This window comes from Caproiciproducens galactitolivorans (assembly GCF_029266045.1).
In the GTDB taxonomy this organism is placed as follows: Bacteria; Bacillota; Clostridia; order Oscillospirales; family Acutalibacteraceae; genus Caproiciproducens; species Caproiciproducens galactitolivorans.
The window spans coordinates 1-57,671 of the sequence record NZ_JAJUFJ010000015.1 but is presented as its reverse complement, the minus strand read 5'-3'; the positions used below and the strand labels follow the sequence as shown (position 1 = coordinate 57,671).

54 protein-coding genes and 1 pseudogene (1 of these 55 running past the window's edge) are annotated in these 57,671 nt (G+C 49.7%); 47 read left to right on the top strand and 8 right to left on the bottom strand.

Features of this window, described 5'->3' with window-relative positions:
* The 5 genes from P9B68_RS10695 to P9B68_RS10675 all read left to right on the top strand — a co-directional run.
* Positions 1-957, top strand: the 3' portion of a protein-coding gene (locus P9B68_RS10695; RefSeq protein ID WP_207669576.1) for a murein hydrolase activator EnvC family protein. It extends 258 nt beyond the left edge of the window; 957 of the gene's 1,215 nt are visible here — the last part of the coding sequence; its start codon lies off the left edge, out of view; it ends in the stop codon at positions 955-957.
* A gap of 28 nt (positions 958-985) precedes the next feature.
* Entirely contained in the window at positions 986-2,281 is a 1,296-nt protein-coding gene (locus P9B68_RS10690; RefSeq protein WP_277669018.1) for a S41 family peptidase, read from the top strand.
* 230 nt (positions 2,282-2,511) lie between these two features.
* Complete coding sequence (gene greA / locus P9B68_RS10685) at positions 2,512-2,997, top strand: transcription elongation factor GreA (protein WP_135660718.1); 486 nt, start codon at positions 2,512-2,514, stop codon at positions 2,995-2,997.
* A 131-nt stretch (positions 2,998-3,128) separates the two neighbouring features.
* Positions 3,129-5,078: a lysine--tRNA ligase gene (gene lysS, locus P9B68_RS10680; protein WP_277669017.1), complete on the top strand. Its 1,950-nt coding sequence runs from the start codon at positions 3,129-3,131 to the stop codon at positions 5,076-5,078.
* Between the two features lie 135 nt (positions 5,079-5,213).
* A complete protein-coding gene (locus P9B68_RS10675) occupies positions 5,214-5,705 on the top strand; it encodes a DNA cytosine methyltransferase (protein ID WP_135657458.1) in 492 nt (163 codons plus the stop codon).
* 481 nt (positions 5,706-6,186) lie between these two features.
* Here the strand turns inward: P9B68_RS10675 and P9B68_RS10670 are convergent, their stop codons facing one another.
* Entirely contained in the window at positions 6,187-6,804 is a 618-nt protein-coding gene (locus P9B68_RS10670; RefSeq protein WP_135657460.1) for a Crp/Fnr family transcriptional regulator, read from the bottom strand.
* A 196-nt stretch (positions 6,805-7,000) separates the two neighbouring features.
* Between P9B68_RS10670 and leuC the strand changes: the two genes are divergently transcribed.
* From leuC to P9B68_RS10645, 5 genes are all read left to right on the top strand, one after another.
* On the top strand, positions 7,001-8,278 hold the full coding sequence (gene leuC, locus P9B68_RS10665; RefSeq protein WP_135657462.1) for a 3-isopropylmalate dehydratase large subunit: 1,278 nt from the start codon (positions 7,001-7,003) through the stop codon (positions 8,276-8,278).
* A complete protein-coding gene (leuD, locus tag P9B68_RS10660) occupies positions 8,275-8,757 on the top strand; it encodes a 3-isopropylmalate dehydratase small subunit (RefSeq protein WP_135657464.1) in 483 nt (160 codons plus the stop codon). The genes leuC and leuD overlap by 4 nt, the downstream gene beginning before the upstream one ends.
* Positions 8,758-9,059: 302 nt before the next feature.
* Positions 9,060-9,749 carry a response regulator transcription factor gene (locus tag P9B68_RS10655; protein WP_135657466.1) on the top strand — a complete coding sequence of 230 codons (690 nt, stop codon included), beginning with the start codon at positions 9,060-9,062 and terminating at the stop codon, positions 9,747-9,749.
* Between the two features lie 3 nt (positions 9,750-9,752).
* Complete coding sequence (locus P9B68_RS10650; protein ID WP_135657468.1) at positions 9,753-11,243, top strand: sensor histidine kinase; 1,491 nt, start codon at positions 9,753-9,755, stop codon at positions 11,241-11,243.
* 23 nt (positions 11,244-11,266) lie between these two features.
* Entirely contained in the window at positions 11,267-12,943 is a 1,677-nt protein-coding gene (locus tag P9B68_RS10645) for a S1C family serine protease (protein ID WP_277669016.1), read from the top strand.
* Positions 12,944-13,158: 215 nt separating this feature from the next.
* On the opposite strand, the gene P9B68_RS10640 is transcribed toward P9B68_RS10645, so the two are convergent.
* From P9B68_RS10640 to P9B68_RS10625, 4 genes are all read right to left on the bottom strand, one after another.
* Positions 13,159-14,031 carry a DegV family protein gene (locus tag P9B68_RS10640; protein ID WP_135657473.1) on the bottom strand — a complete coding sequence of 291 codons (873 nt, stop codon included), beginning with the start codon at positions 14,029-14,031 and terminating at the stop codon, positions 13,159-13,161.
* Positions 14,032-14,307: 276 nt separating this feature from the next.
* Positions 14,308-14,931: an ABC-2 transporter permease gene (locus P9B68_RS10635; protein WP_135657475.1), complete on the bottom strand. Its 624-nt coding sequence runs from the start codon at positions 14,929-14,931 to the stop codon at positions 14,308-14,310.
* Entirely contained in the window at positions 14,928-15,788 is an 861-nt protein-coding gene (locus P9B68_RS10630) for an ABC transporter ATP-binding protein (protein ID WP_277669015.1), read from the bottom strand. Before P9B68_RS10630 ends, P9B68_RS10635 begins: the two co-directional genes overlap by 4 nt.
* Positions 15,789-15,811: 23 nt before the next feature.
* Positions 15,812-16,186, bottom strand: a complete 375-nt coding sequence (locus P9B68_RS10625; protein ID WP_277669014.1) for a GntR family transcriptional regulator — start codon at positions 16,184-16,186, stop codon at positions 15,812-15,814.
* A 158-nt stretch (positions 16,187-16,344) separates the two neighbouring features.
* Between P9B68_RS10625 and P9B68_RS10620 the strand changes: the two genes are divergently transcribed.
* From P9B68_RS10620 to P9B68_RS10525, 20 genes are all read left to right on the top strand, one after another.
* Complete coding sequence (locus P9B68_RS10620) at positions 16,345-16,671, top strand: hypothetical protein (RefSeq protein ID WP_135657481.1); 327 nt, start codon at positions 16,345-16,347, stop codon at positions 16,669-16,671.
* Positions 16,661-17,917: a PBSX family phage terminase large subunit gene (locus tag P9B68_RS10615; RefSeq protein ID WP_277669013.1), complete on the top strand. Its 1,257-nt coding sequence runs from the start codon at positions 16,661-16,663 to the stop codon at positions 17,915-17,917. The genes P9B68_RS10620 and P9B68_RS10615 overlap by 11 nt, the downstream gene beginning before the upstream one ends.
* Entirely contained in the window at positions 17,914-19,053 is a 1,140-nt protein-coding gene (locus tag P9B68_RS10610) for a phage portal protein (RefSeq protein WP_277669012.1), read from the top strand. The genes P9B68_RS10615 and P9B68_RS10610 overlap by 4 nt, the downstream gene beginning before the upstream one ends.
* A 1-nt stretch (position 19,054) precedes the next feature.
* Positions 19,055-20,017 carry a hypothetical protein gene (locus P9B68_RS10605; RefSeq protein WP_135658203.1) on the top strand — a complete coding sequence of 321 codons (963 nt, stop codon included), beginning with the start codon at positions 19,055-19,057 and terminating at the stop codon, positions 20,015-20,017.
* Positions 20,018-20,037: 20 nt separating this feature from the next.
* The gene (locus P9B68_RS10600; RefSeq protein WP_135657487.1) at positions 20,038-20,379 is read left to right on the top strand and encodes a hypothetical protein; all 342 of its coding nucleotides are present in this window, start codon (positions 20,038-20,040) and stop codon (positions 20,377-20,379) included.
* A 19-nt stretch (positions 20,380-20,398) separates the two neighbouring features.
* On the top strand, positions 20,399-21,412 hold the full coding sequence (locus P9B68_RS10595) for a phage major capsid protein (RefSeq protein WP_277669011.1): 1,014 nt from the start codon (positions 20,399-20,401) through the stop codon (positions 21,410-21,412).
* A gap of 11 nt (positions 21,413-21,423) precedes the next feature.
* Positions 21,424-21,780 carry a hypothetical protein gene (locus P9B68_RS10590; protein ID WP_135657491.1) on the top strand — a complete coding sequence of 119 codons (357 nt, stop codon included), beginning with the start codon at positions 21,424-21,426 and terminating at the stop codon, positions 21,778-21,780.
* Positions 21,777-22,451 carry a hypothetical protein gene (locus P9B68_RS10585; protein ID WP_135657493.1) on the top strand — a complete coding sequence of 225 codons (675 nt, stop codon included), beginning with the start codon at positions 21,777-21,779 and terminating at the stop codon, positions 22,449-22,451. Before P9B68_RS10590 ends, P9B68_RS10585 begins: the two co-directional genes overlap by 4 nt.
* Before the next feature lie 78 nt (positions 22,452-22,529).
* Positions 22,530-23,054, top strand: coding sequence for a LysM peptidoglycan-binding domain-containing protein (locus P9B68_RS10580; protein WP_135657495.1), 525 nt, complete (start codon positions 22,530-22,532; stop codon positions 23,052-23,054).
* Positions 23,051-23,953 (top strand): hypothetical protein, encoded by a 903-nt coding sequence (locus P9B68_RS10575; RefSeq protein ID WP_135657497.1) that lies wholly within the window; start codon positions 23,051-23,053, stop codon positions 23,951-23,953. The genes P9B68_RS10580 and P9B68_RS10575 overlap by 4 nt, the downstream gene beginning before the upstream one ends.
* Positions 23,954-23,957: 4 nt before the next feature.
* The gene (locus tag P9B68_RS10570) at positions 23,958-24,296 is read left to right on the top strand and encodes a hypothetical protein (RefSeq protein WP_135657499.1); all 339 of its coding nucleotides are present in this window, start codon (positions 23,958-23,960) and stop codon (positions 24,294-24,296) included.
* Between the two features lies 1 nt (position 24,297).
* Positions 24,298-24,636 carry a histidine kinase gene (locus P9B68_RS10565; RefSeq protein ID WP_277669010.1) on the top strand — a complete coding sequence of 113 codons (339 nt, stop codon included), beginning with the start codon at positions 24,298-24,300 and terminating at the stop codon, positions 24,634-24,636.
* Positions 24,636-25,709 carry a baseplate J/gp47 family protein gene (locus P9B68_RS10560; protein WP_277669009.1) on the top strand — a complete coding sequence of 358 codons (1,074 nt, stop codon included), beginning with the start codon at positions 24,636-24,638 and terminating at the stop codon, positions 25,707-25,709. Before P9B68_RS10565 ends, P9B68_RS10560 begins: the two co-directional genes overlap by 1 nt.
* Positions 25,709-26,290 carry a DUF2313 domain-containing protein gene (locus P9B68_RS10555; protein ID WP_135657505.1) on the top strand — a complete coding sequence of 194 codons (582 nt, stop codon included), beginning with the start codon at positions 25,709-25,711 and terminating at the stop codon, positions 26,288-26,290. Before P9B68_RS10560 ends, P9B68_RS10555 begins: the two co-directional genes overlap by 1 nt.
* A gap of 10 nt (positions 26,291-26,300) precedes the next feature.
* Positions 26,301-26,771 (top strand): hypothetical protein, encoded by a 471-nt coding sequence (locus P9B68_RS10550; protein WP_135657507.1) that lies wholly within the window; start codon positions 26,301-26,303, stop codon positions 26,769-26,771.
* An 82-nt stretch (positions 26,772-26,853) separates the two neighbouring features.
* Positions 26,854-28,113, top strand: coding sequence for a GTPase HflX (gene hflX / locus P9B68_RS10545; RefSeq protein ID WP_407932301.1), 1,260 nt, complete (start codon positions 26,854-26,856; stop codon positions 28,111-28,113).
* Positions 28,114-28,500: 387 nt separating this feature from the next.
* Positions 28,501-30,897 carry a GH36-type glycosyl hydrolase domain-containing protein gene (locus P9B68_RS10540; protein WP_277669008.1) on the top strand — a complete coding sequence of 799 codons (2,397 nt, stop codon included), beginning with the start codon at positions 28,501-28,503 and terminating at the stop codon, positions 30,895-30,897.
* 59 nt (positions 30,898-30,956) lie between these two features.
* On the top strand, positions 30,957-32,372 hold the full coding sequence (locus P9B68_RS10535) for a phosphoglucomutase/phosphomannomutase family protein (protein ID WP_135657513.1): 1,416 nt from the start codon (positions 30,957-30,959) through the stop codon (positions 32,370-32,372).
* 220 nt (positions 32,373-32,592) lie between these two features.
* Entirely contained in the window at positions 32,593-33,360 is a 768-nt protein-coding gene (locus tag P9B68_RS10530) for a response regulator transcription factor (protein WP_135657515.1), read from the top strand.
* A 131-nt stretch (positions 33,361-33,491) separates the two neighbouring features.
* On the top strand, positions 33,492-34,289 hold the full coding sequence (locus tag P9B68_RS10525; protein WP_277669007.1) for a MerR family transcriptional regulator: 798 nt from the start codon (positions 33,492-33,494) through the stop codon (positions 34,287-34,289).
* A 148-nt stretch (positions 34,290-34,437) separates the two neighbouring features.
* Here the strand turns inward: P9B68_RS10525 and P9B68_RS10520 are convergent, their stop codons facing one another.
* Positions 34,438-35,148, bottom strand: coding sequence for a TetR/AcrR family transcriptional regulator (locus P9B68_RS10520; RefSeq protein WP_135657519.1), 711 nt, complete (start codon positions 35,146-35,148; stop codon positions 34,438-34,440).
* 201 nt (positions 35,149-35,349) lie between these two features.
* Between P9B68_RS10520 and P9B68_RS10515 the strand changes: the two genes are divergently transcribed.
* The 5 genes from P9B68_RS10515 to P9B68_RS10495 are packed head-to-tail and all read left to right on the top strand — an operon-like array spanning position 35,350 to position 42,072.
* A complete protein-coding gene (locus P9B68_RS10515; protein ID WP_135657521.1) occupies positions 35,350-37,080 on the top strand; it encodes an ABC transporter ATP-binding protein in 1,731 nt (576 codons plus the stop codon).
* A complete protein-coding gene (locus P9B68_RS10510) occupies positions 37,077-38,936 on the top strand; it encodes an ABC transporter ATP-binding protein (protein WP_135657523.1) in 1,860 nt (619 codons plus the stop codon). The genes P9B68_RS10515 and P9B68_RS10510 overlap by 4 nt, the downstream gene beginning before the upstream one ends.
* Before the next feature lie 48 nt (positions 38,937-38,984).
* Positions 38,985-39,617 (top strand): HlyD family secretion protein, encoded by a 633-nt coding sequence (locus P9B68_RS10505; protein WP_135657525.1) that lies wholly within the window; start codon positions 38,985-38,987, stop codon positions 39,615-39,617.
* Positions 39,618-39,635: 18 nt separating this feature from the next.
* Positions 39,636-41,006, top strand: coding sequence for an efflux RND transporter periplasmic adaptor subunit (locus P9B68_RS10500; protein ID WP_135657527.1), 1,371 nt, complete (start codon positions 39,636-39,638; stop codon positions 41,004-41,006).
* 43 nt (positions 41,007-41,049) lie between these two features.
* The gene (locus P9B68_RS10495) at positions 41,050-42,072 is read left to right on the top strand and encodes a TolC family protein (protein ID WP_135657529.1); all 1,023 of its coding nucleotides are present in this window, start codon (positions 41,050-41,052) and stop codon (positions 42,070-42,072) included.
* A 109-nt stretch (positions 42,073-42,181) separates the two neighbouring features.
* On the opposite strand, the gene P9B68_RS10490 is transcribed toward P9B68_RS10495, so the two are convergent.
* Positions 42,182-43,426, bottom strand: a complete 1,245-nt coding sequence (locus P9B68_RS10490) for a metal-dependent hydrolase family protein (protein ID WP_277669006.1) — start codon at positions 43,424-43,426, stop codon at positions 42,182-42,184.
* Positions 43,427-43,475: 49 nt separating this feature from the next.
* Positions 43,476-44,918: an APC family permease gene (locus tag P9B68_RS10485; protein WP_407932299.1), complete on the bottom strand. Its 1,443-nt coding sequence runs from the start codon at positions 44,916-44,918 to the stop codon at positions 43,476-43,478.
* Positions 44,919-45,209: 291 nt separating this feature from the next.
* On the opposite strand from P9B68_RS10485, the gene P9B68_RS10480 reads away from it, so the two are divergent.
* From P9B68_RS10480 to P9B68_RS10425, 12 genes and pseudogenes are all read left to right on the top strand, one after another.
* A complete protein-coding gene (locus tag P9B68_RS10480) occupies positions 45,210-45,923 on the top strand; it encodes a LytR/AlgR family response regulator transcription factor (RefSeq protein ID WP_135657535.1) in 714 nt (237 codons plus the stop codon).
* Positions 45,923-47,242 (top strand): sensor histidine kinase, encoded by a 1,320-nt coding sequence (locus P9B68_RS10475; RefSeq protein ID WP_243112933.1) that lies wholly within the window; start codon positions 45,923-45,925, stop codon positions 47,240-47,242. The genes P9B68_RS10480 and P9B68_RS10475 overlap by 1 nt, the downstream gene beginning before the upstream one ends.
* Positions 47,243-47,304: 62 nt before the next feature.
* On the top strand, positions 47,305-48,471 hold the full coding sequence (gene rlmD / locus P9B68_RS10470) for a 23S rRNA (uracil(1939)-C(5))-methyltransferase RlmD (protein WP_277669005.1): 1,167 nt from the start codon (positions 47,305-47,307) through the stop codon (positions 48,469-48,471).
* 505 nt (positions 48,472-48,976) lie between these two features.
* Positions 48,977-49,747 (top strand): class I SAM-dependent methyltransferase, encoded by a 771-nt coding sequence (locus P9B68_RS10465; protein WP_277669004.1) that lies wholly within the window; start codon positions 48,977-48,979, stop codon positions 49,745-49,747.
* Between the two features lie 34 nt (positions 49,748-49,781).
* Positions 49,782-50,063 (top strand): annotated as a pseudogene (locus P9B68_RS11745) (transposase); the annotation flags it as partial.
* A 133-nt stretch (positions 50,064-50,196) separates the two neighbouring features.
* Entirely contained in the window at positions 50,197-50,649 is a 453-nt protein-coding gene (locus P9B68_RS10455; RefSeq protein WP_277669002.1) for a GNAT family N-acetyltransferase, read from the top strand.
* 174 nt (positions 50,650-50,823) lie between these two features.
* Positions 50,824-50,994: a helix-turn-helix domain-containing protein gene (locus P9B68_RS10450; protein ID WP_277669001.1), complete on the top strand. Its 171-nt coding sequence runs from the start codon at positions 50,824-50,826 to the stop codon at positions 50,992-50,994.
* 6 nt (positions 50,995-51,000) lie between these two features.
* Positions 51,001-51,687 (top strand): response regulator transcription factor, encoded by a 687-nt coding sequence (locus tag P9B68_RS10445; RefSeq protein WP_277669000.1) that lies wholly within the window; start codon positions 51,001-51,003, stop codon positions 51,685-51,687.
* Positions 51,688-51,693: 6 nt separating this feature from the next.
* Positions 51,694-52,938: a sensor histidine kinase gene (locus P9B68_RS10440; RefSeq protein WP_277668999.1), complete on the top strand. Its 1,245-nt coding sequence runs from the start codon at positions 51,694-51,696 to the stop codon at positions 52,936-52,938.
* A gap of 66 nt (positions 52,939-53,004) precedes the next feature.
* The gene (locus tag P9B68_RS10435) at positions 53,005-53,688 is read left to right on the top strand and encodes an ABC transporter ATP-binding protein (protein ID WP_277668998.1); all 684 of its coding nucleotides are present in this window, start codon (positions 53,005-53,007) and stop codon (positions 53,686-53,688) included.
* Positions 53,685-56,090 carry an ABC transporter permease gene (locus P9B68_RS10430; protein ID WP_277668997.1) on the top strand — a complete coding sequence of 802 codons (2,406 nt, stop codon included), beginning with the start codon at positions 53,685-53,687 and terminating at the stop codon, positions 56,088-56,090. The genes P9B68_RS10435 and P9B68_RS10430 overlap by 4 nt, the downstream gene beginning before the upstream one ends.
* A 93-nt stretch (positions 56,091-56,183) precedes the next feature.
* Entirely contained in the window at positions 56,184-57,044 is an 861-nt protein-coding gene (locus P9B68_RS10425; RefSeq protein ID WP_277668996.1) for an undecaprenyl-diphosphate phosphatase, read from the top strand.
* Positions 57,045-57,671 lie beyond the last annotated feature (627 nt).

The window sequence follows — 57,671 nt, the reverse complement described above, 5'->3', positions numbered from 1 at the left end:
TTAAACCAGCAGATTTCCGCGCTCGACTCGGATATCACCTCGAAGCAGAACCAGATTTCCGGAAAGCAGCAGGAGATCAATAAAAACTATGAGCTGTTAAAGCAAAGGCTCCGTGCTCTGTATTTGACCGGCGAAGCTTCGAATCTGGAGATCATCCTCAGCGCGAAGAATGTTGTCGATTTAGCGGATAAGACCGAAGCGATCAAGGCGATTACCATGCATGACACAAATCTTATCGATACGCTGAAATCGGACATGCAGAGCATTCAGGCGCAGAAGGCACAGATTGAGGAAAACCGCAAAAAGGTTGCAAGCGCAAAGGTTACGCTTGACCAGAAGCAGAGCGAACTCACTTCGCTTCAGCAGGAGACCAAGCAGGTGATTGCCGAAATTTCTGCAGATGAATCTTCCGCGCAGCAGCAAAGCGCGGAGCTTGCCGAAAAGCGCAGGAAAGCGGATGCTGCGATTGACCAGTGGTATAAGGAGTACTACGAACGCCAGAAGCAGAACAACGGCGGAGGCGGCGGAACGAGCGGAAGCGGCGGCTACACTAGCACGGGGAACTTTTGCTGGCCGGTTCCGGGCGTAAACACCGTAACCAGCGGATACGGTCCGCGTTGGGGTTCATTCCATAAGGGAATCGATATATCCGGTCCGGGGGTTTACGGACGGCCGATAGTTGCGGCGGATTCCGGCAGGGTAATGATGGCCGGATGGGGCAACTACGGTACAGGCTACGGCGGATACGGCAACGTTGTCGCAATTGACCACGGCGGCGGCTATTCAACGCTGTACGGCCATTGCAGCAGCGTGGCGGTTAGCACCGGACAGATTGTTACAAAGGGGCAGGTTATTGCGTACGTTGGAAATACAGGCGATTCGCAGGGCGCGCACTGCCACTTTGAAATCCGTGTAAACGGCGTGGCGAAAAATCCGCTGAACTGGTTCACAAAATGACGTTGAAAATAAGGAAGATTGAAACGATATGAGCAGAAAGCTGTCCTGGGGCGCGGCAGTCGCCCTTGTTGCCGTAACGGCTTCCATCACGGTGTCCCTTACCTATGTTTACGCTATGAAAAGCTTTAACTCCAAGGTAGCGGATATTAACGAGCGCCAGGCGATGTATACAAAGCTGAGCGAAATCGACCAGAAAACAAGGCAGGTTTACATCGGTTCGGTGAATGAAAAGGAACTGAACGACGGAATCTGCGCCGGGTATGTCGCTGGGCTGGGAAACGCGCAGGCGAAGTACCTTTCGGCGGAAAAGTATAAGGCATACCTGAACAGCAGTAGTGAAAAAAGCGTTGGTGTCGGTATTAAAACCGTACAGGACAAGGACGGCAATATGGAGGTTATTGAAGTAACCCCCGGTTCCCCTGCGGAAAAAAGTGGGATTAAGAAGGGCGATACCGTCGTCAGCGTGGACGACAAAGAGGTCATCCGCCTGACCTACGGCGATGCGCTCAATAAGCTCGACGGGGTTGTCGGTTCTAAGGTGAAGCTTGGGATCCTGCGGCCGCAGGAAAGCGAGGGGCAGAAAGCGGAGACAAAGACCGAGTTGCTCAGCATTACCGTCACCCGCGCCGAATACGCCGAGCAGACGCTTATTTCTTCCATGATTAACGGCAACGTGGCTTACCTGAAAATTTCCGCGTTTACGGATTCCAACGCGGAACAGTTTAACAATATGCTGGCGGCGCGCATTAAAGAGGGCGCTTCCGGGATTGTAATTGATCTGCGGAGCAATTCCGGTGGAAGCATCCGCGGGATGGCGGAAATGCTCGATACCCTGTTGCCCGCCGGCAACACGGTAAGTTACAAAGACAAAGCCGGGAAAGTAACGGTGCAGTATACTTCAGGCCCCAATACGGTGAATCTGCCGATCAGCGTGATTGTGAACCGCAACACCTTCGGCGCGGCTGAAATTTTCGCGGCCGATATCAAGGATTATAAAAAAGGCCTTTTAGTCGGCGAAAAGACAGCCGGGCTCGGCACGAAGGATGAAGTCAAACCCCTTTCCGACGGCTCTGCCGTTATTCTTCCCGTTGCAAATTATTTGACGCTGAACGGGGAAGTATTCAACGGAAAAGGAATCGCCGTGGATATTCAAAAGGAGCTTACTTCCGATCAGGAGGCGCTCCTGGTCCGCAACCAGCTTAGGGCTGAACAGGATCCGCAGCTGCAGGCGGCGGTTTCCGCGCTGATCCGCCAGGGGGTAAGCGTGGAAAAAGCGCCGGGAACGGAAAGCAGCCCGGCAAGCAGCAAAGCCAAGGCGGGTTAAAATCGGCAAAGGATAGGTTCCGGGGATATGCATTTCGCATATCCCTCTTCTTTTTGAATACAATACCAGAGGCGGAGAAAAGGTGCCGGAAAGGAAAAAGTTTGCAGGCGAAAAACACGGTTCCCGTTCGGGATTTTATTGACAGAACGGTACGGTGTCACTATAATGTAAGTATTATTATCGAAAGGGTAAAATGCAGTCTACTGTATTGAAAAAGGTGGTATTCTACTATGGTAAAACAGGTGGTTTTAACGAGGGAAGGCTTGGAAAAGCTGGAAAAAGAGCTAGAGGACCTGAAAAGCGTTAAGCGTAAAGAAGTGGCGGAAAAAATTAAAGTGGCCCTCTCCTTCGGCGATTTGTCTGAAAATAGTGAGTATGACGAAGCCAAAAACGAGCAGGCGATTGTCGAGGCCCGCATTGCGGACATTGAAGTCATGCTTAAAAATGTAAAAGTTATCGACGAGGACGAGCTCAGCAACGAGAATATCCACATCGGCTCCAAAGTGGAGGTTCGGGTTACAAATCCCACAACCGGCAAGAGCAATGTTGCCAACTATAAAATTGTCGGTTCCAATGAAGCGGACCCGCTCAACGGGAGCATTTCGGACGAATCCCTTGTTGGAAAATCCCTTCTGAACCACAAAATCGGCGACAAGATTCAGATTGAAGTACCTGCCGGCTTGATGGAATACGAGGTTCTTGCCATATCCAAATAAGCTTTTGGGGGCGGGAGTGATGTTTTCACCCTGCCCCTTTTTTCCAATAAAGTGTGAAGCGCATATGGCTTCCTTTCTGGAACAGGATGCTTAAAGACAGCGAAAATGAGATTGATATAGGAGAGTTACAAATGAGCGAAAATATCATCGAGGAAAACGGTACACAGTCCGCACAGGACCTTAGTGAGCTGCTGCAAATCCGCAGGGACAAGCTGAGTACGCTGCAAAAGGCGGGCAAGGATCCGTTTGCGATCACAACCTGCCCCCGTGACATTACCGCGAAGGAAATCCACCAGCTTTTCGATGAGCTGGAAAACAGCGATGTCTGCATCGCCGGGCGTATGATGAGCTGGCGCGACATGGGCAAGGCCAGCTTCATGGATATTCACGATCGCAGCGGCCGGATTCAGGTTTATTTGAAAATCGACCAGGTGGGCGAAGAAAGCTATAACGAAATGAAAAACTGCTGGGATGTCGGCGATATCATCAGCGTAAAGGGCTATGTGTTCAAGACCCGCAGGGGTGAAATTTCCGTCCATGCAAAGGAAATCAAGCTGCTGGCGAAATCGCTTCTCCCCATGCCGGAAAAGTTCCACGGCCTGAAGGATACCGATTTGCGCTACCGCCAGCGCTACATTGACCTGATTGTCAACCCGGAGGTTAAGGATACCTTTATCAAGCGCAGCGAGATTATCCGCACCATCCGTGCTTTCCTCGACGCGCAATCCTATATTGAAGTGGAAACCCCTGTGCTGAACACCCTGGCGGGCGGTGCCGCCGCAAGACCGTTCATTACGCACCACAATACGCTGAATATTGACATGTACCTGCGTATCGCGACGGAGCTTCACTTAAAGAGGCTGATTGTTGGTGGGATGGAACGCGTTTACGAAATCGGGCGTATTTTCCGCAACGAGGGAATGGATGTCAAGCATAATCCGGAATTCACTACGATCGAGCTATACGAAGCGTATACGGATTACCGCGGGATGATGGAGCGTACGGAAAACATGATTCACGAGTGCGCGATGAAGGTCTGTGGAACCGATCAGATTACGTATCAGGGCGAGGAAATTGATCTTTCCCTGCCGTTTAAGCGCCTGAGCATGAACGACGCGATTAAGGAGTACACAGGAATCGACTTTCTCTCCTTCAAGGGCGACACCGAAAAGGCAATGGAAATTGCGAAGAGCCTCCACCTTGAAACAAAGAGCACCGATACGTGGGGCAATATCATGGCGCTGGTCTTTGAGGAAAAGGTAGAGGAGCATCTTGTACAGCCGACCTTTATTTTCGATTACCCGGTGGAGGTTTCCCCGCTTACCAAGCGCAAGCGGGACTGCCCCGAGCTGGTTGAGCGGTTCGAGCTGTTTTGCACGCGCTGCGAGCTTGCAAATGCGTATTCCGAGCTGAACGACCCGATCGATCAGCGCGAGCGCTTTATGCACCAGATGAAGCTTCGTGCTGCGGGCGACGAAGAGGCCAACGTGATCGACGAGGACTTCCTGACCGCGCTGGAATACGGTATGCCGCCGACCGGCGGTATGGGCATGGGCATTGACCGCCTTGTCATGCTGCTGACCGATAGTGCGTCTATCCGCGACGTTCTGCTGTTCCCAACAATGAAGCCCTTGAATAATGTTAACGGCAAAAATGATGTGAAAAATAAGGCTGAGGAAGCACCAAAAGCTGAGCATGAAAAGATTGATTTCTCTAAGGTAAAGATTGAGCCATTGTTTGAGGATACCGTCGATTTCGATACCTTCTCGAAGTCCGATTTCCGTGCAGTAAAGGTTTTGGCTTGTGAAGCAGTACCAAAGTCAAAGAAGCTTCTCAAATTCACATTAGATGACGGTGAACGCAAAGACCGTGTGATTTTAAGCGGTATTCACGAGTATTATGAGCCTGAAGAACTGGTAGGCAAGACTTGTATCGCTATCGTAAACCTGCCGCCGAAAAAGATGATGGGCATTGACTCTTGCGGTATGCTTATTAGTGCCGTTCACGAAGAAGAAGGCGAAGAAAAGCTCCACTTGTTGATGGTTGATGACCATATTCCGGCAGGCGCAAAATTGTACTAGACTAGTATGAAATTTGCAAATAGAGAATTTGCGACTTGCGACCGGTTTATGACCATTTATTAATGGCAGAAAGCTGATGATGAAACCGGTAGGCCGAAACGCTTACCGGTTTTATATTCAAGGCAAGGAGTTCTTATGGTTAACAAAACCCCAAAAAATAATGAAGCGCTATGTGAGAATAGTATCGTTGAAAATGTATGGGATAATTCTGTCCCTGTAGAAAAAAGCTCATATCTTCATGAGGATGTTGAGTATATAAACCTCGATAGATTCAAACATGATAAGAGAAAACTTACGATGTTGGACCTGTTTTGCGGAGCGGGTGGTTTTGCAGTAGGTTGCTCTTGGGCTGGTTTCCAGTCTGTGTTTGGAGTAGACCATCTAAAACCTGCAATGAATACGTGGATGTTAAATCATCCCAATTCAATAGGGTGTCTGGGGAACATAAAAAAAGTAGACCCTCTATATGTAAAAAGATTGCTTGAAGAAAGAGGCGTAGAAAAAATTCACCTTATAACTGGTGGAGTACCTTGTCAGGGATTTTCTCTTGCTAATAGAAAGCATAACGATTTTGATGAACGTAATTTCTTATTTTTAGAATACATGCGTTTTGTTCCAAGTTGTTGAAGGGAAACGTAGTTAAAACATTCTTTTATGGCATAGGTATTCCGACAGCTGCACATGGGCAGAAGTCTGTAGATTCTCAAAAATTGGTGGATTTTATTTTTGGAGTGGAAGAAGATAAATCTGTTATACCACTCTATAATCCAAATCATATTGAACTATAATTTTAAGACCACATCAGAGAAATCTCCTAAGGCCTTTTTCTTATATCTGCGCCATTTCCATCTTTTATATTTTTCCAAACTTAGTATTTTGCCTATGAATCAGCTACGTGAAATGTTGCTCTGCGCTCTAGTTACATATCCTGGAGCCTGCAATATATCGTTTTCAATCTTCTTTAAACGGATGCCAAAATTCCATGGGAAATATGAAAATACGATTTTTTCGAGAAATAAAAAAGCTGCAAAAGCAACAAATGAAAAACTACGGTAAAACTTGTAAAGTGGAAAGAAAAATTTCCCGACAATGAAGCCAAAGAACTGATTTAGCCGCCAATAAAAGCGAGAAGCCCCACTTCGTCCCGGATTTCCACCGCGCCGTAGCGGGCGCGGATCCATCCCCTTTTGGAAAATCCCGCCAGCGTGCGGTTTACGGTGACGCGCGAAATACCCGCAAGGCCCGCAAGGTCGTCCTGCGTGGCGCGTACAGTACCGTTGCGCGCCAGGCTGAGCAGAAGCCGCGCGAGGCGCTGGTCAGCCTGCAGAAATGTCATTGAATTCACCTGTGCGGAAAGCATGCGGATCGTCTGCGACAGATAGGTAAGCAGGTTCATGGCGAGCTGCGGTTCGCGGCGGATACATTCCATCAGGCTCTTCCGGGTGACGGTGATGATTTCGGATTTTACGAGCGCTTTTGCGGAGGAAACGCGGGGCATGCCGTCAAAAAAGGCCGCTTCGCCGAAAATATTCCCCGGTTCCAGTACGGTAAGGGTCTTTTCTGCGCCGTCCTCCGAGCTGAGAAAAATTTTCACTTTCCCGCTTTTCAAATAATAAAATTCATCGGCAAGCGCTTCCTGCCAGTAAATCATTCGATCCTTTTCAACAACATGGGATGTGTGGGTTCTTTCCAGCACATCCCATTTCTTTTTATTCGACGGTTCCATGTCAATCCTCCGTGAAATGCGATTGGGGGCGGATCTGCCTGTGGACTTTTTTCCTCAAGGAATGGGAACCATGTTCCTTTTCATAGCCCCGGTTGTGATGGATTCTGTTGTTTTTTGTAATTGTAACATATGATACATTCTTTGCGCAAGATTTATGCAATAATAAGACAAATCGAAATTAAGGGAGGTACCCACTATGGGAATGACGATGACGCAGAAAATCCTCGCCGCGCACGCCGGGCTGGAAAGCGTAAGCGCGGGGCAGCTGATCGAGGCGGAACTTGATTTGGTTCTGGGAAATGACATTACCTCGCCGGTGGCGATCAATGAATTTGAAAAATGCGGGGCTTCCTCCGTTTTTCATAAGGATAAAATTGCGCTGGTTCTGGATCATTTTACACCGAACAAAGATATTAAGGCCGCGGAACAGTGCCGCCAGGTACGGAACTTCGCAAATCAGTATCAGATTACGAATTTCTTTGATGTGGGGCAGATGGGCATTGAGCATGCGCTTCTGCCGGAAAAAGGGCTGGTTGTTCCGGGGGACTGCGTAATCGGCGCGGATTCGCACACCTGCACCTACGGCGCACTCGGCGCGTTTTCTACAGGCGTGGGTTCCACCGACATGGCCGCCGGGATGATTACCGGCAAAGCGTGGTTTAAGGTGCCTTCCGCGATTCGGATTGTGCTGAAAAACAAACCCACGAAATGGGTGAGCGGCAAAGACGTGATTCTGCACCTCATCGGGAGAATCGGCGTGGACGGCGCGCTGTACCGTTCGCTGGAATTCACCGGCAGCGGCGTGAAATACCTTTCCATGGACGACCGCCTTTGCATTGCAAACATGGCGATTGAGGCCGGCGCGAAAAACGGGATCTTCCCCGTGGACGAGGTTACGCTGGATTACGGGAAGGGCCGCTTCCAGCATGAGCCGGTTGTTTACGCGGCAGATGAGGACGCGGTTTACGACGAAACCGTGGAGATTGACCTTGGAAAAATCCGTCCGACCGTTGCGTTCCCGCATCTTCCCGAAAATACAAAAACCATTGATGAAGTCGGAAAAATCAAAATCGACCAGAGCGTGATCGGTTCCTGCACGAACGGACGGATGGAGGATCTGCGAGCGGCGGCGGCGATTCTCAAGGACAGGAAGGTTGCGAAGGATGTGCGCTGCATCATTCTGCCGGGCACACAGGCGATTTATCTGCAGGCGCTGCGCGAAGGGCTGGCGGAAATCTTCGTCGAAGCCGGGGCGGTGTTCAGCACGCCGACCTGCGGACCTTGTCTTGGCGGGCATATGGGCATCCTCGGCAAGGGGGAGCGCGCAATTTCCACAACAAACCGCAATTTTGTCGGACGCATGGGGCATATTGAATCGGAAGTCTATCTGGCAAGCCCGGCTGTGGCGGCGGCAAGCGCCGTAACCGGCTATATTACCGATCCGGAACAACTGACAGAGGGGGTGCAGAAATGAAAGCGCATGGATTTGTACACAAATACGGGGACAACGTCGATACGGATGTGATTATCCCCGCAAGATATTTGAATACGGCTTCCCACGCGGAGCTGGCCGCACACTGCATGGAGGACATCGACGCAGATTTTGTCAAGAAGGTGAAGAAGGGCGATATCATCGTGGCCGCGAAGAATTTCGGTTGCGGCTCCTCGCGCGAGCACGCCCCGATTGCGATTCAGGCGAGCGGTATTTCCTGCGTGATTGCCGAAACATTCGCCCGCATTTTTTACCGTAACGCAATCAATATCGGCCTGCCGATTCTGGAATGCCCCGAGGCAGCGCGGGATATTCAGAACGGCGACGAGGTGGAAATTGATTTTGACAACGGCGTGATTCAAAACCGGACGAACGGAAAAAGCTATAAGGCACAGCCTTTCCCGCCGTTTATTCAGAATATTATCGAAAAGGGAGGGCTTTTGAACAGTATTTCGAAATAAGCCAATGCCGTTTTGCACAGCGGTTAAAGGGCGCTTCGGCGCCCTGAAAAATCCGGACGCGGGGTCATGCACCAGCGCCCGGATTTTTGTTAGCATGGACGTTTCGGAAGGCAGAAGAAAAACGGTAGTGCATTTTTGGAACAGTCCTGCAAACCCTAGGAAGTATTGGGCTGTATTTTCCGGCATTCACACAATCTTCAAAAACTTTTATAAAAAATTCATGACTTTTTCGGCGAATTCCCGTATAATCAGAATAGGAGAATTGTCAGAAATTTACCACGGGGGTATGAAGGAGGATAAAAATGCCGGTTGGAAAAATATTAGTGGTTGACGACGACCAGAATATATGCGAGCTTTTACGTCTCTACATTGAAAAAGAAGGTTACCAGGTTGTCATTGCCAACGATGGTCGCAAGGCGTTGGAGGCTTTCGAAACGGAAGAACCGGATCTGATTATGCTTGACATCATGCTGCCCGAACTGGACGGCTGGCAGGTTTGCCGCGAGATCCGCAAGAAATCACAGTGCCCGATTATCATGTTGACAGCAAAGGGCGAAGTTTTCGATAAAGTGCTGGGCCTTGAGCTGGGCGCGGACGACTATGTGGTGAAACCGTTTGAAGCGAAGGAAGTAGTGGCGCGGATTAAGGCGGTTCTTCGCAGGTTGGGCAAAAACGGCGATGAAACCGTTAAAGAAGTGAAGTACGATAAGCTTTCCATCAATTTGACGAACTATGAGCTGCGCGTCAACGGCGTGCAGATTGACACCCCGCCGAAGGAAATGGAACTGATATACCATCTGGCAAGCAATCCGAACCGCGTTTTCACACGCGACCAGCTTCTGGACGAGGTTTGGGGCTTTGATTATTATGGCGATAGCCGTACGGTCGACGTCCACGTGAAACGGCTGAGGGAAAAGCTTGAGGGAGTTTCCGACAAATGGGCTTTGAAAACCGTTTGGGGCGTTGGCTATAAGTTTGAAGTTAAGGAATAAAAAATGCGAAAAACGCTTTTTAAAAAATATTTACGGATTACTTCCCTGATTGTTGTGATCAGCTTTTTGTTTTTAAGCTTTGTTATGCTGATCTTCGTTTCCAATTACTGGCGCTCGGAAAAATGCGCATTGCTCCGCAAAAACGCGGAAAGCGTGGCAACGATCGCCGCAAACAGCGTTACTTCCGTACAGGATAATTTCTATTCCATTGACGGGAAGCGCATGAAGATATTTATCGCGGCGTTTTCCGAAAACATTGACGCGGACATTTTTGTAACGCGGCTGTCCGGACAGATTGAAATTGCTTCCTATGACAGCGGGAGCGCGGTAAACGAAACCAAGCAGGTCAGCCAGGACATTATTCAAAAGGTCGTTGCAGGGGGGTACACCGCGCAGGGAACCATGGGCGGGATTTACAGCCAGCCCTATTATGTTGTAGGCGTTCCGATTACCGTTATGAATGTGGACGGGAGCAAAACCGTAATCGGCGCGGTGTTCACCGCTTACAATGTGCGCTCTTTTAACATTTTTCTCGGCGAGATTATGCGCGTTTTCCTGTTGGCCGCGATTGCGGCGTTCATCATTTCGTTCTGTGCGGTTTGGCTCTTTTCCTACAAATTGGTGCGCCCGTTGCGGAACATGGCGGCAGCGGCCCACTCGTTCGGGAAAGGGGATTTTTCCGTACGCGTGCCGGTTACGAGTGAGGATGAGATCGGACAGCTTGCGATGGCGTTCAACAACATGGCAAGGTCGCTGGCCTCCGGCGAAAACGCAAGCCGCAATTTTGTGGCGAATGTTTCGCACGAGTTGAAAACGCCGATGACGACGATTGCCGGATTTATCGACGGCATTTTGGACGGAACCATTCCGCCGGAAAAACAGAAGTATTACCTGACGGTTGTTTCGCAAGAAGTGAAACGCCTTTCCCGCCTGGTCCGCACCATGCTGGCCCTTTCGAGGATTGACAGCGGGGAGCTGAAGTTGCACCCAGCGCGGTTCGATTTAACAAATACGATTTTGATTGCCTTTTTGTCGTTTGAAAAAGCGATTGAGGATAAAAAGCTGGAAATCCGGGGGCTTGAGGACGCGGAAAGCCTTTTTGTTGACGGAGATCCGGATATGATCCACCAAGTTGTATATAATTTAATTGAGAACGCCGTAAAGTTTACGAATGAAGGCGGCTATATTGAAATCCGCATCCAGGATCTTTCCGATCGGACCAGCGTGATTATTAAAAACAGCGGGGCGGGAATTGCCCCCGACGAGCTTTCGCTGATTTTTGACCGCTTTTACAAAACCGACAAATCCCGCAGCCAAGATAAGAACGGAATGGGTCTCGGCCTTTATATCGTAAGAACCATCGTAAAGCTGCACGGCGGTGAGATTACCGTAAGTAGTGTGCAGAACGAATACTGCCAGTTTGAATTTTGGATTCCGAAAATCAAGGAGCCGCCTAAGCTGAAAGACGGTTCTGCGGAACAGGCGAAAGAGTAATTCACTTAGAAAGGAATAGCTTTATGAGCGATCATTTCGATAACAACGACAATGGCGAAAAGAATATCTGGCCGTCGGATTCTCCGGAAGCAAACGAGGATACGCAGCTGGTAGAGCCGAAGGAAACGGACGGTGTTCCTCCGGAAAACAAGGAGGCGGTGAACGGGCCGAAACCGGATTTCGAAAACCGGTGCGGGGATGCTTCTGTCCCCCGGCAGGAGTGGCCGGGCAGCGGTCAGCCGCCGTACCAAAACCCGCAGAATCCTTATTCCCCTTACGGGCAGTATTACAATCCTTATGGACAGTATACGAATCCGGGCGGGGGTTACGGGAATTGCGGCTACGGGCAGAATCCGCAAAATCCGTACAATCCGCAAAACCGGTACTGGACATATCCGCAAAACAACGGGCAGCAGCCCCGGCAAAACCCACAGGATCCGCAGCAGCCGAGTCAGCCCGGCGGCCCCAAACAGCCGAAACGGAAAAACACCGGGATGCGTGTGTTCCTGATCTTTCTCGGGATCCTCATCGGTGGATTCGTTCTGGGCTTCTGCATTTACAGCGTGCATATTGCCGTTGAGCAGCAGGGCGGCTGGCAGGGCAGCACCGTTTCCCAGCCGGCAGAAAACAACAGCGCAAGCGCGGCTTCCGGTTCCAGCCAGGCGCAGAGCCCCGTAAAGATTCCCAGCGGCGCCGCCAACGCGGCGGGTATTACGATTCAGCCTAAGCCAAGCGGCAACCCGTATGACGCAAAGACGGTCTACAAAAATACGGTGCAGAGCGTGGTAGGGGTGGAAACCACAGTCCCCGCGGCGGCGGGGAGCCAGGGTGGCGTCATTCAGGGTACCGGCATTATCGCAACAAAGGACGGCTATATCCTGACAAACGCCCATGTGGTAAACAATTCCCGTTCCTATAAAGTAAAAGTCGTGCTTTACAACAAGAAGGAGTATGACGCCAAGGTTGTGGGCTACGACAAGACTTCCGATATCGCGGTACTTCGCATCCAGGCGAATAATCTGAGCGCGGCGGTGTTTGGCAACGCGGATCAGCTTGAAATCGGCGATCCGGTAATCGCGATCGGCAATCCGGGCGGAATTGAATTCGCAAGCTCGCTGACGGGCGGGTATGTTTCCGCGCTGAACCGCACGATTGAAAGCCACAGCGACAACGGCATGACATATATCCAGACCGACGCGGCCATCAACCCCGGCAACTCGGGCGGTCCGCTGATGAATATGTACGGGCAGGTTGTTGGCATTAACTCGAACAAGATTGTTGCGACCGGCTACGAAGGAATGGGCTTTGCCATTCCGGTGAGCAGGGCGAAAAATATTATCGACGATCTGATTGCGCGCGGATATGTCAGCGGGCGGAGCCGCCTTGGCATAACCGCCTCCACCATTACTGCGATTCAGTCGGAGCTTTCCGGTTATCCGACCGGCGTTATGATCCGCCAGATCAGCCCGGAGAGCGATTTGACAAAATCAGGCGTCGTGCCCGGCGATGTGATTACGAAAGTGGACGGTCAGACGGTTTCCAGCGTGGACGATTTATACGCCGTGCTGAACAAGCACAAGGCGGGCGATACCGTCACGCTGACGATTTTCCGCATGGGAAGCGGCCAAAATACAAATGGAGCGACCCGTGAAGTGAAAACGAAGCTTTTGGAAGATAAAGGGGAAACCCAGCAGAAATAAAGAGCCGCCGCAAAAGAGCAGAAAAGCTTATAAACGCAAAGCACCCCTTGCCGATGAGAAAATCATCCGCAAGGGGTGCTTTCTTATGTTGTAAGCCCGAAAGGCATTGGGAATAAGGGAACGTTTCCTCTTTCCTGTTGAAAGAGGAGGCGTTCCGTGTTTTTTTAAATAAAAAAAGAATGCAGATTTTGTTCCGCATTTCTTTTCACTGCATTTTATCGTTTTGAACCAAGGAAGAACAGGGCGATCGTCCCCGGGCCGGAGTGCGCCCCGATAACGGGCCCGACATAGCTGATCACGAATTTCTTTACGCCGAGCCGGGCTTTGATTTCCTCGGCGACAAATTCGGCATCCTCCTTTGCGTCGCCGTGGCTGATAAATACCGTCTGCGACGCTGGATTGACTGCGGTTTGCTCCATATGGTCCACTAGTGCCAGAAGCGATGCGCGGCGGCCCCGGGCTTTGCCCATGTTGATCAGATGCCCTTCGTCGTCCACATGGAGCACAGGCTTAATGTTCAGCATTGTTCCAATTAAGGCGGTCGGACCGGAAATCCGGCCTCCGCGTTTTAAGTGGTGCAAATTTTCAACGGTAAACCAGTGGCAGACACGAAGCTTCGTTTCCTCCAGCCAAATGCGCAGTTCGTCGATGCTCTTGCCTTTCCGTTTTTCCTCAACGGCAAGAGAAAGAAGCAGGCCCTCGCCCATTGACGCACAGAGCGAATCCACGGCGTAGGCCTTTCTTTCGGGGTACTTCGGGGTCAGTTCTTCGCACGCCAGCTTTGCGGCATTGTAGGTGTTGCTCAGCCCGCTGGAAAAAGCGATGCAGAGCACATCCCGGCCGGATTGAAGTATGGGTTCCATAGCGCTTTTGAAAGCTTCCATATTCACAGCGGAGGTGGTGCAGAGCATCCCTTCGCGGATACTACGGTAAAATTCTTTGAAAGGAAGTTCTCTTTCGTCCAGATAGTTATGGTATTCCCTGCCCATTAAGTTAAAGGAAAGGGGAAGTACAGTCAGCTCCAATTCCTCAGCTAATTCGGCAGGAAGGTCGCAGGAGGAATCCGTAACAATGGCATATTCACTCATAACCTTCACCTTTTACATTGTAAAATATTTACAATTGTATTGTATCATGAAATTCCTTCTTCGTAAATCATCTACAGAAATAAAACAACTCTGCAGAAAGGCCAGGTTTATGTAGGAACAATAAAAAGCTCCCCTGCTCCCTTCCGCCTATTTCCGAAAGGGAGCATTTACAGGAGAGTTTTAAAGGGGAGGAGTAAAAGATGAAAACAATAAAAAAGAAGAAGGAACGGAAAGCCGTTCCTTTTTATTATGTCCTGTTATTTTCCGGTTTATACATCAGATTTCTTTATTTTGAAAAATCCGGCAGGATAGAAAATAAGACCCGGCATACAGGAGCAGGGAAACCGGCAGAACGAGCGCCAACAGAAGCTCCGACGTCGAATCGTCAATGGGGCCGAAGGAGGGCAGGCTGAGATGGAGTTCCGACAGAATGGTCGCTGCTGCGGTGGGAAGAAAGCAAAACAAAATGATCCATAGGCGGGCTTTCTGTGTGCCGAATTTATAGAGAAGAGGCATCATAAAAGCCAAAACACAAAGGGAAAGCGCAAAAAAACAGTAGAGAATCACCGGTAATTCCGAATCCATCTTGCTGGAAAGCAGGGCAAGCAGGGCGGATACGGCGCATCCGACGGCAATGAATAAAAACCCGAGAAGATACCTGCTTAGTACAATCTGTTTTTTCGTTACCGGCAGGGAAAGAAGGTAAATATCCCATTTTGCAAGTTCGTCATAGGCAAAGGTGTTCATAAGCACCATAGCGGAAAACATGATGATTATGGCGGACAGAAAAGCACTATTGCCCATGGATGAGAAGATGAGGACGTAAAGAACGATGGTAAATCCGATTTTTATTCCGATTTTTCTCATGGTAAGCAGGTCTTTTGTAATCAATGCGCTCATGCTTTTTCCCCCTTTACATACAGAAGCATAATTTCGTCAATGGCAGCCGCGTCCACGACCAGCCTGGGATGCTTTCGCTTGAATTCATCGCGGTTTTCGACCAGTACTTCATAGCCGCATTCATTTTTGTGCCAGCGGACAAGTTCCGTTTTATCGAGCTTCTGAAAATCTGCCGCACCGCATTTCACAATTCCGCAAAGATAGATCAGGTCGTCCTTTGAGCGGTCGAACACGACGTTCCCTTCGTGGATAAACGTGATGTAATCCGCGACTTTTTCAAGGTCGCCGGTAATATGGGAGGAAAACAGAATCGCATGGGATTCATCCTGAATGAAATCGAGGAAGATATCGAGAATTTCGCTACGGACAATCGGGTCGAGTCCGCTGGTAGCTTCGTCCAGGATCAGCAGGCGCGGGTGGTGTGCGAGCGCGCTGGCAATGCTCAGCTTCATTTTCATCCCTTTGGAGTATTCTTTTATTATTTTATCCTTGGAAATCCGGAAACGGCGAAGGTAGTCGTCGTACAGGGCATCATCCCAGCTTTTGTAAATCCGTTTTAAAATTTTTGCAATATCGCTAGCCTTAAATTCGCTGTGAAAATAGCTTTCGTCAAAGACGACGCCGATTTGCTCCTTAATTTTGCATTCGTCCTGAATATTGTCCATTCCGAAGATTTTAACGGAACCGGCGTCCCGGCGGATTTCATTTAAAATCAGCTTAATAGTGGTTGTTTTTCCCGCACCGTTCTCACCGATAAAGCCGACAATACTGCCGCTTGGAACGGTAAAGCTGACGTTTTTGAGCTGAAACGACGGGTAGTTTTTGCAAAGATTCCTTACCTCTATAACATTTTCCATAAATATTCCTCCGGCACGCTAATTTATTCGCCATTATAAAGAAGGGAAAGCATTTCGGTAAGCTCGGAAAGCGAAATTCCGCACGATTTTGCCGCGTCCACCGCGCTTTGCAGAAAGCTTTCCGCTTTTTTTAACTGTTCCTCGCGGATAAGCGCCATATTTTTCCGCGCGACAAAGCTTCCCTTGCCCGCGACGGTTTCGATAAATCCGTCGCGCTCCAGATCTTCATAGGCGCGTTTCGTGGTGATCACGCTGATATGAAGCTCCTTTGCCAGAAGCCGCATGGAGGGCAGCGCGTCCCCTTCATTCAGATAACCGGTGATTATATGGCTTTTAATCTGTTCGGTTATCTGTTCATAAATCGGTCTTCCGCTGGAATTGCTGATAATGATATCCAATTCATCACCTCGCAGGCATCAACACGAACTGTATATATCGTATATATACAGTATCATCATTATACCCACTTGTCAATCCTTGATAAAAATTTTTCTTTTTTCCCTCTACAGGGAAATTTCGGGCGGTAAATGCGGGTGTGTTGAAAGGAGGCGAAAGATTGGACAGGAATTCGGAAACAGGGGAAAGAATCCGTAGGCGCGTGAAAAAAGGCTACGAAAGGCTGGCTTATGGGGGAATCGCTGACGCGGTGCGGCTGCTTTTTACCGACGAGCCGGATTTGGCGGCGCTCGACAAAATGGATTTGTTCAATATTGCAGAAATTAAACGCCCGCGGGGCGGCGGAATGGAAATTAAGTTTTTCGACCGCATTAAGGCGCTGGAAAGTCTGGAGGGGATGAGCGAAACAAACAGCGATTCCATGCCGCTGTACCGTGCGCTGCAGGAGTGCGCGCGTTCGCTTAAAGAAAAAGGAAATGGGAATTAAGAAATTTTCTGAAAAGCAGTTGCAGGCGCTTTCGTGGTGGTGCCCGGGCAGCCCGTACGCAAACCGGGACGCGGTCATCTGCGACGGCGCGGTGCGAAGCGGCAAAACGCTCTGCCTTGGAATCTCGTTTGTGGCGTGGGCGCTGTGCTGTTTTCAGAACCGATCGTTTGCCTTTTGCGGAAAGACCATACGCTCGCTGAAACGGAACCTGATTACCACTTTGCTGCCGGCCTTGCAGGACGCCGGGTTCCGCTGCCGGATGGCGGCGGCGGAAAACCGCATGGATATTTCCCTTGGAAAGAATGAAAACCGGTTTTACTTGTTCGGTGGAAAGGACGAAGGTTCCCCGGCGCTTATTCAGGGAATGACCCTTTCGGGGGTGCTATTCGACGAGGTGGCGCTGATGCCGCGCTCGTTTGTGGAGCAGGCGCTGGCCCGCTGTTCGGTGGAGGGCTCCAAATTCTGGTTCAACTGCAACCCGGAAAATCCGCAGCATTGGTTTTACCGCGAATGGATTTTGAAAACGGAGCAGAAAAACGCTTTGTACCTGCACTTCACCATGGAGGACAATCCATCGCTCAGCCCCGAAATCCGGGCGCGCTACCGTGGGCTGTACGCCGGAACGTTTTACGAACGGTTTGTGCTGGGACGGTGGGTGGCCGCACAAGGCTTAGTGTACCCGTTTATGACGGATTCCATGTTCTGCGATGCGCCGCATGGCTGCGGGCGCTTTCGCGTTTCCTGCGACTACGGGACGGTAAACCCATGCTCCATTGGGCTTTGGGGGGAGAAGGACGGCGTATGGTACCGGGTGGACGAATACTATTTTGATTCGCGCAGCGCAGGTATTCAGCGCACCGATGAGGAGCATTACGCGGGGTTGGAGCAGCTTTGCGGCGGGCGGGAAATTGAAAGCGTGACGGTCGACCCTTCCGCGGCGAGCTTTATGGAGGTCATCCGTCGGCATGGGAAATACCATGTGGTGCCCGCGCACAACGATGTGCTGTACGGAATTCGGAGGGTCAGCGTTGCGCTCAAGCAGGGTGACATCAAAATCTGCCGAAACTGTACGGACGCGGTGCGGGAATTTGGCCTGTACCGCTGGAACGACGACAAAAACCGGGACGCCCCGGTAAAAGAAAACGATCACGCGATGGACGACATCCGGTATTTTGTAACGACGCTCCTGTTACAGGAGGACGCTTTCTTTGCCGTTGCCGCCCCGCGCGGGAAAGGAGAACCATGATACGAAAGAAACACAGGCCCCTGCCGGTGGCGCAGGCGGTGCAGACGGCAGCCAACGCTTATCCGTTTGCCGCACTGAGCCGCTATGTTCCGCTTCAATCGGGGGAAAACCGGCTTTACGCCGCGCTGCGCGAGGCTGTTCCGATTATTGACGCTGCGATTGGGAAAATCATCCGGCTGATCGGCACCTTTGCAGTAGAGTGTGAAAATCGCGACGTACAGGACGCCTTAAATGAATTTTTAAGGAATGTCCCGGTGAATTCGACACACGCAGGCGTGCAGAGCTTTTTGAACGGATATTTATCGCAGCTTTTAACCTATGGCAATGCGGTGGGCGAAATCGTTGTTGGAAACGGCGGGATCGTCGCGCTGTACAACGCCTCGCTGGACGATGTGGAGCTGAGGGCTGTGTCGCCTTTAAAGCTGGAGGTTTACCGCCGGGAAAACGGTGGGAGCAAGCCGGTAAGCTATCCGGAGCTGGTGTTTTGTTCCGCGCTGAATCCGGAACCGGGCAGCGCGAAGGGTGTTTCGCTTTTGCGCGGGCTGCCGTTTGTCAGCGGGATTCTGCTCCAGATTTACAATACCATTGGCATAAACTGGGAGAGACTGGGCAACGTCCGTTTTGCCGTTACCTATAAGCCCGCCGGCGACACCGCCGACCGCGCTTTTGCCAGGGAACGCGCGCAGCAGATTGCCGGTGAGTGGAGCCGGGCGATGCGCAAGGACAGCGTGAGCGATTTTATCGCCGTGGGCGACGTGAGCATTAAAGCGATCGGCGCGGACAACCAGATTCTGGATAGTGAAGTCCCCGTCCGCGAAATGCTGGAGCAGATTGTAGCAAAGCTTGGGCTTCCGCCGTTTTTACTGGGATTCTCGTGGTCGTCAACGGAGCGGATGTCCAGCCAGCAGGCGGATATCCTGACCAGCGAGCTGCAGGCGTACCGGCGCGAGCTGAACCCGATCATCCATAAAATCTGCCGGCTGTGGCTTCGCCTGAACGGATATGACCCGGAGTTTGAAATCAAGTGGGACAATATCACTTTGCAGGATCAGGTGGAAACGGCAAACGCAAGGTATATGAACGCAAAGGCGGCGCAGATTGAAGCCGCCCTCAAAACCGAAGGAAAGGAAGAATGACTTGAAAGAGGGATTTGTACTGAAAAGCAGGAAAGCGGATGCGGACGCCCTTTCGAAAATCAACCGCTATACGCGCCGGGAGTTCGGCCCGGACGAGGTTTACACCTTTTCGGTCGTACTGTGCGACAACGAGATAGACCGCGACAACGAGCGGTTTTCCATTGGCGCGCTGAAGCAGCTCGCTCCGCTGTTTTTAGGCAGAACTGGCATTTTTAACCACAGCATGAAGACGCAGAACCAGACGGCGCGCATTTACGACTGCGCGGTGGAGCAGGATGAAACGCGCCGGACAAAGGCGGGCGAACCTTACTGCCGCCTGGTGGCGCAGGCGTACCTGCCGCGGTGCGGCAAGAACGCCGACCTGATTCTGGAATTGGAAAGCGGGATTAAAAAAGAGGTCAGCGTGGGCTGCGCGGTGGGAAAGGTAACCTGCAGCATTTGCGGTGCGGATTTAAAGAGGGGCGGCTGCGCGCACAAGAAGGGAAAGATGTACGGCGGACAGATCTGCTGCGCGGTGCTGGACGAGCCGACGGACGCTTACGAATGGTCCTTTGTTGCGGTTCCGGCACAGCGGGAAGCGGGCGTGATCAAAAGCTTTGCCGCCGGGGAAGAGAATGCGGAGGCCGTCCTGAAAGCGATCGCTTCGTCGGACGGCGGAATCACGCTGACCGGCGGGCAGGCCCGGGCGCTTTTGAAGCAGGTGGAAAGGCTGAAAGGCGAAGCGGAGTGCGGAAGGCAGTACCGCATGGAGCTGGAAAAGAGCTTTGTAAAATTCGCGGGCCTTTCCCAGCCGGAACTGTCGGCGGAAATGCTGAGGCGCGTCGCGGCAGGGATGAGCGCCGAGGATTTGAAATGCTTTGAAAGCGCGTACCGGAAAAGGGCGGAACAGCTTTTGCCCCTGACGCCCCAGCTTGCCGGTACGCAGAAAAAGGAATCCGGCGGCAACGCTGAATTTAAAATATAAACGATTGAGGAGGAGTACATATGAAAATTTCACTCAACGGCTTCGGTGAAGCAGCGGCAACCTTTGAAGCGGGTTCCGGCGTAACGGTCGGGATGCCCGTAAAAATGACCGGAAACGGCGTGGTGGGCGGCTGTGCGGCAAAGGAGGGCTTTTGCGGTGTGGCGGTTTCCGTGCGTGGCGGGTACGCGGCGGTCCAGCTGCGTGGGTACGTCGTTCTGCCCTATGCGGGAACGGCTCCGGCGGTGGGTTACCAGACCCTGAGCGCAGCGGGTGGCGGAAAGGTACAAGTTGACAGCACAGGGAGAAGCCTTCTTGTCACGGATGTGGACACCACAGCGCAGACCTGCGGAATCATTCTTTAAAAACGGGAGGAAATGAATAATGGCGTTTTATGAATCCATCAAATTGGAAAAGGGAATGTACGGCGTTCCGGGCAAGAGTTTTACGGATGTTCTGGAAAGCCTTGACCCGTCTGAAAACTACGTGGGTAGCAATCTGGAAGGGCTTGACGCGTACCAAAGGCAGCTGAAGCGTTTTTCGATCCGCGTGGGCGGCGTGGAAAGCGATCGCATTGAAAAATTCTTCCAGACGGCGGACTCCGCCGCGCTGTTCCCGGAATATGTGAACCGCGCGGTGCGCCAAGGCATGGAAATGGCGAACCTTTTGCCGAATCTTGTTGCAACCACAACGAATATCAACTCCATGGATTACCGCACGATTACTTCCAATCCCGGAACGGAGGAGAAGACCCTAAAACCCGTCGCCGAGGGTGCGGCGATTCCGCAGACTGTTATAAAGACGCAGGATCATCTGGTGAAACTCCACAAGCGCGGGAGAATGCTCGTCGCAAGCTACGAGGCGCTCCGCTTTCAGAAGCTCGACCTGTTTACGGTTACCCTGCGCCAGATCGGCGCGTATATCGCAAGGGCGCAGCTCGGCGACGCGGTGGATGTGCTTCTGTACGGCGACGACGGAAAATCCCCCGCCGGAGCAATCGAAACGGCTTCGGGCAAGCCTGCCTACGGCGACATGGTAAACCTTTGGGGCGAACTTGCGCCGTATCAGTTGAACACGGTGCTTGCTTCCACCGCGACGACGAAGGATATCCTTTCCATCACGGAATTCAAGGACGCGAACGCGGGGCTGAATTTCCAGGGAACCGGAAAGCTGGCGACGCCGCTCGGCGCGAACCTTCTGCATATGCCGAATTTAGAGGATAAGCAGATTATCGGCCTGGACAAAACCTGTGCCCTGGAAATGGTGCAGGCGGGCGGCGTGCAGACGGATTACGACAAGCTGATCGACCGCCAGCTTGAGCGCGCATGCATCAGCACGATTGCAGGCTTCACAAAAATCTTCAACGGCGCGGTGAAGGTGCTGAATTACAAGGCGTAAGGGTGACACAGTTGGATATTGAAAATGTGATGAAACGCTTCGCCCTGATGGCGGATTTAGACGAAAAGGAGGCTGCGAAATACAGGCCGTTCTGTGAAGATGCGATGGCGCAGATCAGCCGGCGCGTCAAGGACGGCAGCGCCGCGGCACAGGGGATTCTCTGTGCTGCGGCAGCCTCCCTTGCCCTGTACCGCTGGGCGCTTGCAAACGCCTGCGCCGGGGAGGAAAGTTTTTCCGCAGGCGATGTGAAGGTGACGAAAAGGATGTGCAACGTGGAAACAGCGCGGCGGGCATGGCTGGAATCTGCGGCGGCGGCCGCACCGTACTTGAAGGACGAAGGGTTCCTGTTTGAGAGGATAGGGAAATGACAAGGCGAGAGATTCTGGAAGGTATGTTTCGGAAATACGGGGAAGCGGTCAGTATCCGGGGAAATCCCGTCAATGCGGTTCTCAGGCCATTGCAGTATAAAAGCAATGCCAGCCTGAACCTTCCCACGGATTATTACGACGACCTGCATTATCTTTACACCGGGCCGGCGGGGCACAAGCTCTGCATCGGCGATGAGATTCAGGGCGCCGTGCGCAATTACGTGGTCAAGCGCGCAGACGTTGCCATGATGGGCGGGGAAGAACTGTACGTTTGGGCGGTCTTAAAAATGCTCGCGCCGGACGCGGACAGGGAGGTTTGCCTGGAAGCCGACGGCAAGCGGGCGGCGGTCGCTGACCGCTACACCGTAAAATGCATACAGCAGAGCCGGACCGTTTCCGCTTGGGGAGAGCAGGAACCGGTGGATACCGTACAGGGAAGGATTACCTACGAGCTGACGGTGGAAAATGTGCGGTCCATCGGCGGGATGGACCTGTGCGGCCTTAGCAATTTCAATTTGATCGCGGTTGGGAACGGTGTGCGGACGGTTTACTCCGGATGCCGGTGGAAGGACATCGCCGCCTCAGGCGGGGCTGGAAATACGCTGTGCAGCTCCATGACGCTGGTTGCGGCGGCGCGCACGCTGGTGAAGGAGGTGCAGGAAAACGGATAGGGATATGGAGGAGCTTTCGGAAAATATGGAACGTGACTACAGGCGGTATCCGCATCCTTTGCGGGAGGGGGAAGAACCGTGAAAAACCAGCCTATGAGCTATAAAAATTATATCTGGCCGTTTAACCCTCAAAAAATCCAGGTGGAGTACAGCCGGAATGTCAGCAACCTGAAGCTGCCGCTCTTCGGTAGCGTTTTGCAGGATTTGGGCTGCGACAAGCGGGTTGTTACCGGTACGGGGGAATTTATCGGCGCAGGATGCGCGGAGGAATTCAGCCGGCTGGCTTCCGTTTTTACCGAGGGCGGCAGCGGTACGCTTCGTCTTCCGGGAGTGGTTCCTTTTCAGGCGGCGTTTACTTCGCTGAAAATGATTGGCGAAGCCCAGCCGGACTGCGTTACATACAGCTTTGTATTTGTGGAGGACGGCTCCGCCGAAATGCCGGCGGGTACGGTTCCGGGGGGGATTTATGTCTGCGCAGGCGGGGAAAACCTTTGGAGCGTTGCAAACCGTTTCCGCACCGATGTGGATACGCTGAAAAGGCTGAATCCCATGATTCAGTGGCCGAACGGGCTTGAGAAAGGGCAAAGGGTGGTGCTTCCGTGAAGTATATCGGGGTTACGCCGGAGGGGGAGTTCCCGCTTCCTCCCCCGGTTTCGGCAAAGCTGGTAATGGGGGAGGACGCGCCGGCGGACGGGTTTACGGGCGTGTTTCCCCTTGTGGAGAGCGGCCGACGTATCTGTGCTATCCGGATTTACGGCCAAAACGGTACGCTTCGATTTGACGGAATTACGGACGAGCAAAAGGAAAGCTGCGGCGCGGGCCGGACGCTTACGCTGGCGGCACGCAGCCGCGCCGCGCTCCTTCTGGACAACGAGGCGATTCCGCAGACGTATTGTATGCCGTCGCTGGAAACGATTTTTACAAGGCATATAAAGCCGTACGGATTTTCGGGCTTCCGCGGGGAGCGCAGAAGCTTTTCCGGGGAACTGACGGTTACCAAAGGCATGAGCGAGTGGCAGGCGGCGGAAGGCTTTTGCACCCGTTTTTTAGGCAGGAAGCCGCGGATTCTTGAGGGGATTTTCGATGCATCGGGCGAAATCCTGACCGGAGAAATGGTATTTGACAATTCCGGCGGAATCCCCTATTCCGCTGCCTTTTTGGAATACCGCTACTGCGACCGGATTTCGGAAATCCTTATAAAACCGGGGAAAAGCGGCGCCTATGGCACAGCGGTAAAGGATGAGGAAGCGCTTTCGCTCGGAATCCGCCGAAAAAGGTGCCTTGCGGAGGGCAATACCAATGCCGACGCGAAAATCCGGGCGGCGCGGCATAAATCGTTCCGGGCGGTGGTCGATTGCCCGGGGGAAATCTGCGCGCACCTTTTGCAGAGCGCAAGAGTGCGGGATCCGGTGCTTGGGAATTTGGATGGTTTGTATATTGCGGAAATAGAGTACCGCCTGGATTCGAGCGGCGAGCGCAGCCGTTATATTTTGAGGAGGTGAGAGGATGTGGCTTTCACAGCAGATGATATCCGCCCAACAGCAGCCGCCGGCGGGGCAGGTAGCGGAAGTGACGGGCGGTTCGGTGATGCAGGGGATGAACGAATACCGTGGGCTGCCGCTGCTTTCGCCGTGGGGAATTGCATACCTTCCGCCGAGTTCAGCGCGGACGGTTGTCATCGGTACGGATGCCGGAAGCGCATGCATCGGCGCAGTTTGCGGCGACCGGGGTCTTGCGCCGGGGGAACTGATGCTGTTTTCCTCGGGCGGGGCGTGTATCTACCTGAAAAACAGCGGCGAGGTTGTTATCAACGGCCAGGTTATTGCCGCGAAAAAGGAGGGATAGATTGGATACGGCATTGAAGAACGGGGATTTCCTTCTCGGCCCGAACGGAAGGCCGAAACAGATCAGCGGAGAACAGGAGCTTTTGCAGCGCGCTGCAATCCGGCTGAAAATTCCGCTTGGAAGTTTTGTGTATGACCCGCAGCTCGGCAGCCGGCTGCATGAGCTGAAGGCCGACGGCAGCGGGCTGAATGAAAAAGCGTTTACCATGGCGCAGGAGGCGCTCCGCTCCCTGCCACAGATAACGGTGGAAAGCGCCGCGTGTACCGGAAACCCTCCGTGCGCGGTTGTGATCCGGCTTTGCTGCGGGGCGGAAAAAAGCGAAATCGAGGTGAAGCTGTAATGTACGGTTATAATCAAATCCTTACCGCCATGAAGGAAAAATTCACAGCCCTCTCCGGCTATTCGCCCGACGACGCGTCCGATATCGGTATCCGCATGAAAGTGCTTGCCGGGGAGGTGTATTCCCTTTACAGCGCGGTAGAGTGGTTGAAGATGCAGACCTTCGCGCAGAGCGCACAGGGGGAGCAGTTGGAGATGCGCGCGCAGGAGCGCGGGCTGACGCGGAAACAGTCGGTGGTCGCTTCGGGAAGCCTTACCTTTCAGCGCAGTACGACGCTGTGGTACAACGCGGTGATTCCCGCCGGAACCGTGTGTTCCACCGCGGGGGAAAATCCGGTGCGTTACGTGACAACACAGGAAGGAATTCTGCAAAGCGGGCAATTGAGCGTCACCGTACCGGCGAAAGCCGAGCAGGGCGGGCGAAGCGGCAATACGGAGGCAGGCACGGTTACGCGGATGGTCACGCCGCCCCCGGCGTTGGAAACCGTAACAAATCCGATCCCCTTCCGTGGCGGCATGGACAGCGAAAGCGATAGTGAGCTGCGTAGCCGCCTGATGCAAAGCTACGCAAGCATTTCCAACGGGACGAACGCAGCGTTTTACCGCGAATGCGCCATGAAGCACGACGGCGTGTATTCAGTAGGCGTTGTGCCGCGCGAAAGGGGCGCGGGAACCGTCGGCGTGTATCTCGGCGGTCGGGGAGGGGCGCCTTCGCCGGAGATTGTAAGCCAGGTGCAGAAAGAACTGGACGAACTGCGGGAGGTAAACGTAAATGTGGCTGTTTCCTCCGCGCAGACGGTGGAAGTAAAAATCAGCGTATACGTAGCCCCCGCGGACAACGTGCCGTTCGATGAGGCGAAAACCGCCTGCGAACAGGCAATCCGAAGGTATTTTGAAGATTTGTCGGTGGGAGAGCCGGTGATTTTAGCCGCGCTGGGCGTTCAAATCTTTTCTACCGGAAAAATCAAGAATTATGCGTTTGACAACGCCGTTATTACCGATAAAAAGATTGCTCCCAGTCAGCTTGCCGTCTGCGGCACGGTACAAATCGGCACTTACGCGGGGGTGAACTGATGCGCGTGCTTGAATCAATGGTTTCCAGCATGAGGGCGACAGGGCTGTATGCCTTGGACGGAACAACGCAGGTGGATTATGAATTGCAGGCGTATGCGGCCGGCTTGGATATGGTTTTTGAAGCGCTGACGGAGCTGCAAAGGGAAAGCTATATTGCGACCGCTTCGGGCTACGGCCTTTTGAATTGGGAAAGCCTGCTGCGGATTCAACCGGCCGGAAGCACACAGGAACGGCGCGGCCGGATTCTAAAACGCAGCGCGGTCACGCCGAATTCGTTTACCCGAAAGGATATGGAATACGCGCTGTCCGCCCCGGGGATCGACGTGGAAGTGTGTGAATATATTCCGGAAAAGAAGATTTATGTAAACTGCAAGGATGCCGGCGCCAAAAGTGAGCAGGGGCTTTCCATCCAACAGGCCGCCAAATTATTCCTTCCGGCCCATTTAGACGCGGAGCTGGATTTTCGAAGCATTTCATGGAACAATATCGACGGAGAAAACCAAATGTTTGACGCGCTGGAGGAAATGGGCCTTACATGGGATGCGGTGGATAATTACGGCGGCGGCCGGATGCAATTGTAAGGAGGAAATTATGCCGACAAACAACAAAACGAGCCTGGGGCTCAACTGCTGGGCGGGAACGGACAAGCCGATGCGAAAAGACTTTGTGGATGACAACATGCTGCTGGACAGCCTTCTGACATCGCATTTCCACAATACGGAGATGCACCTGTCTGCCGCCGACCGGACATTGTTGAAGGATGGTATTGCCATTGGAAGCTACTGCGGAAACGGGGCGCCGAAACAGGATATTGCCCTGCCTTTTGACGCAAGGCTGGTCATCGTGTTCGCCCCGCTTACCGCCAGCAGCCTTTACATGCCGAATGGCGGATACAATAAAAGTAGTCTGGCTTTTGCCACAAAGGAGGGAAACAGTCTGGGAGTAAATCTGGGTGTTTCCAAATTAACTGTATGCCAGTCCCAGACAAACCCATCCAACGGAGGCATATACAATAATTTTAATAGTGATGGAGAAGACTATACCTACATTGCATTTCGATAAATGAAATGCATATTTTATTTGCAATCGGCAAGCGAATAAGCTAAAATAAAGATACTTTTTGGGGAAATATGTCGCAATGGAGATGAGCAGGTTGGATCTGCATGAAATGAAAGAGGAAACCGAGCGTGCGCTGCTAGTGGAAGTGGATACCGGCGATTATGATGCGGACGCTTCCTTAGCGGAACTGTACGAGCTTACGAGAAGTGCGGGAGCGGAGCCTTTCGGTGCGATTACGCAGAAACGGCCTTCGCCGGATAAAGCGACCTGTGTGGGGTCGGGCATGATGCAGGAAATAGCGGATTTCTGCAAAAAGCATGAAGTGAACCTGCTTATTTTCGATTGCGAATTATCTCCCACCCAGATCCGCAATATTGAGGAAATCAGTAAGGTGCGCGTCGTGGACCGGACGATGCTGATTCTGGATATTTTTGCAAAAAGGGCGAGGAGCAAGGAGGGCAAGCTTCAGGTGGAGCTTGCTCAATTGAAATATATGCTGCCGAGGCTGGCCGGAAAAGGAACCGCGCTTTCCCGCCTAGGCGGCGGAATCGGAACGCGCGGTCCGGGTGAAAGCAAGCTGGAAACCGACCGCCGCCATATCCGCAGGCGCATCAACACGCTGAACGAACAGCTTGCGGAAGTGGAAAAGCACCGCGGACTGATGAACCGCCGCCGGAAAAAGGACGGGATTATTACGGTTGCGCTGGTTGGATATACGAACGCTGGAAAATCCACTTTGATGAATTGTCTGACGAAGGCGGGCGTTCTGGCGGAAAATATGCTGTTTGCCACGCTTGACCCCACGGCGAGGGCGCTGAAGCTGCCCTGCGGCACGACGGTGATGTTGATTGACACGGTCGGCCTGATCCGCCGCCTGCCGCACCATTTGGTGCAGGCGTTCCGCTCCACGCTGGAACAAGCCGCCGAAGCGGATATCCTTTTGAATGTCTGCGACGCGTCCAGCCCCGAAGCCCAGGTGCATTTAAAGGTAACGGCGGAGCTTTTAGCTGAGCTTGGCTGCGAAGGGCGCCCGATCATTCCCGTATTCAATAAATGTGATCTTCTTACGGGTGCCAGCGTGATTCCTTTTATGGGCAATTCCGTGCGGATTAGTGCGGCAAACGGCACCGGAGTGGACAAGCTGCTGGCCGCGATTGAAGCGAATCTTCCGGTAAAAACAAAGAGGGTAAAGCTTCTGCTGCCCTTTCAGCAAAGTGGGCTGGCGGCACAGATTCGACGCGACGGTACGGTGGAAAACGAGGAGTACACCGAAACCGGCCTGATTCTTACTGCTCAGGTTCCAAGCACAATGGATAATTTAATTAAAAATTACGAGATTGAATGAGATTTTAACAGCAAAAAACCTTTGCCAAATATCCTTTAATTTACGTAGGCCGGCGCCGTTTTCGCGGTGCCGGCTTTTTTTGTCAATTGAAAACCACGCGCTATGCGTGGGGTACAGACTGTCACACGAAAACTCCCGATTGTGCCGGGAAGTCCAAAATGCTTTAGCATTGAGTATAATAAAAACTCCCTTTTATGCTGGATTTGCTTAGCGGGAAAGGGCATAACCAACTCGTCCTATTCAGCAATGGAAGCGCGGAGTTAAGCGGGTTCGGCTTTTTCGGAAGCTACACAAGAATATACAATTAAGAACAACATCTGTTATTCATTGCATTTCGGATATGTTCTATAATTTATACAGAATATAAGTAAAAGGAGAATTGGGAGAATGCGATACGGCTATTTTGACGATGAAAATAGAGAATATGTCATTGATCACGTAAACACACCGGTTCCGTGGACAAATTATATCGGTGTAAACGATATGTGCGCGGTTCTCAGCCAATCCGCAGACGGTTATGTCTTTTATAAATCTCCCCAGTACCACCGCATTACGCGCTTTCGCCCCAATGCGCCGATCAGCCGCCCCGGCCATTATGTGTACCTGCGCGATGACGATACCGGCGAGTATTGGAGCATTTCGTGGCAGCCTGTTGGAAAGGATTTGACCAAGGCGAAATACGAATGCAGGCATGGGCTGTCTTATTCGAAATACTCCTGTGAATATAATGGGATCTCCGCTTGTCAGACAATTTTTATTCCCCTGAACGAGCCGGTCGAATTGTGGGATGTGGTACTGAAAAACAATAGTTCCCGGCCACGCTGTCTCAGCATATACTCTTACATTGAATTCTCGTTCCACCAAATCGATATGGATAATCAGAATTTTCAGATGAGCCTGTACGCATCCGGTTCGAGTTATGCCGACGGCATCATTGAATATGACCTTTATTATGAAGAATCGGGGTATCAGTGGTTTACCTCCAGCTTTGAGCCCGATGGATTCGACTGCCTGCGGGACCGCTTTTTGGGAGCATACCGCGATGAAAGGAATCCGATTGCAGTAGAAAGAGGAGAATGTACCGGCAGTTTTGAAAAAACCGGTAACCACTGTGCCGCCCTGCAAAAGAAACTCGTTTTGCAGCCCGGACAGGATATTCGGATCGCCTTCCTTTTGGGGGAAGGAAAACGGGAAACGGCCGCCCCAATGAGGGAAAAATATTCCGATCCAGCCAATGTGGACAGGGCGTTTTCCGACCTTGCAGCCTTCTGGGACGAAAAGCTCAGCAAGCTGCAGGTAAACACCCCGAATCAGGGAATGAACACTTCGTTAAATATTTGGAATTTGTATCAGGCCGAAGTAAACATTATGTTTTCGCGGTTCGCTTCGTTTATTGAAGTGGGCGGCAGAACCGGGCTGGGTTTCCGCGACACCTCACAGGATGCTATGACCATCGCATCCTCTAATCCCGAAAAGTGCAGGCAACGCATTATTGAGCTTTGCCGCGGCCTGACGCAACAGGGCTACGGACTGCATCTGTTTCAGCCGGAGTGGTTTGATCCGGAATTCCAAGGGAAACAGCAAAGCTTCAAATCCCCGACGGTGATCCCCACCCCCAGCATGGAGGAAAAGGTTCACGGGATTAAGGATGCCTGCTCGGACGACGCGCTGTGGCTGATTGCCGCAATCAGCGAATATATTAAAGAAACAGGGGAGGTTTCCCTTCTGGATGAAATGGTTACCTACGCCGACGGCGGAGAAGGTACGGTCTATCAGCACATGATGCGGATTCTGGATTTTTCCGCCGAACAGGTTGGCGCAACGGGGATCTGTAAGGGGCTTCGCGCCGATTGGAATGACTGCCTGAATTTAGGTGGCGGAGAAAGCGCAATGGTTTCCTTCCTGCACTACTGGGCGCTCCAGCATTTTCTCGCTTTATCCCGCTTCATTGGGAAAACGGAGGAAGTAGAAAAATATGAAAAGATGGCTGCAAAGGTAAAAAAGGCATGCAACGACAACCTGTGGGATGGGGAGTGGTATATTCGGGGAATTACCGGCAGCGGCAGAAAAATCGGTACGCATGACGACAAGGAAGGCAAGGTACATATCGAATCCAACGCCTGGGCGGTTTTCTCAGGTGTGGCTGACCTCGATCGTGCGGTTAAGGCAATGGATTCTGTTGACAAATACCTCTATACACCATACGGCTTGATGCTCAATGCGCCGTCTTATACGAAAAGTGATGACGAAATCGGCTTTGTCACGCGGGTGTATCCGGGCGTTAAGGAGAACGGCTCAATTTTCAGCCATCCGAATCCGTGGGCCTGGTGTGCCGAGGCAGCGCTTGGGCGGGGAGACAGGGCAATGAAATTTTATAATGCCCTGCTGCCCTATAACCAGAATGATAAAATAGAGGTTCGGCAGTCGGAACCTTATTCGTACTGCCAATTTGTAATGGGTAAAGACCATACCGCCTTCGGGCGGGCAAGGCATCCGTTTATGACAGGCTCCGGCGGTTGGGCGTATTTTGCCGCAACCCGGTACCTTCTTGGCGTAAGGCCGGATTTCGACCACCTGATTGTTGACCCGTGCATTCCAAAGGATTGGGGCAGCTTTGACGTTACCCGCGTTTGGCGCGGCGCTGTGTATCGGATTCATGTTGAGAATCCGTGCGGCGTCAGCAAGGGGGTCAAAACAATGGAGATGGACGGAAAAACCCTTTCCGGTTGGATTCCGGTGCAGAAAGCGGGGACGCAGCACAGCGTTCATGTTGTTATGGGGTAAACAGAGAGAACGCTCGCCGTGCAGAGCGGTTTGTGCACGGAGAAAAGTGGGATGGAAATATGATTAAATTTGGAACAGGCGGATGGCGCGCAGTAATCGGCGATGAATTTACCAAGGCAAATGTCCAGTTGTTAACGGCGGCAATTGCCAGAAAGCTGAAGAATCAGGACAACGCTGCAAATGGATTCGTAATCGGATATGATAGGCGGTTCCTTTCCAAAGAGGCGGCCAAATGGGCTGCGGAGGTTATGGCGGGGGAGGGAATCCTCTGCCGCCTGATCGATAGGGAATCGCCTACTCCGTTGATTATGTTTACGGTGAAATATTATGGGCTGCCTTACGGTATGGCGGTGACCGCCAGCCATAATCCCGCCATTTACAACGGAATTAAGGTCTTTATGGAAGGCGGACGGGATGCCGACGAAGCTTTGACGAGCGAATTGGAACAATACATAAAAGACATTGACCCGGTGCAAATAAAGCGGATCTCCTTTGAAGACGGCGTAAGAAACGGCCTGATTGAACTGATTGATCCGATGAATCAATACATTGACAGCATTATCCGTTCTATCAACATGGATGCAATTCGAAGCCGCAACCTCAAAATCGTGCTTGACCCGATGTACGGGGTCAGTAAAACGGCGCTGCAAACCATTTTGATGACGGCGCGGTGCAATGTGGATGTCATCCATGAACGGCACGATGCCTTGTTTGGGGGCAGGCTGCCCGCACCGAACAGCAAAACCCTTACCGGGCTGACAAATTATGTTGAGGAGAATCACTGCGATATTGGAATCGCGACCGACGGTGATGCAGACAGGCTCGGTGTAATTAATGACAGGGCTGAATTTTTGCATCCGAACAAAATACTGGTCATGCTCTATTATTACCTTATGAAGTTTAAAGGATGGCGCGGAGCAGCGGTGCGGAACATAGCTACCACCCATCTGCTTGACCGTATTGCCGAGGATTTTGGCGAAACCTGCTATGAAGTCCCGGTTGGATTTAAGTATATTTCTGCAAAGATGGCGGAAACAAATGCGATTATCGGGGGGGAATCTTCCGGCGGACTTACCGTGCGCGGACATATTCAGGGAAAAGATGGTATTTACGCGGCTTCGTTGCTTGTGGAAATGATTGCAGCCACAGGACGCAGCCTGTCGGAGATATACAGCGAAATTACCGGCCGGTACGGGAACTGCGAAATGGAGGAATCCGACTTTCGGTTTTCACAGGAAGAAAAGGATAAAATCACGGAAATCCTGCTGAGCGATAAGCGGCTGCCCGATTTCCCATACGAAATCGAAAAGGTGTCCTATATGGATGGCTGTAAGGTATACTTTAAAAATAAAGGCTGGATTATTGCGCGTTTTTCCGGTACGGAACCGCTGTTGCGGATTTTTTGCGAAATGCCCACTCTGGAGGCTGCGCGGGAAACCAGCGATATCTTAAAACAATTTCTTTCTCTTGCGTAATCACAAAGGCGGCCGCAAACTGCGGCTGCCTTTGTGCGCTGTTTTCCTTTTCCTCCGATATGTTTTGTTAATACAGATACACTTCCTCCGCGGCACAAGGATGTTTTGCGGATACATGGCTTTTCTGAATCATTTTGCTTTCCGCAAAAATACATCCCGTTTTTTTATTTTTCTATAATCTGTGTTATAATTTCAGTAGGATAATTCGGAGGAGTTCAACATGTTTAAAGTAATTCTTGTTGATGATGAAGATATGATTTTAGAAGGCCTTAAAAAGGTGGTCGATTGGGCCAAATATGACTGCCGGGTAGTTGCCGTTGCCTCGGATGCGGAATCCGGTGCAAAAGTGATTCGGGAGAACAAGCCGGATATTCTTTTTACAGATATCAAAATGCCAAATATGGACGGGCTTACCATGTTGGCCGGGTTGAAGGGAGAGTTCCCCGATATGCAGATTACCGTACTCACGGGATACCGGGACTTTGAATATGCGACGCGGGCAATTCAAATCGGCGTGACAAGATTTTTGCTGAAGCCTTCCAAAATGGATGAGTTGGAGGAAGCGCTGCAGGTCATGACGGAGAATTTGCAAAGGCAGCATAAAGGGGCGGCGGGATCAAAGGAGAAAGCAGCGGAAGAATTACAGGAGACCAGCCCGGCAAACAACTTTATTGTGCGGGAAGCTTTAAAATACATAGAGCTTCATTACGCAGAGAAGCTGACGCTTACCGAGCTTGCGGAAAAAGCGTATGTGAGCCAGTGGTACCTCAGCAAGCTTTTGAACAAATATACACATATGAGTTTCTGTGACCTGCTGAACCAAACGCGAATTAAGAAAGCGGAAGAACTGCTCAAAAATCCTTCTTTAAAGATTTACGAAATTTCAGATCTGCTGGGATTCAACGACGTTAACCATTTTTCGCGGGTCTTTAAAAAGATTAAGCAAATGTCACCCAACGAATACCGCAACGCGGTTTATAAATCGTGATTCGCTTGTAAAATCATCTGCTCCGTTTTCGGGGCAGTACTTTTTTTATGAAAAAACCCTTGACTTTCCCCTTGCTGGAACGCTTATACTCATAGCAGAACATGTTCTAAAGAAAAGCTGGAGTTGATAAAATGCTTACCATTGGAGAATTCTCCAAAATCAGCAGGGTGTCTGCAAAAACGCTAAGATATTATGATGAGATCGGCCTTTTTAAACCGGGCTATGTCAGCGATTTTTCCGGTTACCGCTATTACCGGGTTTCCCAGCTGCGGGACATCCTGCTGATCTCCAAGTTAAAGCAGTATCAGTTTACCCTGCCCGAAATTGCGCGAATCCTTTCAAAAGACGACGCGGCATACCTGAAAGAAGCAATCAATCAGAAAAGGATCGAGCTGCAAAGGCAGATTCGGGAGCAAGAGTCCGTCCTTCTCCAGATGGAGGAGGATCTCAAACGAATTGAAAGGTGTGACAGTATTATGGAAATCAATTATCTGATAAAGACGGTTTCGTTCCAGCCAAAAACGATTTTCAGCCTGCGCAGGCGGATGGGCGTGAAGGACTTTCCGAGGGCTTACGGCGATCTGTTTGCGGAAATGGAGCGCAATAAAGTCAAGCCGTGCGGCCCGCTTCTGACGGTCTATCACGACAGCGAGTTTAACCATGACGCCACCGATATCGAAGTCGGCGCGGAGGTTCCACAAGACAGCGCCTGCACAGTCCGCAAGCTTGACCCGGGCCTTTGCTGTTTTGCCACCCATGTCGGCCCGTATGAGAATTTTAACCAATGCTACACCGCATTGATGGAATGGATTGACAGGGAAGGCTATACGATTTCGGGTCCCCCGTTCGAGCTGTATATCAAAGGGTACGATGACAACGTTGCTCCGGAGGAATTCGTAACCGAAGTCTATTTTCCGATTAAAAAGTAAAAACCGCGTTCCCCCCAGAATCAAAAACACGCCTTGCAGCAGCTTTAAAAGCGTACGCAAGGCGTGTTTTCCTATTATCATTTGAACCTCCGGCCCTGCCGGGGGGTTGCAAGCTTGATTTTCCAGACGGTTTGTTCTTTCCAATCCGTTACTGGCTTTTTTTCTCCGCACTTCCTTTTTTATCGTCTGGGGAAAAGTTTTGTCCCGTATGCTTATGAATGATTCCGTTAAACAGGTTCGTAAACTTATCCAAATCCTGCTCGTCCGTAATCCGGTAGGAAGCGTCTACATCCAGCAGGCCTTCCAGCAGATAACGGGCGCTCCTGCTTATATCAAATTCGCCGTGGAAAACGGCCCACATCAAGCTGACCGAATGCAGCACCTGATGCAGAAGGACCACAAGCACCTTTGGGTCGGAGGTGTTGTGGAACTGGCCGTGCTGCTGCCCTTTTTTAATGATGCTCATTTCCAGTTTGGCAATTTCCAGGATATCGTTGCTGACCCGGAAGGTGCCTACGTCCTGCGTCAGATTTTTAATTAAAATCTGACGGATGATGTGCACCCCGGTTGTTTTTACAAAATCCGTGTACTTTTCGATAATCAGAAACATTTGCTCGACATAGTTGTTGGAAGTCAGGATTGCGGTCACTTCCGCGGGGGTAAGCTGCCATGGGAAACAATAAAATTCTTTCAGCAGTTCGTCTTTCGATTTGTAATAGTAGTAAAACGTATGCTTATTGATCCCGCTGGCTTTGCAAATGTCGTTGAGGGTAACGGCTTCAAAGGATTTTTCGCGGAAAAGGCGCGTCGCGGTTTCGCGAATGAGTCTTTTCGTATCGTTTTCGTTCCCTTCCGGCATTTTGCATTCTCCTTTCTGTATTGGGCCCGTTTTATTATCTTTTCAACGATTATAGTACCAGAGATGTCCAAAATAAATCAAGGGTAATTATAACTAAATTAATTATATTGCAACCAAATTTAATCATTATTATACCAGTTGAAATTATTATGGTACTGTAGTACCATATAGAAAATTTGGTTTTTAGGAGGTGGTGACCGTATGACAAGACTCATGAAATACTGCACGCCGTACATAACACATTTTTTAACGGCGATTGCACTTCTGTTTGGTCAGGCATACTGCGACCTTGCCTTGCCGGATTATATGTCGGATATTATTAACGACGGCATTGCCTCCGGAAACACCGAGGAAATCCTGCGCGTCGGCGCGAAGATGCTTGTGGTTGCCCTGCTCAGCACGGTGTGCAGCGTTCTTGTCAGCCTTATTGCCGCGCGTGTGGCGGCAGGGGTGTGTCGGACGCTCCGTTTGGATCTGTTTGAGAAGATTGAATCGTTTTCCAATGCGGAATTTGACAAGTTTTCGACTTCTTCTTTAATTACCCGGACAACCAATGATATTACGCAGGTGCAAACGCTGATTGTCATGGTCATCCGTATGGTTTTTTACGCGCCCATCCTCGGTACCGGCGGCGTTATCCGCGCGCTTTCGAAAAGCAGGTCCATGTCCTGGGTTATTGCGCTGGCGGTATGCTGCCTTTTGCTTCTGGTTTTGTTTATGTTTGTGTTCGCGCTGCCCCGGTTCCGCATTGTGCAGGGGTTGATTGACCGGCTGAACCGGATTGTCCGCGAGAATCTGGAGGGTATGCTGGTTATCCGGGCGTTCAGCACCCAGCGGTTCGAGGAACAGCGCTTCGATAAGGCAAATCTCGATCTTACGGATACCAATTTGTTTATTAACCGGATTATGTCATTTATGATGCCGACCATGATGCTGATTATGAACCTGATAACGGTTTTGATTATCTGGGTCGGTTCATGGCAGGTGTCTGCGCTGCGGCTTCAGGTGGGCGATATGCTGGCCTATATGCAGTATGTTATGCAGATTGTTGTGGCGTTCCTGATGATGGCAATGATGTTTATTATGATTCCCCGCGCGTCCGTCTCCGCCGACCGGATTGCCGACGTACTGGAAACAAATCCGTCCATTGTAAATCCGGAAAACCCCAAGACGCCCGAATCTTGCCGCGGCGTTGTCCGCTTTGAACATGTTTCGTTCCGGTATCCGGGCGCGGAGGAGGAAGTCCTGCACGATATCGATTTCACAGCCAGCCCGGGCCAGACGACGGCGTTCATCGGTTCGACCGGTTCCGGAAAATCCACGGTGGTGAACCTGCTGCCGCGTTTTTATGACCCGACGGACGGGCGGATTACCCTCGACGGCGTGGATATCCGCGAATATGACCTTCACGCGCTGCGAAAGCAAATCGGGTATATCCCGCAGAAGGGCATCCTGTTTTCCGGAACAATTCGGAGCAATCTTGCCTATGCCGACCCGGACACCGTTACTTTGGAGGAGATTTCCGACGCGGCGCGGATCGCGCAGGCAATGGAATTTATCGAAACCAAGCCCGACGGCTTTGAAACGGAGATTGCACAGGGCGGCTCCAATGTGTCCGGCGGGCAGAAACAGCGGCTTTCCATTGCGCGTGCGCTGGTGAAAAAGCCGCAGATTTATATATTTGACGATAGCTTTTCCGCGCTCGACTTTAAGACGGACGCGAAGCTCCGCGCGGCACTACGCGAGAAAACCGGCTGGGCGACAATATTGATCGTCGCGCAGCGCATTTCCAGCATTATGTATGCCGATCAGATTATCGTTCTGGACAACGGCAGGATTGCGGGAAAGGGAACCCACAGGGAGCTGATGGAGAATTGCGAAGTATACAGGGAAATCGCGCTCTCCCAGCTTAGTAAGGAGGAGCTTGCATGAGTGAACCAAAACAGGCTCCCCGCATGGGCGGTTTCGGCCCCGGTGCGTTGGGCGCTCCGGGTGAAAAGGCAAAGAACTTCAGCGGCACCATGGCAAGGCTTTTCCATTATGCCGACGAGTACCGCACGCCGATGATTGTTGTTTTCATTTTGGCCGCGGCTTCCTCGGCGTTTTCCATCCTTGGGCCGAAGCTCCTTGGAAAAGTAACCACCAAGCTGTTCGAGGGCCTGATGGCCTACGCTTTGGGAACCGGGCTGCTGACGGATTTTAAATATATCGGAAGCCATATCCTGCTTTTGGTCGGGCTCTACCTCTTGTCCGCCATGTTTTCCTATTTGCAGGGATACATTATGTCCGGCGTTTCCATGAAGATTACCTACCGCCTCCGGAAGGACATAACGGAGAAAATCAACCGTATGCCGCTTCGCTACTTTGACTCGCGCACCCACGGCGAAGTGCTTTCCCTTGTCACCAACGACGTGGATACGATCTCGCAAACGCTGAACCAGTCGCTGACCCAGTTCATCACTTCCGCCGCGACGATTCTCGGCGTGCTAATCATGATGCTTTCCATCTCCTGGCTGATGACGCTGGTCAGCTTCCTGATCCTGCCGCTTACGGGGGTTCTGCTTGGCGGGATTATGAAGCCGGCACAGAAGCAATTCCGGCAGCAGCAGGAATACCTTGGTCATATCAACGGGCAGGTGGAGGAAAACTTCTCCGGCCATAACGTTGTCCAGGTTTTCAACGGGGAAGCGAAAGCGGTTGAAACCTTTAAAGAATATAATGAAAAGTTGTTTGAATCTGCGTGGATTTCCCAGTTTTTAACCGGTATGATGATGCCGGTCATGACGTTTGTAGGAAATCTGGGGTACGTGGTCGTTTGTATTCTTGGCGGTTACCTTGCGGTAAAAAAGGCGATTACGGTTGGCGACGTGCAGGCGTTTGTCCAGTATGTGCGCCAGTTCACCCAGCCGATTGCGCAGATTGCCAATATCATGAATACGCTCCAGTCCACCGCCGCCGCCGCGGAGCGCGTCTTCGCGTTTTTAGCGGAGGATGAGGAAATTCCGGAAACCGAAACGCCGGTTATCCCCGAGGCAGTACAGGGAGTTGTGGAGTTTAAAAATGTCCGGTTCGGTTATACCGAGGATAAAATCATTATCAAGGACTTTTCCTGCAAGATCCGCGCGGGCCAATCCATTGCTATCGTCGGCCCGACAGGAGCCGGAAAAACTACAATTATAAAATTGTTGATGCGCTTTTACGAGCTGAACAGCGGCGATATACTGATCGACGGACATTCCATCCGGGACTACACCCGGGAAGGGCTGCGGAGCATATTCGGAATGGTGCTTCAGGACACATGGCTCTATAACGCAACCATCATGGAAAATATCCGTTACGGCTCTTTCGATAAAACGGATGAAGAGGTGATTGCGGCGGCAAAGGCGGCGCACTGTGACGAATTTATCCGCGCCCTGCCGGACGGCTACCAGATGGTTCTGAATGAGGAAGCAACCAATATTTCGCAGGGGCAGAAACAGCTTCTGACGATTGCGCGGACGGTGCTCTCCGACCCGAAGATCTTGATTCTCGACGAGGCGACCAGCTCGGTCGATACCCGCACCGAGGTAATGATTCAAAAGGCGATGGACGCGCTGATGCAAAACCGCACCAGCTTTGTCATTGCCCACCGGCTGTCCACAATCCGCGGCGCGGATTTGATCCTTGTCATGAAGGACGGGGATATCGTGGAACAGGGCAACCATGAAGAACTGCTGGCAAAGGGCGGATTTTACGCCAGCCTGTATCAGTCCCAGTTCGAAAACGGGGAGGAAGATGAAACAGGATAAAACTTTTCCCGTCGGATGATTACAGATTGAAGGAAAAGAGGTACATATATGAAAAAGTTTAAGAAAATAGGAATCATCCTGCTTTTCGTCCTGGTTATCGGCGGCTGTGCAGGAGCATTCTACTATTTTTCGGTCAATGCCAATCTTTTGAAAACAGACAACGCGAAGGTAACGGCGAAAATGTACACCGTAACCGGCACATCCTCCTCCAAGCTTTTGGAATGGGATGTTTCAAAGGGAGACTTTGTTGTGAAAAATCAGGTCCTTGGCCGCCAGGAAATACTGCCGAACATTACTTCTCCGATTAACGGCACGGTGGTCAAAAGCGACGCCATTGTCGGCCAGCTTGCGGGCCCGACGACCCAGCTTGCCGTTATCGCGGACACCGACGATATGTATATCGGCGTGAATATTGAAGAAACCGAGATCGCGAAGGTGGCGGTGGGACAGAAGGTGGATGTGACCATCGACGCGTACGGAAAGCGCGTGTTTTCGGGAAGGGTAACGGAAATCGACACCGTCACCCAGACCTATTTCAGCAACGGGATGACCAGCTTTTCCACCAGCGGGGACTATACCAAGGTAAAGCAGTTGATTCCGGTTAAGGTTGTCATCGACAACCCGGACGAACTGCCCCTTATGTATGGCATGAACTGTGAAGTTGCCATCCATCTGCATTGAGCAAGGAGGGATAGAACCATGAAAAGAGGAATTTCCATCATCCTGTGCGCGGCGGTGCTTCTCACCGTCCTGACGGCGTGCAGCGGGGCGGACGACAGGCTCAGCGTGACAACCGCAAAGGTGAAAAGCATGGACGCGCTGGCAAGCGCCGATTACAGCGGGGTAATCCATTCACAAAGGACCATGGCGGTTATTCCCGCAGTTTCCGCCAAAGTAGTTTCCGTAAATGTAAAAATAGGGCAAACGGTGAAGGCGGGCGACGTGCTGATGCAGCTCGACACCTCCGATGCGCAGCTTGCGCTGAAGCAGGCGCAGGCAGGGCTTGACACCGCGAAGGCAAACGAGCAGAAAATCGGTTCCGCGGCAAGCAAGCAGGCGGAGCAGCAGGCGCGCCAGGCACTTTCCGCAGCGCAGAACGAGCTGCGCGATTCCACCGCAAATTACAACATGGTGAAAAAGCAATATGACCAGAATCAACTGACCGCTTCAGCCCAGGCGGCTTACGATAAGGCAAAAAGCGACTATGAAAAGACGAAGCTCATGGTGTCGACCGGGGCGGCAAGCCAAAACGATTTAAAAAATGCGCAGAACGCGCTGAACAGCGCGAGCGCGCAGCTGGAAAGTGCGAAAGCCGCTGCACAGAACACACTGAACGCGGCGGATACCCGCAGGAGGAACGCGCAGAGCGCGCTGAATACCGCGCAGCTAAACTATACCCTTACCATGCAGGCGATCAATCCCAATAACGAAGCCGCGGCAAAGGGCAGCGTAGATTCTGCAGAGGTAGCCGTTGAAATCGCGCAGAAGCGCATTGACGATTCCACGGTCAAAGCTCCAATGGACGGGACCGTGGGCGCGGTGAACGTAAAAGAGGGCGACCTTGCTACCCCGCAGAGCGCGGCTTTCCAGATTACCAATAATGCGGTCATGGAAGTCTCTGTCAACGTGACCGAGTCCATGGTTCGGAAGCTTTCCGTCGGCGGGAAGGCCACCGTATTCCTTGCGGCAACCGGGGTCAAAACGGAGGGGACGGTTACGGAAATCGCTTCCATCGCTTCTTCGGAAAGCGGGATGTTCCCGGTGAAGATTTCCATTGTGAACGCCCAGAACCTGAAAGACGGCATGCAGGCAAGCGTGCATTTTTCCAACACCGGCAGTACCGGAACCGTTCTGGTTCCTACCCGTTCCGTTGTGAGGCGCGAAGGGAAAACCTATGTCTTTGCGGTGCGCAGCGGAAAAGCGGTCCGGGTGGAGGTAACGCTTGGGGAAACGCATGGCGCGTATGTAGAGGCGAAGGGCCTTGGCAGCGGCGACGAGGTCATTGTTCAGGGCGTTAATAAGGCCAAAGACGGTGTGAATCTGCATATCGTTTCCCATACAAACGGATAAAGGAGGAGTTTTTACGAAAAGGCGTATATTATCCTGTCTGCTGATGATTAGCCTGCTCATCGGCGCCTGTGCTCCCGCGGCTTTTGCGGCGGACGCATGGGATGTAAAAAATGTAAGCTACGATGACATTGAGGATCTGGTAGAGGACTGTGTGAATTTCACCGACGCGGTTAGCGAATTGGAGTCCGCGTCCAGTTCGCTCAGTAGCTATGCCGCGACGCTCACAAGCCGGTTGAGCACATTGGAGCCGGGGAGCACGGAATACCAGTCGGTTTCCAACCAGCTTGCCCTTGTAAAGGCCAGCCTTATTCAGATCGGCGCCACCACTTCCATCCTTCAGCAGTCCATGGGCGGCAAGAACACTTCGCACGATGTGACCGTAATTGCCGCGAAAAGCCTGTTTATATCCTTCAACAGCCTTCGCGACCAGCTTAACGAGATGCTCCGGAAGCAAACCGTCTTCAATGCGAACCTGAGCAATATCCGGCAGCTGCACGATGGGGGTTATGTCAGCGACCTAGAGCTTGAACAGACCAAGGCGCAGGGGGATTCTCTGCAGGCCAACATTCAGGCCATGCAGTCCCAGCTTGAAGCGCTGAAGCGCAGTTTCAACTCCATGCTGGGCAGGAACTACAACCATTCCCTCGATATTCATCCCCTTCCGTTTGCTAGGCTGAGCGACGTCAGCAAAATCAAATTTAAAGACGATCTGGCGGATGCCCTTGCGATTTACCCGGGGGACACCTCCGGTTCTGCCTATAAAAATCCGGATTACGACGAGGAAAAGGGCAGTTTTGCCGCGTCGTTCCGCAAGCTGTATGACGCGGTGAACGACAAAAACAATCTTCTTGCGGTGGAACAGAAGGCGCTGGAAGTGGAGCAGAAAAACTTCGACGCTTCCAAAAAGCTGTATGACGCCGGGTTGCTTTCCCAGCTTTCCCTTATCAATGCGCAGGATCCGCTCGATACCCAAAGGGCAAAGGTAAAAGCGGCGCAGACAGCCCTTTTTTCGGCTTACGAGAAATATCAGTGGGCCGTTCAGTATGGCATTATCAGCGAAAGCTAAGTCCCTTACAGATTAAAAAAGGAAAACAGGGCGGAAACCGGAGAAAGCTGCCGGTTCCACCCTGTTTTCTTAAAGGCGTTTGTATGGGTCGAAATGGAATTCAGAAAGCTTATCCCTTTATCACCGCGCCTTCCTTCATAATCACCTCCATGTTGTCCACATGGATCGCACGGATATTCTCCAGCGGGTTCCCGTTAATTACCAGAAGATCGGCAAATTTGCCTGCCTCCAGCGTACCGGTAACATCGCCGACCTTGAGCATTTCCGCGCCGATTTTCGTGGCGGCCATGATGGTGTCCATCTCGGAAATTTGCGCTTTTTCCACGAAGGAGTACATTTCGCCGATTGCGGTGGTGCCGTAAGGCGTCAGGCTGGAGCAGAAGGAGTCGGAACCGATGGTCAGGCCGATGCCCTTTTCCTTTGCTTTACGCAGGTTTGCGTAAACACGGTTCAATTCCTTTTCGGCAACGGTGTCTCCGGGATATTGGTCATGAACTTCCGGAATATACGGCGGGGCGTAGGATTTGAACCATTCGTTCAGGAACTGGATGGTCGGGCAGAAGTAGATGCCCTTTTCCGCCATAATGTCCAGACATTCGTCGTTGAGGGTCTGTCCGTGAATGATCAGATGTACGCCCGCTTTTGCGGAATCCAGAGCGCCGCCGTAGCCTTCTGCGTGGGACCATACCGGAATGCCGACCATGTTGCATTCGTCAACGACTGCCTGGATTTCCTCAAGGGTGTAGTGCTGGTGCAGCTTCTGATCCCAGCGCCAGATGCCGCCGCCCGTCGACCAGATTTTAATCGCGTCCGGGTTTTCGCGAAGGCGTCTGCGAACCGCCTTGCGCAGTTCCCACGGGCCGTCTACGCGCTCTGCCCAAGGATGGGACTGCTCGTTATACCAAAGGGGCAGTTTGTGGCTGTCGCCATGGCCGCAGGTGCGTGCAAAGCCAAGACCGGTGGCGACCACGCGGGGGCCGGTCATAACGCCCGCTTCGATCATATTGCGGATATGCAATCCGGAACGGGAAATTTCACCAACGGTGGTCAGGCCGTGCTCAAGGCATTCGTGCGCCTGCTGAACGGCGACGACGGTCTTTTGAATCGGGTCTTCAAGCACCCAGTCGCTGTCGTTGTCCGTCAGGTTGCCGGAAAAATGCAGATGGGTGTCGATTAGCCCCGGCATAATGGTTTTGCCGGAAATATTCCGCACTTCGTAATCCGGGCCGAATTCTTTTTTCGGGCCGGCATACTCGATTTTTTTGCCGTCAATCAGCACCAGGGAATCTTTTATTGCCTCCCTGCCGGTGCCGTCGATCAGCAAACCGCCTGTAAACGCTGTCTTTTTACTCATAAAAATTCCTCCTGTATCATGATTCTATGTTAGAAATAGCACACACTATTTAAGCCTGGGCCTTTTTCCTGCTGGACAGGATGCTCAGGAGCAGTCCGACCGCCAGCCATCCGAAAACAATGGCCCATTCCACCGGCTTCAAAGCGGCCGGGCTTGCGGGAACAACCAAAAGCCCAATGATAATTGAGCCGGCTACGCACGCCGCGCCGATCCCAAGCTTTCCGCCGGGCACTTTGTAGGGGCGGTTCAAATTCGGTTCAGTTTTACGCATTTTCAGGCATGCGAAACTGACCATCGTGCAGGAAAAGATGAAAGCCAAAGCGGAAACGTTGGTCAGCGGGACAAGCATTTTATTGCCCAGGAACGGGCCCGCGAGGGTCAGAACAGACATCAGGATATTGGCTGTGACGGGAGTCCCCTTTTTCGGGTCAAGCCGGGAAAAAGTTTCCGGAAGCTGTCCTTTCCGCCCCATGGCAAGCATAATACGGGTCGATGCCCCGTAGAACGAGTTCATGGGACCCATGGGCCCCATGGTTGCGATGCACAGCATGACTACATAAAGAACAATGTTGATAGATTTCAGGCAGGCAAGCGCCGGAACGGAGCTTTTAACAAATTCGGTCCACGGGATAATGGAGCCGAAGGAATAAATGCAGATCATGTAGAATCCGCCGGAAGCAAGCAGCGCAAGGCCGATAATCTTGCCGAATTTATTCCAGTCCAGCCCTTCGGCGGCCTCTTCGGCCTGCTGGGGAATGGTGTCGAATCCGGCGTAAAAGAACGGGGTCATTACGAGAACGCTGAGGATTCCCGCGAAAAGGTTGTTCGCATCGGTGCTGGAAGCCGGGCCGTTTACCTTGCTGAAAAACGGCTGGATGTTCTGCGGGCCGCCCTTGAAAAGGGAAATCCCCATTGCAAGCACCATGCCGGCCAGTAGCGCTTTGGTTAAAAAGGCCTGCAGTTTTGCCGCGGAGGAAGCGCCTTTAAAATTCAGGCTGATAACATAGACCGCGAAGCAGAGCGAAATCAGGGTCGGGAACAAATAGACGTCTGCGCCGAGAATGGTGTAAAGCTTTACGCTGCGGAGAACCGGAAAGAATTCACCGAATTTTTCGGAAACCAGCGTGGAAATCGCGATGGCTTCCCATGGGCAGAGGATTCCGTTCCCCAGCGCCAGAAGCCAGCCGGTATAATACGAAACTTTCGAACCATAGGTCCGATCCACATATTCCACAATACCGCCCGAAATTGGGATTGCTGCGGTCAGTTCGCCGAATACCGCACCGATCGGCAAAAGAAACACCGCGCCGGCCGCGAACGCGATAATGGCCGCAAGGGGGCCTCCTCCAATGATCATCCAGTCGCCTACCAGCAGAACCCACCCGGTTCCGATGATCGCGCCGAAACCAATGGTGAAAAAGTTCCACAAGGAAAGTGTTTTTTTCATCCCATTATTTCCTGCGGGCGTTTTTTCCGCTGAATGTTTTGACATGAGCATATCCTCCTCGATAAAATTTGTATAACAAACGGATGGCAGTACATCCGTATGCCTTGGTTTTCTAGTGTGCAGAAAGTTGCACATAAGATAGCACAGAGAATTGTCATTTAGCAACATAATTTCGTGAATTTACCTATAAAAGACATCTTTGTGATACCATTTTTCTAAATTTATATCAATAAAATTTAAAAAATAGGGAGTTTTTTTGTCAAAATCGAGTGTCAAGCCTTGTTCTTTTTTTCCGAACTGTTATAATTAAAACAACATGGAAAAGGAGGACCCGCAATGTTCTTTATCGCCCTGTGCGACGATAGTCAGTACGACTTGGATATTTTAACGGGTTATTTAGCGGAGCTGAAAAAAGAGCATATACCCGTTGAAACGACGGTGCTGAAGAATGGGGAAGAACTGATCGCGTTGCATGAACGAGGCCATCGGTTCGATCTTCTGATACTGGATATGTTCATGAAACCGCTTAATGGAATAGAAACTGCCGAACAAGTCCGGCAGTATGACGAATCGGTTCCGATTCTGATTGTGACCGCAACCGAAAAGTTTGCGGTGGACGGGTATAAGGTGAATGCCCGGCGTTACCTTCTGAAACCGGTGGAGAAAGAGGATTTCCTAAATGAAGTCCGCCAGGTGCTGGACCGTTCGGAACAGCTGAATGAAAATTACTTCACGTTTACCGGCGACAGCGGCGTTACCAAGGTACGTCTGCATGACATCTGCTATTTTGAATCACAGGTGAGGACCATTACGCTGGTTACCTTGCAGGAGCGGTACGAGTTTTCCGGAAAGATAAGTGAAATCGCGGAGCAGATGACGCCGTATCATTTTTTCCGGGCGCACAAGAGCTTCGTCATCAATCTGGAAAATGTGCGCAATGTCTATAAAGACGTCATTACGATGAATGACGGGCATCAGGTCCCTTTAAGCAAGCATAAAGCAAAAGAATTCCGCCAAAGCTTTTTAGAGTATACGGAGGCGCAGCTTTGATGAATCCAAACCTCCTGCTTACCGAATGCTTTCTCTCTTTGGCGGAAACCATCATTTTAAACCGGCTTTACGCTGCGTTTCTGACGATGAAGAAGCAGGTGACGCAGACATACAATTTGCTCGGCCTTTTGTCCTATTTTATTTTTCAGTTCATATCGTACAGCCTCAACTGCCCCCTGTTTTCAACCGCGCCGTTCTACCTGATCTTTACTTTTATTCTAGCGGTTGTGTATTTTGAAGAGAACCTTCAGATTAAAGCGCTTACTTGCTTTTTGTTCGTGATTCTGAATTACGCCGGGAAGCTTTTCGCCGTTTATTTTATTTTGGGAAAGCTGGAAAACCAGACGCTTCCGGCGCTTCCGTCCGACCTGGTGTTGGGGGCGGAAACGCAGATTGAAGCCTGCCTGTTCTTCCTGCTTTTTGTAGCGGTTATTCTTCGCTTTCGGAAGCTGCGGCTTGAAAATAAGATTATCCCCTACACGCTTTTCGTCTTTTTGGCGCCGACAGGCGTGCTCTATATTGTAACCCGGGTTTTTACCCATTCGCTGGATGGGAACAGCCTTCCGTTGTACGGTGATGCCGCGGTCCTGCTCATCTGCATGGCGCTGGCGGTGTTTTACCTGCTGGATAAAACGGTTGTTCTGGACGAAACAAGCGAACGCTACGCGATGTTCCGCAAAATGCTGGAAATGCAGGAAGATTACTATACGAATCTGGAAGCCTCCCAGCGGGAAGTGATCGCAATACGCCATGATATCAAGAACCATATGCGCTGCGTTTCCTCCATGCTGAAGCTCGGCCAATGCGAGGAGGCGCAACGCTACATTTCCTCCGTATATCAGGACATTTGCGATACAAAGCTGCCTTATCAGAGCGGGAACGTCATTATTGATATTATCATCGCCCAGAAGCTGGCCAAAATTGAGGAAATGGGGGTGGCGCCCTCGGTATCCGTTTTTCTGCCGCCGTCGCTGCCCATTGAAAACGTGGATTTATGTATCCTGTTCGGGAATCTCCTGGACAACGCGATGGAAGCGCTTGAAAGGATCGATGACCCGTCGGTCAAGAAAGATTTGTCCATCGATGCGAGGATAAAAGCAGACTGCCTGTTTATCAGAATATCCAATACCTATAACGGCTATGTGCGCAAGGAAAACGATGTCTACCGCTCCGTGAAAACGGGCGGAGGAATCTGCGGCATCGGGCTTTCCAACGTGCAGAAGGTAGCGGAAAAATATCACGGTACCTGCTCCATACAGCATGACAGCCGAACCTTTACCGTGTCGGTTATGTTGAATTTGGCACAGCAGGAATCCTGAGTTTTTGTTCATAATAAAATGGCAGGCTTTTCATAACAGAAAATACGATGGGAGTTAACACAGTGACAGATTTAACGGAAAAAACAGCCCCATGTCCGCTTTATCGCAAGTGTGGGGGCTGCCAGCTTCAGAATATGACGTATGCCCGGCAACTTCAATGGAAACAGAATCGGGTGGAGAAGCTTCTTGGAAAATTCCATGCGGTCAGCCCGATTTTAGGCATGGAAAATCCGTACCATTACCGCAACAAAGTGCAGGCGGCGTTTGGTACGGACAGAAAGGGAAAGATTATTTCGGGCGTATATCAGTCCAGCACGCACCGGATTGTGCCGGTCAACAGTTGCCTGACGGAGGATGAAAAGGCGGATGAGATCATCGGCACCATTCGGGACCTGATGCCCGGGTTTAAGCTCCAGCCCTACGACGAAATGACCCGCCGCGGATTTCTGCGCCATGTGCTTGTAAAGCGCGGGTTTTCAAGCGGGCAGATAATGGTTGTCCTTGTCGCGGGAACGCCGGTATTCCCATCGAAAAACAATTTTGTCAAGGCGCTTTTGAAAAAGCATCCCGAAATTACAACGGTTCTTTTGAATGTAAACAACCATTTTACCAGCCTGGTCCTGGGCGAGAACGAAAAGGTCTTGTACGGGCCGGGAACCATAGAGGATACCCTTTGCGGCTGCGTATTCCGCATTTCCGCCAAATCCTTTTATCAGATCAATCCGGTGCAGACCGAGGCCCTTTACGGCAAAGCCATGGAGCTTGCGCGGCTTACCGGGAAGGAAACCGTGATCGACGCTTACTGCGGAATCGGAACCATCGGGTTGATCGCCAGCCGGCAGGCGGGGCGCGTCATAGGTGTGGAGAACAATAAAGATGCGGTCCGCGACGCGATCGCGAACGCGAAGCGAAATATAATTCGAAACGCTTACTTTACCTGCGCGGACGCAGGTGAATTCATGCTGGAAATGGCAATGGAAAAGGAAACCGCGGACGTAGTCTTCATGGATCCGCCGCGCGCCGGAAGCGACGAAACCTTTTTGTCCTCGCTTGTGACGCTCAGCCCCAAAAAAGTTGTTTACATTTCCTGCAATCCCGAGACACAGGAGCGCGATTTGCTGTATCTGACAAAATGCGGCTACCGCGTTGAAGCCATCCAGCCGGTGGATATGTTTCCGTATACGAATCATGTTGAGTGCGTGGTCTTGATGCAGAATGTAAAAAAATAAATAAACGCCTGAAAAATGGCTTGAATACAGGGTTTTCCCGTGATTTGCAGCCCGCGGGAAATGTTCTTTTCGTCGACGAAGATGCCGGGAAGCCCTGTATTTTTATGTGTGTGATTGTTCAAGGAAACACATCCACAGCCTTTGGGAGCGGCTCTCGGCGGGCGGGGTTGTGTAGACGGAAAAGACGGCGGGTGATTGTTTGAGGGAACATGTCTACTGTTATTTTAATTTAATATGAGGTTTATAAATTATCACGGCGTGATTAAATGAATATTAAAGAACCGTATCATAAGTAGTCAATTTTATAATAGTCAAGACTTAACAAGGTTAAAATTGAATTAGACAATAGCATGAATTATTATGTGATTCATACAAATGTATGCTTTTAAAAAAAGGTGGTATTTGCATGAATACTTGCTTTATATTATATGGTTTGTAACAACCTGAGAGATCCCCTCCTGATAAAGTTATTTTTAAAACTTTTAATATAAAGGAGGATATGAATGTGAAGAAAATATTAGCAAATAAAGAATTATATGATTCCTTAATTAATGAAGTAAACGAAAAGTTTGAAGGATGGGATTTTATATATTTGGAATCAACCAAAAGAATGCAAGAGTTCCCACTGAGTTGGAATTATAGAAATAAAGTGAAGACTAGAATGTTCGGAACATCTTCGTTATTAGATATGGGAACAGGTGGCGGAGAGTTTTTATCTTCATTAAGTCCATTACCTGAATATACTTGTGCCACGGAGGGATATGAGCCCAATATAGTCATTGCAGGGAAAAGACTAGAACCTCTGGGTGTAAAAGTATATAAAGTTGATGATGATGAATCCTTGCCATTTAGCGCTGAAACTTTTGATTTAATAATAAACAGGCATGAATCTTATTTTGCCTGGGAAGTAGAAAGGATTCTCAAAAAACAAGGAACTTTCATAACTCAGCAGGTTGGCGGCTTAAATGATAAGGAAATCAATGAACTTTTAGGTGCCCCTAAGAGTCAGTATTATAACTGGGATTTAGAAACTGCAGTTAGAGAGTTAAGTGAGGCTGGATTAAAAGTAACTGAGCAAAAGGAAGATATAGTGAAAACGAGATTTTATGATATTGGAGCCATTGTATTTTATTTAAAAGCAATACCGTGGCAGGTACCGGATTTTACAGTAGAAAAATATTTTGAAAGACTAAAAGAAATTAATAATCTAATCCTAAAAGAAGGATATATCGACTTTACATGTCACAGGTTTTTTATTATAGCAAATAAACAATAATAATTTTTATAATACCCTGACTTTTATATCAGGGTTTCCCAAAGCAATTGAGCTTCTGGAGGATGGACTGGAGGATTCTCTGGTTTTCTATGCGTTTCCGGATCTGGACGCCCGCAAAATCTCTTCCTCCACCATGCTGGAACGGCTGAATAAAGAAATCCGCCGCAGAACCAGCGTTGTCGGAATCTTTCCGAATCCGGATTCATACCTGCGGCTGGTGACAACATACCTCATGGAATATGCCGAGAACTGGTCCGCCTCACGCGCTTATCTCAGTCCTCAAGCTCTTCAGGCACTGTTGCAAAAAGCAGCTTGATTCATTTTCCGGAGCCCTAAAGTTGCGAACATCTCTTGACACTAGCAGTTTTTGTGTGCATAGTCACAATGATGAAAAATTATTCTTAACTGATAGAACAAACTTTTGCATAATTTTGGAGGTTAAACAAAAAATGGAAGAACTTATCTTTCATGATATCAACATTGAACATGTCCCGATTGTTAATAGCTGGTACTGCGATGCTGACAGTTTTCATGTTGAAAGACTGACGGAAGAATTTATCAATTATGTAGCTTCAAATCCTAATTACGATTGCTGGATAATTTCAAGCAATAACGAGTTTGTAGGTAAAGTAGATGCTGAAATAGAAAACGATAAGGTATATGTGTCCATAATAGTAAACCCTGATTACAGGCGCAAGGGGTATGGGAAAAAAATACTTCAGCAAATAATAAATAGATTTGAAAAAACCGAAATAAAACAAATAATTGCCGGTATTTTCTATACGAACGAAGCAAGCAAACGATTATTTTTTTCCGTTGGATTTGTTCCTTTATCCACCGATCCTGATGAAGATGGTTTTATAAATGTTGCGTTTAACTATTATTCACAAATAAATGCCTGAAAAGTGGCTTGAACACAGAGTTTTCTGGTTATACATGCCGAAAATGTGCTTTTGCCGGTTGGATGTTTTAATAAGTTATATATTTTGTTTGCTTATTAAAATCAACTGCTTGCATATTTCTAAATCTCGAAATATACTACTGACATGACATATAAAAGATTGGGTGGTGCATTAATGGAATATTTAACGGTTAAGGAAGCAGGAGAAAAATGGGGAATTACAGGCCGGATGGTAAATTATTATTGCGCTTCTGGGCGTATTAAAGGCGCTGTTAAAAAAGGTAATTTGTGGCTTATCCCAAAAGATGCAAAAAAACCCGAAGACGGGAGAAGAAAAGGAAGGTGAACGAAAATGAATCATGTTCTTTTGGTTGAAGACGACCTCAGCATTATCGACGGACTTGAATTTTCGCTTCAAAAAAACGGTTTCAATGTCGACATTGCCAGAACGGTGAAAGAAGCCTTTCATGCCATTAATGGCAAAACCTATGACTTGCTCATTCTTGATCTGACTTTGCCTGACGGAAGCGGATTTGATATATGCAAAGAGGTTCGTCGGTTATCTCATGTGCCGATTATTTTTTTAACGGCCTCGGATGAAGAAGTAAATATCGTTATGGGATTGGATATGGGGGGCGATGATTATATTACAAAACCCTTTAAGCTAAACGAACTGATCTCAAGAATCAATGCGCTGCTGCGGCGCAGCAAATTCTCAAATGATGCCCAGCATGAGATTTCATCCAACGGCATAACGGTCAAACTTCTGGAAAACCGTGTATGGAAGGATAAACGAGAGATTGAACTCACAGCTTCAGAATACAGACTGTTGTGCCTGCTGATGCAACACCCGGGCAGTATTTTGACCAGGGAAATAATATTGGACAGGTTGTGGGATCATAACGGAAATTTTATTGACGATAATACCCTGTCGGTTTATGTGCGCAGACTCCGCGAAAAAATTGAGGACGACCCTGAAAACCCGGCGTTTTTGCTGACGGTGCGAGGCTTGGGCTATCGATGGAATGTTGTAAGGTGAGTGCCTATGAAGATATTTTTGAATAAAGAAATAAAAATGCTTTTTATGGTGCTGGGTGTTTTCTCTCTTCTTTTTATAGCATTTGGTGTTTTGTCAGTAAGAATGGCCGCGGATGACTATAAGCAGAAAATGATTGCTCACGATTATAAAATCGCAGGATATTTAACACAGAGCGGCGTGGATAAAGCGCTGATTATTCGTGCATTCACGGCCGGAAAAACAAGCGGGGATGCAAAAGCAGGACAGGAAGTGCTTCAAAAGTCAGGATATAGCGGTACCGTTCAAAACTTTCTTCTTCCGGATATAGAGCGCTTTTATCAAAAGCATGCTGCCATAATGCTGATCATTTTGATTTTATTTTCCGTAACGACTGGCGCGGCTGTCTTGCTTTTTATTTTGCGCCACTATAAAAGGATTGAAGAAGCGGAAGCGAGACTGCGCGATTTTATGGCAGGCAATATCAGTATCCGTTTGGACGATTATCAGGAAGGCAGCTTATCCAGGCTTTTTGCGGCTGTCAATTTAATGGCTACTTCGCAGGTTGCACATATTGAAAAAGAAAAACAAGGCAGGGAATTCCTGAAAGACACCATTTCAGATATATCACACCAGATAAAAACGCCTCTGGCCGCGCTCAGAATGTATAATGAGATCATCCAAAACGAAAAAACCGGAAACAGTGTCGTGGACAATTTTTCCTTAAAAACAGAACGCGAAATATCAAGAATAGAATCGCTGATCATGAATCTTCTGAAGCTGGCCCGCTTGGACGCCGGTTCCATACAGCTTGAAATGTCGGAACATAATGTAAAGGGGTTTCTTGAGGAGGTTATGAAAGGTTTCAGCACCAGGGCGAAAATGGAAGGCAAGGAACTAACCCTAAGATGCGATGAGCATATTACCATGAATTTCGATCCGGGATGGCTGACGGAAGCGATCGGAAATATCATAAAAAATGCGCTGGATCATACAGGTTTTCAAAATAAAATTGAAGTACGTTGCAGCGAAACTCCTGTGTCAGTCCAGATTACAATCAAAGACAATGGTGAGGGGATCCATCCAGATGATATGCATCATATATTCAAAAGATTTTATAGAAGCCGTTTTTCAAAGGAAAAACAAGGGGTTGGCATTGGGCTTGCCCTGTCAAAAAGCATTATTGAAAAGCACGGAGGCACCATTACGGTTCAGAGCGAGCTTGGGAAAGGGGCCGCGTTCAATTTAATCTTTCCAAAGCTTTCAAAACTGTAAGACGTCATTCATCTGAGAGTAAGAAAGGAGAGGTATACTTATCAAAAAAAGAAGGAAGTGGTTTGTTTGAAGGTATTGATAACCGAAAATTTATGTAAAACATATGGCACAGGAGAAGCAAGAGTAGAAGCTCTCAAAAATGTGTCTTTTTCCGTTTCAAAAGGAGAGTTTGTGGCAGTTATCGGTCCGTCCGGCTCTGGAAAAAGTACTTTATTGAATCTTGTCGGCGCGTTGGATACGCCGACTTCCGGGAAGGTGCTTATTGACGGGAAAGATGTTTTTGCAATGAAAGAAGAGGAACTGTCGGTTTTTCGCAGACGCAACATTGGATTTGTTTTTCAGGCATACAATCTTGTTCCGGAACTAAATGTGGAAGAAAATATAATTTTACCTTTGCTACTTGATTACCGGAAACCGGAAAAAGACTATATTGATGAATTGCTGAACATATTGGGTCTTGCGGAAAGGAGGTACCATCTGCCGCATCAGCTTTCAGGCGGACAGCAGCAGCGCGTAGCCATTGCGCGGGCACTGGCAACCAGGCCTGCTATAATATTGGCGGACGAGCCGACCGGAAACCTGGATTCCAAAAACAGTCAGGATGTAATCAACTTAATGAAAATGTCTGTTGAAAAGTATAAGCAGACGCTGGTTATGATTACGCACAATCAAAGCTTTGCGTCATTTGCCGACCGCGTCCTTAATGTGGAGGACGGCGTTGTTACGGAGTTAGGAGGTGGTCAGCGATGAACAGCTATCTTTCAATTGTTCCAAGGTATTTATCGGCGCACAAAAAAAGATCAAGGCTGGCCATTATCAGCGTAGCCATATCTGTTGCTTTGGTGACAGGCATATTCTCAATGCTGGATGCTTTATTGAAGTTTGAAAAGATACAAGTCATACATGATTACGGGAATTTTCACATTGCCATAGAAAACGCGTCCGAAGAAGAAATGCAGTTGATTCGAAGCCGCATTGACGTGCAAAACTCCGGGCTATGGATGGATTTTGGAAAGGCGCTGATAAACGGCAGGGAATGCGAACTGGGAGCCATTGATAAGAACTTTGCGCCTGATATGAATATTGAACTTATAGAAGGCAGATACCCAACAGAAAAAAATGAACTAATGCTTGAGCAATGGGCAATCAAAGAACTTGGGTTAGAGGTGAACGACAAGGTTAATGTATCCGCTGGCAATGGAACAGCAAAAGAATTTGTGATAAGCGGAGTTTACCTGGACTCAGGTTCTACAAAAGCGTCGGGTATTCCCGGGTTATTATTATCCGTCAGCAGTGCAAAAGAGTTGACCAATCCCGAGAAGAATTATTACCTTGTGCTGTTTAAAGACGGCATAAAAGTCATAAAAGCTGAAGCTGAAATAAAAAAGGCATTAAATATACAGGACGCCAGAATTGAGCGCAATGATCATCTGCTGGCCGTAATAGGACAAAGCACCAATAAGACCGCCGTGGGAATATATCAAACCGGAGCAATTTTGTTTTGCATGGTTCTGCTTGCAGGCGTGATGATGATTTATAACACTTTCAACATTTCAGTGATGGAAAGAGTCCGACAATTTGGGCTTCTGCGGTGCATCGGGGCGTCCCGGTCGCAAATAAAAAAGATGGTAAAGCGGGAAGGATTGCTCATCACGGCAAAAGCGATACCAATTGGGTTGATAGCAGGGATATTGCTGACTATTCTGTGCTCGGCCATACTTAAATACTTTAACGGCAGTCTTTTCGGCGCGATGCCGCTGTTTAACATCAGTATAATAGGAATTGCTGCGGGTGTTGCTGTTGGATTGCTTACGGTATTTATTGCCTGCCATCTTCCGGCCCAAAAAGCTGCAAGCGTTTCTCCTATAAATGCTATAGTTGAAAATATTGGCATGAAAATTTTTAAGCAAAAAAAGCGGGGGTACTTAACTAAAATATTTCATGTGGAAACGGCCATGGGCATTAACAATGCTTTCATGAAGAAAAAAACATTGTTTTTGATGTCATGCTCAATTGCCGTAAGCATTATAATCTTCCTTGGGTTTCAGGTGTTTGTTGATTTTATGCATTATTCCCTAGAAACGACGAAGCCTTATACTCCGGATATTTCGCTTACATCCGAGCAGGGCTTGGATAATTTATATGGAAAACTTTCTGGTTTGAGCGGCGTGAAAAAAGTTTACGGCAGGATGTTTGGCCATGTGGATGCCACCTTTGATGCCGCGAGACTGACTGAAGATTATAAAAAAATTGTCGGGGATATTCAAAAAACCGATGACGGGCTGTTTATACCGCCTGAAAAATCCTGGCTGGTATCTTATGACCAAAATCAGCTTAATTGGGCGAAAGCAGATTTGATTGTGGGTGAACTTTCAGAAGAAAAGCTTAATGAGAAAAATGGAATAATAGCGGTCGCAAACCCTCTCAGGAACGGCGTCAGCATGGAAACTGCCGCGCTAAAATTGGGAGATAAGGTTTATATTAAAACCCCTAATGGGACAAAAGAAATGACTATCATGGCTATCCTCAGCAAAGTTCCGTTCGGCGATTCCGTAAACTCATTGACGACATTCGTGACCACCGAAAAGTTATTTAAGGAATTGACAGGAGAATCAGCGTTCAAGGTAATTGATATCCAACTCAATAAATCAGGACAGGAGCAAACCATTGACGAAATTAAGGGTTTGCTTAACAGTTCGGTTTTGTTCCATGACTATCGCCAGAAGAATGCGGAAACTAACCAGACATTTCTTACAATGGCTGTTTTTATATATGGCTTCGTAGCCGTTATAGCATTGATTGGCGCATTAAACCTGATAAATACCATGTTTACCAGCGTAGTCGCAAAAACCAGAAATCTTGGGATAATGAGAGCTATAGGCATGTCCGGCATCCAGCTTAATAAAATGGTGCTGGTGGAAGCGCTCGCATACTGCATAATAGGATATGTTGCTGGATGCATTTTAGGCATAGCTTTGCAAAAGGCGCTTATTTACAATTTCCTGCCGCGGCTTGCTGCTACATGGACGTTTCCGATCATACAAATTCCGGCAATATTCATCGTTATACTTCTTGTTACAATTATTTCAATTATTAGCCCGTTGAATCGTATAAAATCAAAAGGAATTCCCGAAGTTATTGGATCGTTGTAAATTTTCATAATACAGGTGTTTGAAAAAGGGCAAAATGATGTTTTTTTCATGCAATAAGATATGAGGTCTTAAAAATTAAAGGAGGAATTTGTTTTGACTGTTTTTGAAGGTTTTTTTCAAGGTTTAATACATGGATTTACGGAATTTTTACCGGTTTCAAGCTCCGGACATCTTTCAATTTTCCAGCATTTTTTTGGAATCAACGGCGAAGGCGCCCTGCTTTCGTCGCTGGTTTTCCATTTGGGAACGCTCCTTGCTGTTTTTATTGCGTTTTGGGGCAGAATATCAATGCTTATCGTTGAATTTTTCCGCCTTATAAAGGATGTGTTTACGGGAAAATTCAAATGGCGCAGCATGAATTCCGACAGGAGGATGATAATTATGATTATAATTTCAATCCTTCCGCTGTTCGGATTTTACATATTCAAGGATGCTTTTGCATCACTTTCGGAGGATTCAAGCATAGTCGCAGAGGGAATAGGATTTCTGTATACTTCAGCACTTCTTTTTTTGAGTGACCGCTGGGTAAAGGGCAATAAGACTTCCAGTCAGACGACCGTCAAGGATGCGCTCACGATAGGCGTTTTTCAGGGAATTGCCCTTGTTCCGGGAATTTCACGTTCCGGTTCCACTATTTGCGCTGGAATTTTTCGCGGGCTTAAAAGGGAGGCCGCAGTTGAATATTCGTTTATTTTGGGCATACCGGTAATACTTGCCGGCGCACTTTCGGAAATTAAGGATGCTTCTGCACAGAATTTAAATATAGGCATGCTTCCGCTTGTAGTTGGATTTTTAACGGCAACGGTAGCAGGATTTTTGGCAATAAAGCTTGTAAAATGGCTTGTAAAGACGGATAAGTTTAAAATTTTTGCTTTTTATACGCTTGCTTTGGGAATTTTGGTTCTTGCAGCGGGAATTTATGAAACAGCTTCTGGAAACAGAATTGTATTTTAAATTTCATTAAAGGGTAACTTTAAGATGAACTGGAAAAATCCAATGTCAAAAAACAGTCTAGTAACTGACATGACTAATAATTGTGGTTTACAGATTTTTTGTGCAGCCTGCTTTTATATCGCTGGTGGTTTGGTATATGTTGCTTAAAATTACTTAGCAAGAATTAAAACAAAAAAACTTATAATGTCATTACTTCATTGTAAAATTGCATATACGAATAGATATATTAAAGACCGTCATTCAACTTTTGTGTTGATTAACGGTCTTTAATATTCTTTCATTTTTGTAAGCTTAAATTCACCTTAGAGTAAGGTTTCTGGTGTATATTAACAATAAAAATTTAATAATGGCTCAAGCAGAAAAATAATAAACCAAGCAGAATTTGCAAATAAAGGTTTCAGACTTTTAGAACAGGAAGGCGGAACTTTCATTGTCTCATATTTCGCAAAGCAAAGATGAAGAAATATCAATAAGCGTAAATAAAAGAATTCGGCATGGCAACACCAGCCGGACTTAAATAGAAGCTGAGCGTATGGCGGGTGCTGCCGTGTAGGTTGGAGCTTAAGAGGTTGATATTGTATGGTATGTACTTCATGCAATATCAGGCGGTTCTCTGCCAATATACAT

Bases quoted from the DNA above. Each gene is read 5' to 3' on its own strand.
- P9B68_RS10440 (WP_277668999.1), top strand. From the start codon at position 51,694: ATGAAGATATTTTTGAATAAAGAAATAAAAATGCTTTTTATGGTGCTG.
- P9B68_RS10535 (WP_135657513.1), top strand. From the start codon at position 30,957: ATGATTAAATTTGGAACAGGCGGATGGCGCGCAGTAATCGGCGATGAA.
- lysS (WP_277669017.1), top strand. From the start codon at position 3,129: ATGAGCGAAAATATCATCGAGGAAAACGGTACACAGTCCGCACAGGAC.
- P9B68_RS10650 (WP_135657468.1), top strand. From the start codon at position 9,753: ATGCGAAAAACGCTTTTTAAAAAATATTTACGGATTACTTCCCTGATT.
- P9B68_RS10530 (WP_135657515.1), top strand. From the start codon at position 32,593: ATGTTTAAAGTAATTCTTGTTGATGATGAAGATATGATTTTAGAAGGC.
- P9B68_RS10485 (WP_407932299.1), bottom strand. From the start codon at position 44,918: ATGTCAAAACATTCAGCGGAAAAAACGCCCGCAGGAAATAATGGGATG.
- P9B68_RS10630 (WP_277669015.1), bottom strand. From the start codon at position 15,788: ATGGAAAATGTTATAGAGGTAAGGAATCTTTGCAAAAACTACCCGTCG.
- P9B68_RS10600 (WP_135657487.1), top strand. From the start codon at position 20,038: ATGAAAATTTCACTCAACGGCTTCGGTGAAGCAGCGGCAACCTTTGAA.
- hflX (WP_407932301.1), top strand. From the start codon at position 26,854: ATGAGCAGGTTGGATCTGCATGAAATGAAAGAGGAAACCGAGCGTGCG.
- P9B68_RS10430 (WP_277668997.1), top strand. From the start codon at position 53,685: ATGAACAGCTATCTTTCAATTGTTCCAAGGTATTTATCGGCGCACAAA.
- leuC (WP_135657462.1), top strand. From the start codon at position 7,001: ATGGGAATGACGATGACGCAGAAAATCCTCGCCGCGCACGCCGGGCTG.
- P9B68_RS10515 (WP_135657521.1), top strand. From the start codon at position 35,350: ATGACAAGACTCATGAAATACTGCACGCCGTACATAACACATTTTTTA.
- P9B68_RS10570 (WP_135657499.1), top strand. From the start codon at position 23,958: ATGTGGCTTTCACAGCAGATGATATCCGCCCAACAGCAGCCGCCGGCG.
- P9B68_RS10585 (WP_135657493.1), top strand. From the start codon at position 21,777: ATGACAAGGCGAGAGATTCTGGAAGGTATGTTTCGGAAATACGGGGAA.
- P9B68_RS10505 (WP_135657525.1), top strand. From the start codon at position 38,985: ATGAAAAAGTTTAAGAAAATAGGAATCATCCTGCTTTTCGTCCTGGTT.
- P9B68_RS10445 (WP_277669000.1), top strand. From the start codon at position 51,001: ATGAATCATGTTCTTTTGGTTGAAGACGACCTCAGCATTATCGACGGA.
- P9B68_RS10635 (WP_135657475.1), bottom strand. From the start codon at position 14,931: ATGAGCGCATTGATTACAAAAGACCTGCTTACCATGAGAAAAATCGGA.
- P9B68_RS10455 (WP_277669002.1), top strand. From the start codon at position 50,197: ATGGAAGAACTTATCTTTCATGATATCAACATTGAACATGTCCCGATT.
- P9B68_RS10615 (WP_277669013.1), top strand. From the start codon at position 16,661: ATGGGAATTAAGAAATTTTCTGAAAAGCAGTTGCAGGCGCTTTCGTGG.
- P9B68_RS10595 (WP_277669011.1), top strand. From the start codon at position 20,399: ATGGCGTTTTATGAATCCATCAAATTGGAAAAGGGAATGTACGGCGTT.
- P9B68_RS10540 (WP_277669008.1), top strand. From the start codon at position 28,501: ATGCGATACGGCTATTTTGACGATGAAAATAGAGAATATGTCATTGAT.
- P9B68_RS10480 (WP_135657535.1), top strand. From the start codon at position 45,210: ATGTTCTTTATCGCCCTGTGCGACGATAGTCAGTACGACTTGGATATT.
- P9B68_RS10520 (WP_135657519.1), bottom strand. From the start codon at position 35,148: ATGCCGGAAGGGAACGAAAACGATACGAAAAGACTCATTCGCGAAACC.
- P9B68_RS10490 (WP_277669006.1), bottom strand. From the start codon at position 43,426: ATGAGTAAAAAGACAGCGTTTACAGGCGGTTTGCTGATCGACGGCACC.
- leuD (WP_135657464.1), top strand. From the start codon at position 8,275: ATGAAAGCGCATGGATTTGTACACAAATACGGGGACAACGTCGATACG.
- P9B68_RS10495 (WP_135657529.1), top strand. From the start codon at position 41,050: ATGATTAGCCTGCTCATCGGCGCCTGTGCTCCCGCGGCTTTTGCGGCG.
- P9B68_RS10475 (WP_243112933.1), top strand. From the start codon at position 45,923: ATGAATCCAAACCTCCTGCTTACCGAATGCTTTCTCTCTTTGGCGGAA.
- P9B68_RS10560 (WP_277669009.1), top strand. From the start codon at position 24,636: ATGTACGGTTATAATCAAATCCTTACCGCCATGAAGGAAAAATTCACA.
- P9B68_RS10670 (WP_135657460.1), bottom strand. From the start codon at position 6,804: ATGGAACCGTCGAATAAAAAGAAATGGGATGTGCTGGAAAGAACCCAC.
- greA (WP_135660718.1), top strand. From the start codon at position 2,512: ATGGTAAAACAGGTGGTTTTAACGAGGGAAGGCTTGGAAAAGCTGGAA.
- P9B68_RS10510 (WP_135657523.1), top strand. From the start codon at position 37,077: ATGAGTGAACCAAAACAGGCTCCCCGCATGGGCGGTTTCGGCCCCGGT.
- P9B68_RS10675 (WP_135657458.1), top strand. From the start codon at position 5,214: ATGGTTAACAAAACCCCAAAAAATAATGAAGCGCTATGTGAGAATAGT.
- P9B68_RS10500 (WP_135657527.1), top strand. From the start codon at position 39,636: ATGAAAAGAGGAATTTCCATCATCCTGTGCGCGGCGGTGCTTCTCACC.
- P9B68_RS10645 (WP_277669016.1), top strand. From the start codon at position 11,267: ATGAGCGATCATTTCGATAACAACGACAATGGCGAAAAGAATATCTGG.
- P9B68_RS10550 (WP_135657507.1), top strand. From the start codon at position 26,301: ATGCCGACAAACAACAAAACGAGCCTGGGGCTCAACTGCTGGGCGGGA.
- P9B68_RS10525 (WP_277669007.1), top strand. From the start codon at position 33,492: ATGCTTACCATTGGAGAATTCTCCAAAATCAGCAGGGTGTCTGCAAAA.
- P9B68_RS10690 (WP_277669018.1), top strand. From the start codon at position 986: ATGAGCAGAAAGCTGTCCTGGGGCGCGGCAGTCGCCCTTGTTGCCGTA.
- P9B68_RS10640 (WP_135657473.1), bottom strand. From the start codon at position 14,031: ATGAGTGAATATGCCATTGTTACGGATTCCTCCTGCGACCTTCCTGCC.
- P9B68_RS10655 (WP_135657466.1), top strand. From the start codon at position 9,060: ATGCCGGTTGGAAAAATATTAGTGGTTGACGACGACCAGAATATATGC.
- P9B68_RS10555 (WP_135657505.1), top strand. From the start codon at position 25,709: ATGCGCGTGCTTGAATCAATGGTTTCCAGCATGAGGGCGACAGGGCTG.
- P9B68_RS10450 (WP_277669001.1), top strand. From the start codon at position 50,824: ATGGAATATTTAACGGTTAAGGAAGCAGGAGAAAAATGGGGAATTACA.
- P9B68_RS10610 (WP_277669012.1), top strand. From the start codon at position 17,914: ATGATACGAAAGAAACACAGGCCCCTGCCGGTGGCGCAGGCGGTGCAG.